This window comes from Plantibacter flavus (assembly GCF_002024505.1).
In the GTDB taxonomy this organism is placed as follows: domain Bacteria; phylum Actinomycetota; class Actinomycetes; order Actinomycetales; family Microbacteriaceae; genus Plantibacter; species Plantibacter flavus_A.
In genome coordinates, this window is record NZ_CP019402.1 from 4,032,102 (window position 1) to 4,088,315 (window position 56,214).

At 68.0% G+C, this 56,214-nt stretch carries 53 protein-coding genes, 3 rRNA genes and 1 pseudogene (1 of these 57 cut by a window edge); 19 read left to right on the forward strand and 38 right to left on the reverse strand.

Translation table 11 applies throughout. From position 1 onward, the window contains the following. The 22 genes and pseudogenes from BWO91_RS18630 to BWO91_RS18735 all read right to left on the reverse strand — a co-directional run. Positions 1 to 809 carry the beginning of a cytochrome c oxidase assembly protein gene (locus tag BWO91_RS18630; protein ID WP_079003641.1) on the reverse strand. Its footprint begins 1,186 nt before the window's first position, so 809 of the gene's 1,995 nt are visible here — the first part of the coding sequence; the start codon lies at positions 807 to 809; its stop codon lies off the left edge, out of view. Between the two features lie 127 nt (positions 810 to 936). After that, positions 937 to 4,131, reverse strand: a complete 3,195-nt coding sequence (locus BWO91_RS18635) for an AAA family ATPase (protein ID WP_079003642.1) — start codon at positions 4,129 to 4,131, stop codon at positions 937 to 939. Beyond that, positions 4,131 to 5,300, reverse strand: a complete 1,170-nt coding sequence (locus tag BWO91_RS18640; protein ID WP_079003643.1) for an exonuclease SbcCD subunit D — start codon at positions 5,298 to 5,300, stop codon at positions 4,131 to 4,133. The genes BWO91_RS18635 and BWO91_RS18640 overlap by 1 nt, the downstream gene beginning before the upstream one ends. Before the next feature lie 171 nt (positions 5,301 to 5,471). Beyond that, positions 5,472 to 5,753, reverse strand: coding sequence for an HU family DNA-binding protein (locus BWO91_RS18645; protein ID WP_064294762.1), 282 nt, complete (start codon positions 5,751 to 5,753; stop codon positions 5,472 to 5,474). Between the two features lie 203 nt (positions 5,754 to 5,956). Next, positions 5,957 to 7,369: pseudogene (locus BWO91_RS18650) on the reverse strand (DHA2 family efflux MFS transporter permease subunit); the annotation flags it as partial. Between the two features lie 120 nt (positions 7,370 to 7,489). After that, positions 7,490 to 7,795 (reverse strand): 30S ribosomal protein S14, encoded by a 306-nt coding sequence (rpsN, locus tag BWO91_RS18655; protein WP_064294760.1) that lies wholly within the window; start codon positions 7,793 to 7,795, stop codon positions 7,490 to 7,492. 2 nt (positions 7,796 to 7,797) lie between these two features. Continuing rightward, entirely contained in the window at positions 7,798 to 7,965 is a 168-nt protein-coding gene (gene rpmG, locus BWO91_RS18660) for a 50S ribosomal protein L33 (RefSeq protein WP_056010525.1), read from the reverse strand. Further along, positions 7,965 to 8,201 (reverse strand): 50S ribosomal protein L28, encoded by a 237-nt coding sequence (gene rpmB, locus BWO91_RS18665; RefSeq protein ID WP_056010522.1) that lies wholly within the window; start codon positions 8,199 to 8,201, stop codon positions 7,965 to 7,967. Before rpmB ends, rpmG begins: the two co-directional genes overlap by 1 nt. Before the next feature lie 263 nt (positions 8,202 to 8,464). Further along, a 5S ribosomal RNA gene (gene rrf / locus BWO91_RS18670) occupies positions 8,465 to 8,581 on the reverse strand. Between the two features lie 136 nt (positions 8,582 to 8,717). After that, positions 8,718 to 11,835 (reverse strand): 23S ribosomal RNA (locus BWO91_RS18675). Positions 11,836 to 12,284: 449 nt separating this feature from the next. Beyond that, positions 12,285 to 13,805: ribosomal RNA gene (locus BWO91_RS18680) — 16S ribosomal RNA — on the reverse strand. The 16S, 23S and 5S rRNA genes sit together here, the layout of an rRNA operon. 598 nt (positions 13,806 to 14,403) lie before the next feature. Continuing rightward, the gene (locus tag BWO91_RS18685) at positions 14,404 to 15,870 is read right to left on the reverse strand and encodes a hypothetical protein (RefSeq protein ID WP_079003645.1); all 1,467 of its coding nucleotides are present in this window, start codon (positions 15,868 to 15,870) and stop codon (positions 14,404 to 14,406) included. After that, positions 15,860 to 16,672 (reverse strand): TIGR03943 family putative permease subunit, encoded by an 813-nt coding sequence (locus BWO91_RS18690; protein ID WP_240555593.1) that lies wholly within the window; start codon positions 16,670 to 16,672, stop codon positions 15,860 to 15,862. Before BWO91_RS18690 ends, BWO91_RS18685 begins: the two co-directional genes overlap by 11 nt. After that, positions 16,665 to 17,753: a permease gene (locus tag BWO91_RS18695; RefSeq protein WP_430929519.1), complete on the reverse strand. Its 1,089-nt coding sequence runs from the start codon at positions 17,751 to 17,753 to the stop codon at positions 16,665 to 16,667. Before BWO91_RS18695 ends, BWO91_RS18690 begins: the two co-directional genes overlap by 8 nt. Before the next feature lie 7 nt (positions 17,754 to 17,760). Then, positions 17,761 to 18,162, reverse strand: coding sequence for a Fur family transcriptional regulator (locus BWO91_RS18700; protein WP_064296039.1), 402 nt, complete (start codon positions 18,160 to 18,162; stop codon positions 17,761 to 17,763). Positions 18,163 to 18,254: 92 nt separating this feature from the next. Beyond that, positions 18,255 to 19,154, reverse strand: coding sequence for a metal ABC transporter permease (locus BWO91_RS18705; RefSeq protein WP_079003646.1), 900 nt, complete (start codon positions 19,152 to 19,154; stop codon positions 18,255 to 18,257). Further along, complete coding sequence (locus tag BWO91_RS18710) at positions 19,151 to 20,005, reverse strand: metal ABC transporter ATP-binding protein (protein ID WP_064296038.1); 855 nt, start codon at positions 20,003 to 20,005, stop codon at positions 19,151 to 19,153. The genes BWO91_RS18705 and BWO91_RS18710 overlap by 4 nt, the downstream gene beginning before the upstream one ends. Further along, on the reverse strand, positions 20,002 to 20,976 hold the full coding sequence (locus tag BWO91_RS18715) for a metal ABC transporter solute-binding protein, Zn/Mn family (protein ID WP_079003647.1): 975 nt from the start codon (positions 20,974 to 20,976) through the stop codon (positions 20,002 to 20,004). Before BWO91_RS18715 ends, BWO91_RS18710 begins: the two co-directional genes overlap by 4 nt. A 115-nt stretch (positions 20,977 to 21,091) precedes the next feature. Continuing rightward, positions 21,092 to 22,465 carry a dihydrolipoamide acetyltransferase family protein gene (locus BWO91_RS18720; protein WP_071262142.1) on the reverse strand — a complete coding sequence of 458 codons (1,374 nt, stop codon included), beginning with the start codon at positions 22,463 to 22,465 and terminating at the stop codon, positions 21,092 to 21,094. Between the two features lie 26 nt (positions 22,466 to 22,491). Next, on the reverse strand, positions 22,492 to 23,472 hold the full coding sequence (locus BWO91_RS18725) for an alpha-ketoacid dehydrogenase subunit beta (protein WP_079003648.1): 981 nt from the start codon (positions 23,470 to 23,472) through the stop codon (positions 22,492 to 22,494). Next, entirely contained in the window at positions 23,469 to 24,608 is a 1,140-nt protein-coding gene (locus BWO91_RS18730; protein WP_071262139.1) for a thiamine pyrophosphate-dependent enzyme, read from the reverse strand. Before BWO91_RS18730 ends, BWO91_RS18725 begins: the two co-directional genes overlap by 4 nt. After that, entirely contained in the window at positions 24,605 to 25,756 is a 1,152-nt protein-coding gene (locus BWO91_RS18735; protein ID WP_240555595.1) for a histidinol-phosphate transaminase, read from the reverse strand. The genes BWO91_RS18730 and BWO91_RS18735 overlap by 4 nt, the downstream gene beginning before the upstream one ends. 100 nt (positions 25,757 to 25,856) lie before the next feature. On the opposite strand from BWO91_RS18735, the gene BWO91_RS18740 reads away from it, so the two are divergent. After that, a complete protein-coding gene (locus tag BWO91_RS18740) occupies positions 25,857 to 26,249 on the forward strand; it encodes a phage holin family protein (RefSeq protein ID WP_079003649.1) in 393 nt (130 codons plus the stop codon). Positions 26,250 to 26,270: 21 nt separating this feature from the next. Here BWO91_RS18740 and BWO91_RS18745 read toward each other — a convergent pair whose 3' ends face one another. Beyond that, complete coding sequence (locus BWO91_RS18745) at positions 26,271 to 27,713, reverse strand: hypothetical protein (RefSeq protein ID WP_079003650.1); 1,443 nt, start codon at positions 27,711 to 27,713, stop codon at positions 26,271 to 26,273. Next, positions 27,706 to 28,014: a hypothetical protein gene (locus BWO91_RS18750; RefSeq protein WP_079003651.1), complete on the reverse strand. Its 309-nt coding sequence runs from the start codon at positions 28,012 to 28,014 to the stop codon at positions 27,706 to 27,708. The genes BWO91_RS18745 and BWO91_RS18750 overlap by 8 nt, the downstream gene beginning before the upstream one ends. A 176-nt stretch (positions 28,015 to 28,190) precedes the next feature. Between BWO91_RS18750 and BWO91_RS18755 the strand changes: the two genes are divergently transcribed. Both BWO91_RS18755 and purB read left to right on the forward strand, forming a co-directional pair. Further along, a complete protein-coding gene (locus tag BWO91_RS18755; protein ID WP_064296030.1) occupies positions 28,191 to 28,718 on the forward strand; it encodes a low molecular weight protein-tyrosine-phosphatase in 528 nt (175 codons plus the stop codon). Continuing rightward, positions 28,715 to 30,097: an adenylosuccinate lyase gene (gene purB, locus BWO91_RS18760; RefSeq protein WP_079003652.1), complete on the forward strand. Its 1,383-nt coding sequence runs from the start codon at positions 28,715 to 28,717 to the stop codon at positions 30,095 to 30,097. The genes BWO91_RS18755 and purB overlap by 4 nt, the downstream gene beginning before the upstream one ends. A 76-nt stretch (positions 30,098 to 30,173) precedes the next feature. Here purB and BWO91_RS18765 read toward each other — a convergent pair whose 3' ends face one another. The 3 genes from BWO91_RS18765 to BWO91_RS18775 all read right to left on the reverse strand — a co-directional run bounded on the left by BWO91_RS18765 (position 30,174) and on the right by BWO91_RS18775 (position 32,222). Continuing rightward, positions 30,174 to 30,440, reverse strand: a complete 267-nt coding sequence (locus BWO91_RS18765) for a hypothetical protein (protein WP_064296028.1) — start codon at positions 30,438 to 30,440, stop codon at positions 30,174 to 30,176. Then, complete coding sequence (locus BWO91_RS18770) at positions 30,437 to 31,096, reverse strand: hypothetical protein (RefSeq protein ID WP_175116538.1); 660 nt, start codon at positions 31,094 to 31,096, stop codon at positions 30,437 to 30,439. Before BWO91_RS18770 ends, BWO91_RS18765 begins: the two co-directional genes overlap by 4 nt. A gap of 70 nt (positions 31,097 to 31,166) precedes the next feature. Next, positions 31,167 to 32,222: an NAD(P)H-dependent flavin oxidoreductase gene (locus BWO91_RS18775; RefSeq protein ID WP_079003653.1), complete on the reverse strand. Its 1,056-nt coding sequence runs from the start codon at positions 32,220 to 32,222 to the stop codon at positions 31,167 to 31,169. Between the two features lie 124 nt (positions 32,223 to 32,346). Between BWO91_RS18775 and BWO91_RS18780 the strand changes: the two genes are divergently transcribed. From BWO91_RS18780 to BWO91_RS18800, 5 genes are all read left to right on the forward strand, one after another. After that, positions 32,347 to 33,126, forward strand: coding sequence for a carbon-nitrogen hydrolase family protein (locus BWO91_RS18780; RefSeq protein WP_079003654.1), 780 nt, complete (start codon positions 32,347 to 32,349; stop codon positions 33,124 to 33,126). Positions 33,127 to 33,187: 61 nt separating this feature from the next. Next, positions 33,188 to 34,654, forward strand: a complete 1,467-nt coding sequence (locus BWO91_RS18785) for an APC family permease (protein ID WP_079003655.1) — start codon at positions 33,188 to 33,190, stop codon at positions 34,652 to 34,654. 40 nt (positions 34,655 to 34,694) lie between these two features. Then, a complete protein-coding gene (locus tag BWO91_RS18790; RefSeq protein WP_079003656.1) occupies positions 34,695 to 35,435 on the forward strand; it encodes a FadR/GntR family transcriptional regulator in 741 nt (246 codons plus the stop codon). An 88-nt stretch (positions 35,436 to 35,523) separates the two neighbouring features. Further along, positions 35,524 to 36,468, forward strand: coding sequence for a hypothetical protein (locus tag BWO91_RS18795; protein ID WP_079003657.1), 945 nt, complete (start codon positions 35,524 to 35,526; stop codon positions 36,466 to 36,468). A 112-nt stretch (positions 36,469 to 36,580) separates the two neighbouring features. Further along, positions 36,581 to 38,215 (forward strand): hypothetical protein, encoded by a 1,635-nt coding sequence (locus BWO91_RS18800; RefSeq protein ID WP_079003658.1) that lies wholly within the window; start codon positions 36,581 to 36,583, stop codon positions 38,213 to 38,215. Between the two features lie 37 nt (positions 38,216 to 38,252). Here BWO91_RS18800 and BWO91_RS18805 read toward each other — a convergent pair whose 3' ends face one another. The 3 genes from BWO91_RS18805 to BWO91_RS18815 form a co-directional block, all read right to left on the reverse strand. Further along, positions 38,253 to 38,579 carry a transcriptional regulator gene (locus tag BWO91_RS18805; RefSeq protein ID WP_079003659.1) on the reverse strand — a complete coding sequence of 109 codons (327 nt, stop codon included), beginning with the start codon at positions 38,577 to 38,579 and terminating at the stop codon, positions 38,253 to 38,255. Further along, positions 38,572 to 39,015 carry a hypothetical protein gene (locus tag BWO91_RS18810; protein WP_079003660.1) on the reverse strand — a complete coding sequence of 148 codons (444 nt, stop codon included), beginning with the start codon at positions 39,013 to 39,015 and terminating at the stop codon, positions 38,572 to 38,574. The genes BWO91_RS18805 and BWO91_RS18810 overlap by 8 nt, the downstream gene beginning before the upstream one ends. A gap of 110 nt (positions 39,016 to 39,125) precedes the next feature. Further along, positions 39,126 to 39,440 carry an ArsR/SmtB family transcription factor gene (locus BWO91_RS18815; protein WP_079003661.1) on the reverse strand — a complete coding sequence of 105 codons (315 nt, stop codon included), beginning with the start codon at positions 39,438 to 39,440 and terminating at the stop codon, positions 39,126 to 39,128. Positions 39,441 to 39,525: 85 nt separating this feature from the next. Between BWO91_RS18815 and BWO91_RS18820 the strand changes: the two genes are divergently transcribed. Next, entirely contained in the window at positions 39,526 to 40,575 is a 1,050-nt protein-coding gene (locus tag BWO91_RS18820; protein WP_079003662.1) for an SDR family oxidoreductase, read from the forward strand. A gap of 58 nt (positions 40,576 to 40,633) precedes the next feature. On the opposite strand, the gene BWO91_RS18825 is transcribed toward BWO91_RS18820, so the two are convergent. After that, positions 40,634 to 40,885 (reverse strand): hypothetical protein, encoded by a 252-nt coding sequence (locus BWO91_RS18825; protein ID WP_079003663.1) that lies wholly within the window; start codon positions 40,883 to 40,885, stop codon positions 40,634 to 40,636. A 76-nt stretch (positions 40,886 to 40,961) separates the two neighbouring features. Next, positions 40,962 to 41,357, reverse strand: coding sequence for an SRPBCC family protein (locus BWO91_RS18830; RefSeq protein WP_205847550.1), 396 nt, complete (start codon positions 41,355 to 41,357; stop codon positions 40,962 to 40,964). 123 nt (positions 41,358 to 41,480) lie between these two features. Between BWO91_RS18830 and BWO91_RS18835 the strand changes: the two genes are divergently transcribed. Both BWO91_RS18835 and BWO91_RS18840 read left to right on the forward strand, forming a co-directional pair. After that, a complete protein-coding gene (locus BWO91_RS18835; protein WP_079003664.1) occupies positions 41,481 to 42,551 on the forward strand; it encodes a S41 family peptidase in 1,071 nt (356 codons plus the stop codon). A gap of 54 nt (positions 42,552 to 42,605) precedes the next feature. Continuing rightward, positions 42,606 to 43,049 (forward strand): GyrI-like domain-containing protein, encoded by a 444-nt coding sequence (locus BWO91_RS18840; RefSeq protein ID WP_079003665.1) that lies wholly within the window; start codon positions 42,606 to 42,608, stop codon positions 43,047 to 43,049. Positions 43,050 to 43,058: 9 nt separating this feature from the next. On the opposite strand, the gene BWO91_RS18845 is transcribed toward BWO91_RS18840, so the two are convergent. The 3 genes from BWO91_RS18845 to BWO91_RS18855 form a co-directional block, all read right to left on the reverse strand. Continuing rightward, positions 43,059 to 43,517: an NUDIX hydrolase gene (locus BWO91_RS18845; protein ID WP_153303554.1), complete on the reverse strand. Its 459-nt coding sequence runs from the start codon at positions 43,515 to 43,517 to the stop codon at positions 43,059 to 43,061. A gap of 92 nt (positions 43,518 to 43,609) precedes the next feature. Beyond that, positions 43,610 to 43,993: a cupin domain-containing protein gene (locus tag BWO91_RS18850; RefSeq protein ID WP_064295627.1), complete on the reverse strand. Its 384-nt coding sequence runs from the start codon at positions 43,991 to 43,993 to the stop codon at positions 43,610 to 43,612. 84 nt (positions 43,994 to 44,077) lie between these two features. Further along, entirely contained in the window at positions 44,078 to 44,635 is a 558-nt protein-coding gene (locus tag BWO91_RS18855; RefSeq protein WP_079003667.1) for a dihydrofolate reductase family protein, read from the reverse strand. 121 nt (positions 44,636 to 44,756) lie between these two features. On the opposite strand from BWO91_RS18855, the gene BWO91_RS18860 reads away from it, so the two are divergent. Together BWO91_RS18860 and BWO91_RS18865 are read left to right on the forward strand one after the other, a co-directional pair. Next, positions 44,757 to 45,230: a GNAT family N-acetyltransferase gene (locus tag BWO91_RS18860; RefSeq protein WP_079003668.1), complete on the forward strand. Its 474-nt coding sequence runs from the start codon at positions 44,757 to 44,759 to the stop codon at positions 45,228 to 45,230. Positions 45,231 to 45,373: 143 nt separating this feature from the next. Continuing rightward, the gene (locus BWO91_RS18865; protein WP_079003669.1) at positions 45,374 to 45,883 is read left to right on the forward strand and encodes a hypothetical protein; all 510 of its coding nucleotides are present in this window, start codon (positions 45,374 to 45,376) and stop codon (positions 45,881 to 45,883) included. Here the strand turns inward: BWO91_RS18865 and BWO91_RS18870 are convergent. Next, a complete protein-coding gene (locus BWO91_RS18870) occupies positions 45,838 to 46,242 on the reverse strand; it encodes a VOC family protein (RefSeq protein ID WP_071262095.1) in 405 nt (134 codons plus the stop codon). The two genes, BWO91_RS18865 and BWO91_RS18870, sit on opposite strands and share 46 nt — an antisense overlap. 53 nt (positions 46,243 to 46,295) lie before the next feature. After that, positions 46,296 to 46,784: a MarR family winged helix-turn-helix transcriptional regulator gene (locus tag BWO91_RS18875; protein WP_079003670.1), complete on the reverse strand. Its 489-nt coding sequence runs from the start codon at positions 46,782 to 46,784 to the stop codon at positions 46,296 to 46,298. 96 nt (positions 46,785 to 46,880) lie between these two features. On the opposite strand from BWO91_RS18875, the gene BWO91_RS18880 reads away from it, so the two are divergent. Next, positions 46,881 to 47,672, forward strand: a complete 792-nt coding sequence (locus BWO91_RS18880; protein ID WP_079003671.1) for an SDR family NAD(P)-dependent oxidoreductase — start codon at positions 46,881 to 46,883, stop codon at positions 47,670 to 47,672. A 68-nt stretch (positions 47,673 to 47,740) separates the two neighbouring features. On the opposite strand, the gene BWO91_RS18885 is transcribed toward BWO91_RS18880, so the two are convergent. Beyond that, a complete protein-coding gene (locus BWO91_RS18885; RefSeq protein WP_079003672.1) occupies positions 47,741 to 48,631 on the reverse strand; it encodes a MurR/RpiR family transcriptional regulator in 891 nt (296 codons plus the stop codon). Positions 48,632 to 48,833: 202 nt separating this feature from the next. On the opposite strand from BWO91_RS18885, the gene BWO91_RS18890 reads away from it, so the two are divergent. From BWO91_RS18890 to BWO91_RS18910, 5 genes are all read left to right on the forward strand, one after another. Then, positions 48,834 to 50,156, forward strand: coding sequence for an MFS transporter (locus tag BWO91_RS18890; RefSeq protein WP_205847551.1), 1,323 nt, complete (start codon positions 48,834 to 48,836; stop codon positions 50,154 to 50,156). Next, a complete protein-coding gene (locus BWO91_RS18895; RefSeq protein WP_240555598.1) occupies positions 50,153 to 51,316 on the forward strand; it encodes an anhydro-N-acetylmuramic acid kinase in 1,164 nt (387 codons plus the stop codon). Before BWO91_RS18890 ends, BWO91_RS18895 begins: the two co-directional genes overlap by 4 nt. Before the next feature lie 87 nt (positions 51,317 to 51,403). After that, positions 51,404 to 52,300 (forward strand): N-acetylmuramic acid 6-phosphate etherase, encoded by an 897-nt coding sequence (murQ, locus tag BWO91_RS18900; protein WP_064295643.1) that lies wholly within the window; start codon positions 51,404 to 51,406, stop codon positions 52,298 to 52,300. Between the two features lie 19 nt (positions 52,301 to 52,319). Beyond that, positions 52,320 to 53,105 (forward strand): glucosamine-6-phosphate deaminase, encoded by a 786-nt coding sequence (gene nagB, locus BWO91_RS18905; protein WP_079003676.1) that lies wholly within the window; start codon positions 52,320 to 52,322, stop codon positions 53,103 to 53,105. Positions 53,106 to 53,224: 119 nt separating this feature from the next. After that, complete coding sequence (locus BWO91_RS18910; protein ID WP_240555599.1) at positions 53,225 to 56,074, forward strand: FAD-binding and (Fe-S)-binding domain-containing protein; 2,850 nt, start codon at positions 53,225 to 53,227, stop codon at positions 56,072 to 56,074. The last annotated feature ends 140 nt before the right edge of the window (positions 56,075 to 56,214 follow it).

Sequence of the window (56,214 nt, forward strand, 5' to 3'; positions counted from 1 at the left end):
AAGACCTTGACGAGGACGAGGATGCCGTACGGGGTGCCCAGGCGGTCGAGCGAGCCGATGCGCAGCTCAGCACTCACGTATCCGGAGACCGCCACGACGACGAAGGACACGAGTGCCACGGTCGAGTACCGCATGAGCACGGGGGCGAGCCGGCCGTCTTCGAGGGTCTTGCGGATGAAGACGAGCGTGAGCAGACCGCCGAGCCAGATGGCGGCGAACACCAGGTGCAGGCCGAGTGCGGTGACGGCGGCGTTGTGCCCGCTCGCCTCGGCGGAGTGACCCTGCTGGGCCATCGGCAGCAGCGACACGAGGGACAGCCCGAAGACGAACACGAGCACCGTGTGGTTGCGGACGGCGAAGCAGAGCACCGTGACGGCCGCGGCGATGAGGGTCGTCTGCAGCCAGGCCTGACCCGACTCGATCCCGGTGAAGAAGAGGCTGAGCTTCGCACCGAACGCGTCGTCGAAGGTGAGCGGCACCTGCGTGACGTTCAGGAAGGTGAAGAAGCCCGTCACGCCGGACGCGACGGTGAAGACCGCGGCGCCGGCTGCGGCGACATCGAGCGCCGCGCCGTACTCGCGCCGGTCCGGGCTGAGCGCCCAGCAGGCCATGAGCAACGCGCCGATGGTGACGGCGGCGCTCAGGTTGACGAGCAGTTGTGCGATCGGGAGCCCCCACCGCACCACGGCGCCGGGATCGCCCAGGAGTTGCGCATCCGCTCCACCGCCGAAGGCCAGACCCGCGAGGAGGGTCGCCACAGCCACGAGGAGCAGGAGGGCAGGACCCGCGAGGCGGACGACACGATTCACGCTGCAAGCCTACGCGGCGCTGCTGGGAACCCCGACCGCAGCGGGATCAGCCGGCGCTCGGTCCCTGAACCGAACCACCGGTCCCTGAGCCGAACCACCGGTCCCTGAGCCTGTCGAAGGGCGCCGCTCACGCCCGGACGAGCAGCGTCGAGGAGCCGTCTTCGAGCCGCCGCACCTCGATGCGTTCGCCGATGCGCTGCTTCATCTCCTCGACGTGGCTGACGACGCCGACGACGCGCCCGCCGGCCGAGAGCCGACCGAGCTCGGCCATCACGGTGTCGAGCGTCTCGGGGTCGAGACTGCCGAATCCTTCGTCGACGAAGAGCGTGCCGAGCTCGACACCGCCGGCCTCGCCCGTCACGACGTCCGCCAGCCCGAGTGCGAGGCAGAGCGAGGCGTAGAACGTCTCACCACCGGACAGCGACTTCGGATCGCGACGCCGGTCGGTCCGGTGATCGTGGACCGTGAGCGACAACCCGACGCGCTGGCTGCGGGAGGGTCCTTCCTTGACGTCGCTGCGGACGAGCTCGTAGCGCCCGCCGGACATCGACTCCAGGCGCGCGTTCGCCGCCGCCACGACATCCTCGAAGCGGCGCAGGAGGACGTAGGTGCCGAGGGTGACCTTCGTGCTGTTCTCGCTACCGGTGGCCGACACCACGTCGGCGAGCCGGACGACGGCCGCGGCCTCGCGGACCGCGTCGGCGTTCTCGTCGGCCGCCTCGGCGAGTGCCGTGCAGGCGGCAGCCGCGTTGGCCGCTCGTCGCGCGGAGACGGCGGCCGCTGCCGTCGCGGTGCCTGCCGCCGCCTCGGCGTCGGCCAGTCGTCGGGCCGTCGCTTCGACGTCGGGGGCGGCGGTACCGGCGACACCGGCGAGAGCCGGGCTCGCGAGTGCTTCCGCGTTCGCGGTCGTGTGACGCAGGTGGTCGGCCACCCGCGCCTCGGCGCTCGCCCGTTCAACCCCGTTCATGGCTGCGGCTTCCGCGGCCGCGCGGTCGGCGAACCCGGCCCGCTCGAGTGCCGCCTCCAGCTCGACCGCGCGCTCGGCGTCACGCAGGCGCCGGTCCGCGACGGTCGCTCGTGCCGCCGCGAGCAGCGAGAGCGAGGAGAGCTCGGACTCCAGCATCGCGTCGAGCTCGGCGAGTGAAGCCGCTCGGCCGGCGAGGACACCGGCCACCTCGGCGCGGGCCTGCTCGTGGGCGCGCTGCGCGGCGGCGAGCCGTTCGGTCAGTGTCGCCCGAGTGGCGGTGCGTTCCGACACCGCGACCACGCCGGCCAGGTGCTCGTCCGCGAGGCGCCCGGCCTCCGCGACCTCGGCGTCCGCTTGCTCGGCGATGACCACGGCCTCCGCGTGCCGCGCCTCGGCGTCCGCAGCGGCCGCCTCGACGGCCGCCCGCTCCACGATCGGGTCGAAGCCGGCCGTCGCCGTCGTCGAAGCGTCGGTGGAGCCGGCCGCGGTCACGTCGCTCGGGTCGTCGGCCAGCGCGATGAACTGCTCGACGAGGCGTCGGCGCTCCGCCTGGGCGATGTCCCTGGTGCTCTGCGCCGACTGCATCGTCGCCTCGGCATCGGCCCGAGCGACGGACGCCGCTTCGACCGCGTCCGCATCGGGGTGGTCTCCGTCGAGCACCGCGGGCGCCGGGTGGCTCAGCGAGCCGCAGACGCTGCAGGGCTCGCCGTCCTGCAAGCCGATGGCGAGTTCACCCGCCATACCCTCGATCCTCCGGAGGCGCAGCGACGTCTCGACGTCGATCGCCGCCTTCGCGGCCGTGGCGGCCTCGGTGACCTCGTCGGCGAGACCCGCGAGGCGTTCGTCGGCCGCGTCCACCCGATCCAGCACCGCACGGCGTTCAGCCGCGCGCTCGACGGCCCGAGCGGCCCTGGCCGACTCGGTGGCCGCATGCGAGGCGCGCTCCGGTGCCGAGCCGAGCGCTGTCCGGCGGGCGTCCCGTCGCGTCTGTTCCGCTGCAAGCTCGGCGAGCCGTGCCTCGACGGTCGCGAGCTCCTCGGCGAGTGCTGCGAGCGCGCGTTCGCGATCGGTGTCGGCGGCTTCGAGGGCGAGCACGGCCGCCATCGACGCCCGCTCGACGGTGAGGGATTGGCGGCGCGCGGTGACGGACGCGTCGTCGAGTGCAACGATCGCCTCGTCGGCCTGCTCCTCCATCGCGGCGAGCGACGCGACGGCGTCCTCGAGCGCCACCGATGCCGTGGCCGCTCCGGCGAGCGCGGACGCCACGGTGTCCGCCCGAGCCGCTGCCGCGATCCGTTCGGAGAGCCGCGCGACCGGTTCGTCGTCCACCGAGAGCAGCTCGCGCTCGGTCAGCAGCTCCGCGCGACGTTCGATGGACGCGAGCAGCGTCTGGGCCGCGGCGTGTTCGGCGCGAGCGCGTTCCAGGGCGACCCGAGCAGTGCCAGCGGTCGAGGCGTCGGCGGCGGCGTGGCGCTCGAAGACGGCGACGATACGCGTGGCGTCACCGACGAGGTCTTCGGAATCGGGTTCGAGCGGGACCGCGAGGGTCGCGACGTCAGGGTCTGGGTCGGGCTCCGCAGTCGCGGTGTCGCCTGGCTCGGCATCGACTCTCGAGGGAGCGTCCATCCCGGCCGGGGTGTCCGCTCCCCTGCCCGTGACGGGTTTCCGTGCGTCGTCGAGTTCGGCCGCTCCCGTGAACCGGGCTATCGCGCGGCCCAGCGCTTCTCGTGCGCCTTCGATGTCGCGTTGGGCCTGCCGTCGCTGCTCGACGAGGTGCTTGGCGACCCGCTCGTAGTGCTCCGTCCCGAACAGGGACCGGAGGAGTTCGCTGCGCTCCTCACCGCCGGCGGCGAGGAACTTCGCGAACTCGCCCTGCGGGAGGACGATCGTCTGGACGAACTGCTCCCGGGTGAGACCGACGATCCGGCTGATCTCGGGACCGATCTCCTGCGCGCGGGTCGACAGGGTCTCTCCGGCCAGTGCGTCGGGATCGGTCAGGCGGACGAGGGTGGCGCTCGCCTGCTGCGGTGTGAAGCCGGCACCGCGCTGCTTCGGCCGCTGGTAGGCCGGCGTCCGCCGCACCCGGTACACGCCGGATCCGGTCTCGAACACGAGTTCCACGAACGGTTCGGTCCCGGGCTGCGCATGGTGGGAGTGGAGGCGGTCCTTGCTGGCCCCGGTACCGGCGAGTTCGCCGTACAGCCCGAACACGATGGCGTCGATGATCGTGGATTTGCCGGCGCCGGTCGGTCCCTCCAGGAGGAACAGACCAGCCCGCCCGAGTTCGACGAAGTCGATGGTGTGCTCGCCGGCGTACGGCCCGATGGCCTGCAGCGTCAGTCGGTGCAGTCGCATCAGGCGCTCACCTCCGCGGCGAGTGCCGCCTCGTTCGCCGCCGCGATGAGCTCACGCTCGCGAGTGGTCGCCGGTGCACCCGTCGCGTACTCGATGAACTCCGCGGTGACCTCGACCGGATCGGAGACCGCCGTGACGGCTGCGGCGCGCGCTTCCTCGGAGCGGTTCGCCGGCGCGTGCGACCAGACGAGCAGGTGCGGGAAGCGTCGGGTCAGCGTCGCGTACAGCTCCGGTGGCCGGACGTCGTCGGTGACCGTGGCGCGCACCCAGGCGTCGACGGCGTCGTCTCCCGCAGGGCCCTGCAGCTCCGCGAGGGTTCCGATGACGTCGACGAGCCGACGCGGCACCGGCGCCGGCAGCAGCTCCAGGTGCACGGAGCCGTCGGCGGCGAGGTCGACCAGCACGCTCGACTTCACCTGGTTGCGTTCGGAGAAGGAGTAGGCGAGCGGCGACCCGGAGTACCGCATGCGGTCGACGCCCGTCGCGGCCCCGACGCGCTGCGCACCGTGGAGGTGGCCGAGCGCGACGTAGTCGAAGTCGTCGAACAGCTGGGCGGGCACCGCATCGACCCCGCCGATCCGGATGTCGCGTTCGCTGTCGCTCGCGAGACCACCGATGACGAAGGCGTGCGCGGCCACGACCGATCGGACCGCTCCGTGCTCGCGGCGCTGCGCGAGATCGGCTCGGACGCTCGCGAGGGCTGCACCCATGACGGCGGCGTGCGACCGCGCGAGCGGCTGGTCGTCCGGGGAGAGCACCCCTCGTGCGGTGTCGGGGTCGAGGTAGGGCAGCGGGTAGAAGGCGACGGGCCCGTGTTCGTCGTCCACCAGGACCGGTTCGCCGATCCGCGCGAGGTCAGCTCTGATGTCGATCCCGTCGCGCAGCATGGCGGCGCCGAAACCGAGCCGGATGGCCGAATCGTGGTTGCCCGGTGCGAGGATGACCCGGGTGCGGCCCGCCAGCCGCCCGAGCGACTCCGACAGCAGCGTCACCGCCTCGACCGGCGGGATGGCACGGTCGTAGATGTCGCCGGCGACGAGGAGGACGTCGACCTCCTGGTCCACGACCGTCTGCTCGAGGTGCGCGAGGAAGTCGCGTTGGAAGGGGAGCAGGTCGACCCCGTGCAGCGAACGGCCGAGGTGCCAGTCCGAAGTGTGGAGGATCCGCATGACAGCAATGCTAGGCCGAGCCGCCGACACCTCGCCCTGCTCCGGGCGGCACCCGGGCGGCACCTGGACGAACGACAGCAGGGCGTCGCTCTCGCGACGCCCTGCTGTGTGGTCTGGACCGGCGGAGTGTCTCCGCGGTCCGAGTCCGTGCGGGCTCGCGCCCGCGACGACTTACTTGACGGAAGCCTTGAGCTTCGAGCCGGCGGTCACCTTGACGCGCTTGCCGGCCGGGATCTGGATCTCGGCGCCGGTCTGCGGGTTGCGGCCCGTGCGAGCGGCGGTGTCGGTCTGCTCGAAGGCGATCCAACCCGGGATCGAGACCTTGCCGCCCGTGGCGACGGTCTCAGCGACGGTGGTGAACAGCGCGTCGACAACGCTGCCGACGGTCGCCTGGCTCTGGCCGGTCGATGCGGCGATGGCGGCGACGAGTTCGGTCTTGTTCAAATTTGCCATTGTGAGGGTCCTCCTCGGACGTTGCTGCAACGTACAGCTGATGTGTTGGTAGCGAAGGTGTCGCTGATACGGCACCAACTGGTCGGTGTGACCGCCTCGAATGTAGCAGCAATCCGCGAGATTTCGCGGATTTCTCCGCTCTACGCGGACAATCGGGCCTGCGTGTCGGTCGTTTCCCAGCTGGGAGCCGTCGGTGCGAGCGCTCAGCGGACCCCGATGACGCTGTGCCCGGCCGCCCGCGACAGCAACCACGCCTCGATCGTCGGGAAGAGGGTCAGGACGGCGATCGCGAGGAACGCGAACTGATACGGCAGCAGCTGGCCGCCACCGACCCCGTCCTCGAGGGAGAATCCGGTCGTCAGCAGGATCGCCCCGACAGCGACACCGAAGCCGCTCGCGACCTGCTGCAGGGTCGAGTTGAGCGTGTTCGCCCGAGACATCGCAGTGGGTTCGACGTCGGCGAACGTGATGGTGTTGTACGCCGTGAAGCCGATCGACCGGGCGACCCCGCTGACGAAGAGCAGCATCGCCGTCAGCACGATCGACGTGTCGGCGGTGAGGAACGCCATCCCGGCCATGCACAGGACCCCGATCAGGTTCGACGACACGAGCACCAGACGGAATCCGAACCGCCGCAGCATCCAGGTCGTCGCCGGTTTGATCGCGAGGTTGCCGGCGAAGAGGAAGAGCACCATCGATCCCGCCTGCACCGGTGTCCAGCCGAACGCGTCCTGGAACAGCAGCGGCAGGAGGAAGGGGACGGCGCTGATCGTGAGTCGGTAGACACTGCCGCCAACGTTGGCCAGACGGAAGGTCTCGATCCGCAGCGAGCGGAGATCGACGAACGGGTGCGGCGCACGGAACAGGTGTCGGATCGCGAGGGCGAGCAGGACGACACCTGCCACGAGCGACCCGATGAACCACCGGGCGTCGAACCCGGCTCCGGACACCAGGGACGCCGCCACCAGGAGCGACGCCAGCCCGACACAGGCGAGGGACAGGCCGAGCCAGTCGAGCGGCGGCACCTCGTCGGCGGCGAAGTCGGGGACGATGCGGAGCGCCACGACGAAGGCGACGACACCGATCGGCACGTTGATGAGGAAGATCCAGTGCCAGGAGGCGTACTGGGTGATCACCCCACCGAGGAACGGCGCGATGATCGGGGCGGCGAGGGCGGGCCACGTCAGGAGGGCGATGGCCTGGATCAACCGCTCCTTGGGCGTCACCCGGAGCACGGCCAGCCGGCCGACCGGCACCATCAACGCCCCGCCGACGCCCTGGAGCACCCGGAAGCCGACGAGCATCGGCAGGCTCGAGCTCAAGGCACACAGCACGGAGGCGATCGTGAACACCGCGATCGCCAGCGCGAAGATGCGCTTGGCACCGAACCGGTCCGTCAGCCAACCGCTGACGGGGATGAGGACGGCCACCGTGAGCAGGAATGCGGTGACGGCGAGCCCGACGGCCGTTGACGAGGTCCCGAGGTCGCGCGCGATGCTCGGTGCGGCTGTGGTGAGGATCGTCCCGTCGAGGTTCTCCATGAAGAAGCAGCCTGCGACCAGGAGGGCGATGGCCCGTTGCGTGCGGACGTCCAGCAGCGCCTCCTCGATGGATGTGGGAACCGTTCGATCCTTGCAGCTGTCGCCGACGACGCGAAAGGGCCGTCCGCGATGCGGACGGCCCTTTCGGTGTTGCGATGCTGTGTCAGCGGAATGTGAGCTCCGACTGAGCGGGTGTTACCAGCTCGACTTGCGGACGCCGGGCAGTTCGCCCTTGTGCGCCATGTCGCGGAAGCGAACGCGGCTGATGCCGAACTTCGAGAGGTTACCTCGCGGGCGACCGTCGATCGCGTCGCGGTTACGAAGGCGAACCGGCGAAGCGTTGCGAGGAAGCTTCTGGAGGCCGAGGCGAGCTGCTTCACGCGACTCGTCGGTCCCGGCGGGGTCGACGAGGGCCTTCTTCAGCTCGGCGCGCTTCGTGGCGTAGCGGTCGACGATAACCTTGCGCTGCTCGTTACGGGCGATCTTGCTCTTCTTAGCCATGTTTAGCGCTCCTCTCGGAATTCAACGTGCTTGCGCACTACGGGGTCGTACTTCTTGAGCACGAGACGGTCTGGGTTGTTGCGACGGTTCTTCTTGGTCACGTACGTGTAACCGGTACCAGCCGTCGAACGGAGCTTGATGATTGGACGGACGTCCTGCTGCTTAGCCATTAGATCTTCACCCCACGAGCGAGAATGTCCTTGACGACGGATTCGATGCCACGGGCGTCGATCACCTTGATGCCCTTGGCGGACACCTTGAGGGTGACGTTACGACGCAGCGAGGGCACGTAGTAGGTCTTCTTCTGCACGTTCGGGTCGAAGCGGCGCTTCGTGCGACGGTGCGAGTGCGAGATGTTGTGACCGAAGCCGGGAACGGCTCCTGTCACCTGGCACACTGCTGCCATAGTAGTTTCTCCTTCATTACCGCAGGGCGACTGCCCTGCCCAAGATCTCTTGTCGGCGTGCGCGATCCCGGTCTGCGTGAGCGGTGGGGGATCGTGGACACGATGTGGACATGGAGCGTCCACACCAAGGGTCAAGCGTACGCTGTGACCAGGCGTTTCGCAAATTCGTGTTTCTCGTACTGAACGCGCTGTGCGTGTTAACGCGCTGCGTGTTAACGCAAAATGGCCACCCAAGAACCTTGGGTGGCCATTTCAACGAAGAAGTCCGGCGGTGTCCTACTCTCCCACAGGGTCCCCCCTGCAGTACCATCGGCGCAAAGAGTCTTAGCTTCCGGGTTCGGAATGTGACCGGGCGTTTCCCTCTCGCTATGGCCGCCGAAACACTATTGATGTATCAAAGTGAACAAGCAAACCAACACGCTGTGCGAACACAGTGGTGTTGTTTGCGGGTTCTCGACCGTACATCGAGAACCACTCAGTGGACGCGTAGCATCTTCGTATTCAAACAAAGAAAGTGTTATCAAATTATCGGCTTATTAGTACCGGTCAGCTCCGAGAGTCTTTCGTCCTCTCTTCCACATCCGGCCTATCAACCCAGTAGTCTGGCTGGGAGCCTCTCGCCCGAAGGCATGGAAATCTCATCTTAAGGCCGGCTTCCCGCTTAGATGCTTTCAGCGGTTATCCATCCCGAACGTAGCTAATCAGCGGTGCTCCTGGCGGAACAACTGACACACCAGAGGTTCGTCCAACCCGGTCCTCTCGTACTAGGGTCAGATCCTTTCAAATTTCCTGCGCGCGCAGCGGATAGGGACCGAACTGTCTCACGACGTTCTAAACCCAGCTCGCGTACCGCTTTAATGGGCGAACAGCCCAACCCTTGGGACCTACTCCAGCCCCAGGATGCGACGAGCCGACATCGAGGTGCCAAACCATGCCGTCGATATGGACTCTTGGGCAAGATCAGCCTGTTATCCCCGAGGTACCTTTTATCCGTTGAGCGACAGCGCTTCCACAAGCCACTGCCGGATCACTAGTCCCGACTTTCGTCCCTGCTCGACTTGTCAGTCTCACAGTCAAGCTCCCTTGTGCACTTACACTCGACACCTGATTGCCAACCAGGTTGAGGGAACCTTTGGGCGCCTCCGTTACTTTTTGGGAGGCAACCGCCCCAGTTAAACTACCCACCAGGCACTGTCCCTGAACCGGATTACGGTTCGAAGTTAGATATCCAGAGTGACCAGAGTGGTATTTCAACAATGACTCCACCTGAACTAGCGTCCAAGCTTCAACGTCTCCCACCTATCCTACACAAGCCACACCGAACACCAATACCAAGCTGTAGTAAAGGTCACGGGGTCTTTCCGTCCTGCTGCGCGTAACGAGCATCTTTACTCGTAATGCAATTTCGCCGAGTTCGCGGTTGAGACAGCTGGGAAGTCGTTACGCCATTCGTGCAGGTCGGAACTTACCCGACAAGGAATTTCGCTACCTTAGGATGGTTATAGTTACCACCGCCGTTTACTGGGGCTTAAATTCTCAGCTTCGCCTTGCGGCTAACCGTTCCTCTTAACCTTCCAGCACCGGGCAGGCGTCAGTCCGTATACATCGTCTTGCGACTTGGCACGGACCTGTGTTTTTAGTAAACAGTCGCTTCCCACTGGTCTCTGCGGCCTTCAAACGCTTTCGGAGCAAGTCCTAATACGCCTCAGGCCCCCCTTCTCCCGAAGTTACGGGGGCATTTTGCCGAGTTCCTTAACCACGATTCTCTCGATCTCCTTAGTATTCTCTACCTGACCACCTGAGTCGGTTTGGGGTACGGGCCACTAGAACCTCGCGTCGATGCTTTTCTTGGCAGCATAGGATCACCTACTATCCCTTACGGGTCCGTATCGTGTCTCAGCCTTCACGAGAGACGGATTTGCCTATCTCTCAGCCTACGCACTTACACCGGGACAACCATCGCCCGGCATAGGCTACCTTCCTGCGTCACACCTGTTAATACGCTAAACGCACCAGCATGGGGTCGAGCGTTAGACCGGACCCATCATCCCCGAAGGGAATCAGTCGTCCGGGTTAGGACTCTTAGCACCACTGGATTATCTTGGGCGGTTCTTCGCGGGTACGGGAATATCAACCCGTTGTCCATCGACTACGCCTGTCGGCCTCGCCTTAGGTCCCGACTTACCCAGGGAAGATTAGCTTGACCCTGGAACCCTTGGTCTTTCGGAGGACATGTTTCTCACATGTCTTTCGCTACTCATGCCTGCATTCTCACTCGTGTAGCGTCCACGGCTGGTTTACACCGCCGCTTCACTCGCCACACGACGCTCTCCTACCCATCAATACGGCTGGACCACGAAGGCCTACCAAAAATATCAATGCCACAACTTCGGTGGCGTGCTTGAGCCCCGTTACATTGTCGGCGCGGAATCACTTGACCAGTGAGCTATTACGCACTCTTTCAAGGGTGGCTGCTTCTAAGCCAACCTCCTGGTTGTCTGTGCAACTCCACATCCTTTCCCACTTAGCACGCGCTTTGGGACCTTAGTTGGTGGTCTGGGTTGTTTCCCTCTCGACGATGAAGCTTATCCCCCACCGTCTCACTGCTGCGCTCTCACTTACCGGCATTCGGAGTTTGGCTGACGTCAGTAAGCTTTTGGGCCCCATCGGCCATCCAGTAGCTCTACCTCCGGCAAGAAACACGCAACGCTGCACCTAAATGCATTTCGGAGAGAACCAGCTATCACGAAGTTTGATTGGCCTTTCACCCCTATCCACAGCTCATCCCCTCAGTTTTCAACCTAAGTGGGTTCGGTCCTCCACGACGTCTTACCGTCGCTTCAACCTGGCCATGGATAGATCACTTCGCTTCGGGTCTAGGACATGCGACTGAATCGCCCTATTCAGACTCGCTTTCGCTACGGCTACCCCACACGGGTTAACCTCGCCACATATCGCTAACTCGCAGGCTCATTCTTCAAAAGGCACGCTGTCACACCAACAAGGGTGCTCCAACGGTTTGTAAGCAAACGGTTTCAGGTACTATTTCACTCCCCTCCCGGGGTACTTTTCACCTTTCCCTCACGGTACTTGTCCGCTATCGGTCATCTGGGAGTATTTAGGCTTATCAGGTGGTCCTGACAGATTCACACGGGATTTCTCGGGCCCCGTGCTACTTGGGATACTCCTCGCACGATTGCAGCATTTCGACTACCGGGCTGGCACCGTCTCTGGCTGGGCTTTCAATCCCATTCGTCTATACCACGTTCTAATGCTCCCCGAATATCAGTTCGGAGTGAGAAGTCCCACAACCCCGGACATGCAACGCCTGATAGCTATCACACATGCCCGGTTTAGCCTCTTCCGATTTCGCTCGCCACTACTGACGGAATCACTGTTGTTTTCTCTTCCTGGGGGTACTGAGATGTTTCACTTCCCCCCGTTCCCTCTACCCGCCCTATATATTCAGGCGGGAGTCACCAGATCACCACAAGGGGCCTGGCGGGGTTTCCCCATTCGGAAATCCTCGGATCACAGCTCGTTTATCAGCTCCCCGAGGCTTATCGCAGATTACTACGTCCTTCTTCGGCTCCAGATGCCAAGGCATCCACCGTTTGCTCTTAGAAATTTGAAATCACATGAGTTTGAATCGATCGACACCAGTTACCTGATGCAGATTGACCAATGATCTACCACCCTCCGAAGAGGGTGTTTGATCTTTGTGATCCACAACCCCGAAAGGTCATGAATCTAAGATGCTCGCGTCCACTGTGTAGTTCTCAAAGTACGGGCGGTACCTCTCTCCTTGACCATTGATGTCAAGCAAAAGAGGCCCTGAGGTTCGTCCTTCCTCCACCGAAGCGGAGAAGATCCGGTCCCTCAGGACCCAACAGCGTGCATATGCAAACCCTCCAGCCGGCCACCGTTCCAATCTCCCGAAGAAGACGTACTTGCTGGCAGACTCTCACGTCTACATCAATGTCAATGTTCCACCCATGAGCGCCACCCGAGAACATTCGTCTCAGTGTGACTTGGCAACGTAAACCTCGCTGTATACAGACGAGCGTTGCACATGCTCCTTAGAAAGGAGGTGATCCAGCCGCACCTTCCGGTACGGCTACCTTGTTACGACTTAGTCCTAATTACCGATCCCACCTTAGACAGCTCCATCCTTGCGGTTAGGCCACTGGCTTCGGGTGTTACCGACTTTCATGACTTGACGGGCGGTGTGTACAAGGCCCGGGAACGTATTCACCGCAGCGTTGCTGATCTGCGATTACTAGCGACTCCGACTTCATGAGGTCGAGTTGCAGACCTCAATCCGAACTGGGACCAGCTTTTTGGGATTCGCTCCACCTTACGGTATTGCAGCCCTTTGTACTGGCCATTGTAGCATGCGTGAAGCCCAAGACATAAGGGGCATGATGATTTGACGTCGTCCCCACCTTCCTCCGAGTTGACCCCGGCAGTATCCCATGAGTTCCCACCATGACGTGCTGGCAACATAGAACGAGGGTTGCGCTCGTTGCGGGACTTAACCCAACATCTCACGACACGAGCTGACGACAACCATGCACCACCTGTTTACGAGTGTCCAAAGAGTTGACCATTTCTGGCCCGTTCTCGTATATGTCAAGCCTTGGTAAGGTTCTTCGCGTTGCATCGAATTAATCCGCATGCTCCGCCGCTTGTGCGGGCCCCCGTCAATTCCTTTGAGTTTTAGCCTTGCGGCCGTACTCCCCAGGCGGGGCGCTTAATGCGTTAGCTACGACACGGAAACCGTGGAATGGTCCCCACATCTAGCGCCCAACGTTTACGGGGTGGACTACCAGGGTATCTAAGCCTGTTTGCTCCCCACCCTTTCGCTCCTCAGCGTCAGTAGCGGCCCAGAGATCTGCCTTCGCCATCGGTGTTCCTCCTGATATCTGCGCATTCCACCGCTACACCAGGAATTCCAATCTCCCCTACCGCACTCTAGTCTGCCCGTACCCACTGCAGACCCGAGGTTGAGCCTCGGGATTTCACAGCAGACGCGACAAACCGCCTACGAGCTCTTTACGCCCAATAATTCCGGACAACGCTTGCACCCTACGTATTACCGCGGCTGCTGGCACGTAGTTAGCCGGTGCTTTTTCTGCAGGTACCGTCACTTTCGCTTCTTCCCTGCTAAAAGAGGTTTACAACCCGAAGGCCGTCGTCCCTCACGCGGCGTTGCTGCATCAGGCTTTCGCCCATTGTGCAATATTCCCCACTGCTGCCTCCCGTAGGAGTCTGGGCCGTGTCTCAGTCCCAGTGTGGCCGGTCACCCTCTCAGGCCGGCTACCCGTCGTCGCCTTGGTGAGCCGTTACCTCACCAACAAGCTGATAGGCCGCGAGTCCATCCTTGACCAAAATTCTTTCCAGCAACTCACCATGCGGTGGAAGCTCGTATCCGGTATTAGACGTCGTTTCCAACGCTTATCCCAGAGTCAAGGGCAGGTTACTCACGTGTTACTCACCCGTTCGCCACTAATCCACCCAGCAAGCTGGGCTTCATCGTTCGACTTGCATGTGTTAAGCACGCCGCCAGCGTTCGTCCTGAGCCAGGATCAAACTCTCCGTAAATGTTGAATTGCACGATCCGAAGACCGGCACATTTCGCGCACCATGCCACCGGAATAGGTGAACACGATGCAAGTTTGAAACTGACAGAACAAATCATTACTGACTTGCTTTGTTTTGTTTAAATGTTTTCCAAAGGAATCTCTTACAACATCAACCAACCGAAAAGGAAGGCATCAATTGCACGAGGTTTTTGGCATTTGACATTGTGCACGCTGTTGAGTTCTCAAGGATCGGATGCTCCTGCCTTTGGCCATCACGACCGCCCTGCAGGGCAACTTCTCTATCTTACATCTTCCCGGCTTGTTGTCAACTCGGCGTTTCAGCCGCTCTGCGAACAGAGTCATGCTGAGCACGAGTGACACCAGGAGGAAGTCATCCAACCGAGACTTGAAGCGGTAACATCGAAATGTTCTCGCTTTTGGCTGGGGATTGTCCCCGCTTGAGGCCGAGAAGCTCTTCCGCTTCCCGCACCTTTGGGGTGACGAGTGATTACTCTACGTGTGTCTCGGGATCGTGGCAAATTCCGCTTGCATCCCGGGCGTGTCGCCCGGAAACACGAGGTTTTCGCCGAGGCGGCCGCGAACGGCGCGGGGCGGGGTCACTGCGCGACACCGGTGCCGGCACACCAGGACAGGTCGAAGCCGGCCTGCGTCCCGACCACCTTGCCGGTGCGGGCGTCGACCACCTCGATCTCGGGACCGTTCGGCATCGGGGCGTTGGCGTACCCGTCGAATCCGGCCTTCGCGAAGTCGGGGACGACGACGACCGCGACGTACTCCGCGTTCGGGCTCGCGCACAGCGACCAGATGACGGCACCCGCGTCGGGTCGATAGAGCTCGGCGGTCGCGCCGTCCTTGATCGCCAGTACCCGCTGCTCCGTGGTTCCGGCGGCACGGTCGTAGTCGGCGTAGATCCTGGCCGACAGGGACTCGGACAGTGCGACGAGTTGTCCGGGGATCTCGGTGGGTGCCACCGAGGGCAGGACGAACGGTTCGCTCTTCCCCGTCGCGAGATCGAGCACGACAACACCGTCGACCTGCTCGATGACGACCTTGGTGGTGCCCGGGATGTAGCTCGAGATGAGTGAGGCCCGGCCGAGCAGCACCGGATCGGTCATCGCAGCAGGATCGAGCAGCTCGAGCGAGTTGTCCACCGTGCGGACGAGCATCGAGGAGGTCCGGGGCACGAACGACCACTCCGCCGCCTGGACCGCAGCCCCGTCGATCCCGCCGACCCGGGCGGCCTCCGTGGGTTTCCCCTGCCGCAGCTCGAACGAGTACAGCGTGAGGTTGTCGCCCCCATCGCGGCCGAACGACTGTTCGGTGAACAGGAACCCCACCCGACTCTGCGCCGGAGCGGTCTGCAATGAGGTGATCATCCCGCCCATCGGGAGGGCCACCTCCTGGGTACTCCCGTCGGTCGTGTCCACCACCACGATGCGACCGAGCCCGCTCGTCTCCTGCTCCACAACGATCAGGGAGTCGCCGATCGTCGCGAACTCCTGGATCTTCGCGGCTTCGTACGCGGTCTCGGGTTCACCACCGCCGATCGAGAGCCGCACGATCCGGTCGTCCGCCTTCGTCGCCGCCGAGCCGCCGTCCTCGACCGGACTCCTCACGAGCGAGAACCCCTCGACGGGCGGCGTCGAGAACGACGTCGTGAGCGTGGCAGCCGGGCCGCCACCCGGCGCGGTGACCCCGTCGACCGTGATCCGGTAGTCCGTCGCATAGGCGAGCGGCTCGGGGAACACCAGCGTGATGCCGCCGGCCCCGGTACTGACGTCGAAGTCGGCTGCCGGCTCGATCCGCACCCGGTCCGACCCGAGATCGGCGATCGGTTGGTTCACCGCCAGGACCACACGCTGGCCCCAGGACTCCACGAGTCCGGTCGGGTCGACCACCGTGCGGACGAGCTTCGGCCCCTGGGTCAGACCGACGACGGCCGCACCGCCGCCGATGACGACGAGCGCGATCAGCACGATCGCGACCAGTCGGCCGAAACCGCTCCGGTCGCCGGCGGCCTGCGTCGATCGGCCTCGTGCAGCATCCCGGCGATCAGTAGTCATACGGGTCCGCCGGCTCCTCGACCTTGTCGACCTTCGCCGTCCCGACCACCAACGGCAGATGCGAGGCGTCGCTCGCGGTGAGCGCGCCCGAGACCTCGACCCAGTCGCCGGGCTTGAGCTGTTGCTCCCAACCGTCGAGCTGCACGGGCACACCGACCGGCTGGGCGTCCACGGCGCAGCAGTTCACGACGAACCGCGAGACGTAGAAGACGTCGGCCGCGTCCGGATCGGCGATCACGAAACCGACCCCGGAGAAAGCGCGCCCTTCGAGGTCGGCGGGCCGCGTCGTCTGGCGCAACAGTGTCGCCCAATCCTTGATGCCGAAGGTGCTGAAGTCCGGGTTCGAGGTCAGTACCGTCTGGGCGTCCTGCCCCTGGACCTCCCCCGCGAGCGTGCCGGAGTTCACCGCGCGCTGGTCGGCTGTCGCGACCGAGAGCGTCGACGGCGGGAGCACCACCATCGCCCCGACGACCGCGAGACTGCCCACGACCGAGGCGAGCTGCAGCACCGTCCGCCCGCGACGCTTCGGCACCTCATCGACGTCCACATGGACGAGGACGCTGACGATGCCGAGCGCGACCGCGATGAGCGCCATGATGACGGTGAACACGAAGTAGCGCGGGTGGATGTAGAGCCCGAGGCGATCGGTCAGCGCGAGCCAGAGGATGCACACGGCGGCGGTGACGAGCAGGAGGACGCCCCACCACCGCTGCCGGAGTCGTTCGAGCAGGGGCACGCGACGATCGCCGACCGTCGACGTCTCGGCGTGCGCGTGTCGCTGGGTGGCGTTCTGATCAGGCAAGGGCGTTCACTCCGAATCCGAGGGCCGCCGAGAACAGCACGGCGACCGCGGTGATGATCACGAGGGTCCTGGTCGTGTAGGTGGTGCGCATGAGCGCGAGCATCTTGACGTCGACGACGGGGCCGAGGACGAGGAAGGCGACGATCGAACCGGGCATGAACGTCGATCCGAAGGACAGCACGAAGAAGGCGTCGACGTTCGAGCAGATCGAGACGATCACGGCGAGCGTCATCATCGCGAGCACCGACCAGACCGGGTTCGCGCCGAGGGTGACGAGCACCTCGCGTGGGACGAGGACCTGCACGGCGCCGGCCACGGCCGAACCGATGAGCAGCGCCGGCATGATCGCGCGCGCTTCTGCGACGAACTGCTGCAGGCTGCGCTCCAGCTTCGAGTGCTCGTGCCCGTGCTGCTCGGTCACCTCGCAGCTGGCTTGGAAGGTCGGCGTGAGCAGCGAGCTGGGGTCGGGGTGCTTGCTGAAGAGCCACCCGATGAGGTTCGCGAGCAGGAACCCGCCGACGAGCCGGGCGACGAGGATCCCGCCATCCCAGCCGAAGGCCTGATGCGTCGTGACGATGACGATGGGGTTGAGGATCGGCGCCGCGAGCAGGAAGGTGATCGACTCCGGCACCGTGAACCCGCGCACGATGAGGCCGCGGGCGAGCGGAACGTTGCCGCACTCGCAGACCGGCAGGAACATGCCGAGCAGCGAGATGCAGGCTCGGCGGAGGATCGGCTGCGTCGGCAACCACCGCTCGAGCCAGCCGTCGGGGAGCCAGATCTGCACGAGGATCGACAGCACGATGCCGAGCACCACGAACGGCAGCGACTCCACCACCACGCTGAGCGTCAGGGTCACGAAGTCGCGCACCGCGGTGGGCGGGGTGAGCACCTCACCGAGCGGCATGAGCGCCCGGAGCACGAAGAGCCCGACCACCACGAGCAGTGCGACACCGATCAGGAGCGGTGTCCGCAGGTTCCGTGGATCACGCCCTTCGGTGCGACCCCAGTGCTCCGCGCCGTCGTCGTCGGGCGCGGTCCAGTCGTCGTCGACCCCGAGGGTGCCGGTCGTCCTGCTCACTCCGGCCTCACGCGCGCTGGGCCGCCGCCGAGCAGTTCTCGCAGAGCCCGAAGACGTCGACGACGTGCTTCGCCTCGGTGAACCCGTGCTGCGACGCGACCGACCGCGCCCAGGCCTCGACCTCGTCGGCCTCGATCTCGATGGTGAGACCACAGTTGCGGCAGATGAGGTGGTGATGGTGGGTGCCAGGCGTGCAGGCACGGTAGAGGTTCTCGCCCTCCGGCGACTGCAGGGAGTCCGCTTCGCCCTCGACCGCGAGGTCGGATAGGGCTCGATACACGGTCGCGAGCCCGATCGGCGAACCGGTGTCGCGGAGTTCGGCGTGCAGTCCCTGGGCGCTGACGAATCCGTCGTTGCCGCCGAGGGCCTCGCGGACAGCTTCTCGCTGCCAGGTGTTGCGCTTCGCCACGGGTGCTCCTGCCTGTCGCTTCAAGGGTACCCGGGAACCGCTCGGAGGACGCTCCGAAGCAGCTCCACGCGGACGCGGCGCACGGTCCACGGTCATCGCGCGACCTGGGCGTGCCGCGTCTCGCCGACAGGTGCCCGACGACCGCGTCGCCCGGACGCGGTGCGCGGCCCGACGATGCGGCAGACGAGGTAGATGAGGAAGGAGATCGTCGTGATGTAGGGGCTGATCGGGAGCGATCCACCGATGGCGAGCAGGATGCCGCCGACCGCCGAGACGAAGCCGAAGAGCATGCTCAGCACCGGGACGAGGACGGGCGACGACGACACCCGGAGCGCCGCGGCCGCGGGCGTCACGAGCAGTGCGAGGACGAGCAGCGCGCCGATGATCTGCACCGACACCGCGACCGTGAGCCCGAGCAGCACCATGAAGGCGAGCGAGACGAACCGACTCGGCACCCCGCGCGCCGCGGCGACGTCCGGATCGAGGCTGTCGAAGCTGAGGGGGCGCCAGAGGAGGAGGAGCGCGATCAGCACCACGATGCTGATGACGATGAGCAGGCCGAGCTGCGGGTCGTCGACCGACACGATCTGCCCGGTGAGGAGCCCGAACTTGTTGGCACTCCGGCCCGGATAGAGCGCGAGGAAGAGGATGCCGAGGCCGAGGCCGAACGGCATGAGCACCCCGATGATCGAGTTGCGGTCGCGGGCCTTCGAACCGAGCAGGCCGATGAGGATCGCGGCGACGAGTGAGCCCGCGAGGGACCCGACGACGACGTTGGCCCCGAACAGCAGCGCGCCGGCAGCGCCGGCGAAGGAGAGCTCGCTGATCCCGTGCACCGCGAACGCCATGTCGCGCTGCATGACGAACACGCCGATGAGGCCGCCGACGATGCCCAGGACCGCGCCGGCGATGATCGAGTTCTGCACGAGTTCGAGCAGTGCGCCGTAGTCCTGGAAGTTGAACAGGCGTCCCCAGAGGTCGTCAGTACTCATGCGCCGACCCCCACCGCACCGGTGTGCGGATCGTCGTGGTGATGGTGGTGGGTCTCGCTGTCGGGGATGCCGACCACGACGACCCGGCCATGGCTGCGGAGTACGTCGACGGGCGTGCCGTAGAGCTCAGACAGCACCTCGCTGCGGAGCACCTCGTCGGGGGTGCCCTCCCGGAATCGGCCGCCCGCGAGGTACAGGATGCGGTCGACCATGGGGAGCACCGGGTTCACGTCGTGGGTGACGAAGACCACCGCGGTGTCGTGCTCGCGCCGACGACGGTCGATGAGCTCGCTGACCCCGCGCTGATGCTGGAGGTCGAGGCTGAGCAGTGGTTCGTCGCAGAGGAGGAGGATCGGGTCGTCCGCGAGCGCCTGGGCGACGCGCAGCCGCTGCTGCTCACCGCCGGACAGGGTGCCCACGGCGCCGTCGGCGTATGCGGTCGCGCCGACGGAGGCGATCAGCTCGTCGACCCGACGCTTCGTCGCCGCGGTGCGGATGGGGAGTCCGAAGCGGTGGCCGTCGACGCCGAGGGCGACGAGATCGCGACCGCGCATCGGCGTGCCGGCGGGGATGAGCTTCTGCTGCGGGATGTAGCCGATGCGGCGGTCACCCCGGTGCACCGGGCCTCCGGCGACCCTGATGGTCCCGCGGTCGAGCTGCTGCTGCCCGAGGATGGTGCGCAGCAGACTCGTCTTGCCGGAGCCGTTCGGGCCGAGCACCGCGAGGAACTCCCCCGGGCGCACAGAGAGGTCGAGACCGTCCCAGAGCGTGCGTCCGCCGAAACCGAGCTCGGCCCCGGCGAGCGCGAGGACGTCGACGGGGCCTGAGTCGTCGGTCGGACCGCTGGTCATCGATCCAGGGCGTCCGCCACGGCGTCGACGTTCTCGGTCATCCACGAGAGGTAGTCCTTGCCGTCCGGGAGGGTCTCGGTGAATGACAGCACCGGTACGCCTGCGTTCTCCGCGGCGGTCTTGACCTGTTCGGTCTCGCCGCCACTCGTCTGCTCATTGTAGGCAAGCAGCGCGACCGATCCGCCGCCGAAGAGGTCGAGCGTCTCCTTGAGGACGGTCGGCGACACGTCGGTGCCCTCCTCGATCGCCTCGCTGAACGCCTCCGGGGTGCGGTTCACGAGTCCGGCGCCCTCGAGCAGGTAGAGCGGCACGGGCTCGGTGATGGCGACGCCCTCGCCGTCGTGCGCGGTCTTGATCGCGGCCTGGGCCGTCTCGATCGTGCCGAGGGACTCGGTGAAGGCCTTCGCGTTCGCGGTGTACGTGGTCGCGTTCGCGCTGTCGAGTTCGCCGAGCTCCTTGGCCAGCTCGTCGGCGAGCTTCGCCATCGTCGGGAGGCTGTACCAGACGTGTTCGTTGAAGCCCTCGATGTGGTCGTGACCGTCGTCCTCGGCGTGCGCCTCATCCGTGTGCTGCTCGTCGGCGTGGTCGTCGTCCGGGGCGAGGCCCGACAGGTCGACGACGTTCACGACCTCGACGGACTCGTTCTTGGCCGCGTCGAGGAGTGTGTCGATGAACGGGTCGTAGCCGCCGCCGTTCTCGATGACGAGGTCGGCGTTCTTGATGGAGAGCTGATCCTGCGTGCTCGCCTCGTAGGAGTGCGGGTCCTGGGCGGCCGAGGAGATGAGCGAGGTCACCTCGACGTCCTTGCCGCCGATCTTCGAAGCGATGTCGCCGTACACGTTCGTCGAGGCGACGATGTTGATCTTGCCGTCGTCGGCCGCGCTCGACGCACTGCTGCCGGAGCAGCCCGCGAGGACGAGGGCGGCTGCCGGGAGGACGGCCAAGGCTGGGAGCAGGGTGCGAGCGCGCATTGATGAACCTTCTCGATCGGGGTGAGAAGGCCAACGCTACGCCTATTGATACTGATTCTCAAAATCGCCCTTCGACGGGCTCAGGAACCGAAGAGCAGGCTCAGGGACCCGGTGCTCAGTCGAGCAGCAGCGCCGGCTCCTCGATGATCGACGCGACGTCCGCCAGGAAGCGGCTCGCGACGTCGCCGTCCACCACGCGGTGGTCGAAGGATGCGCCGAGCGTCGTCACGAAGCGGCTGCGCACCTCACCGTCGACGACCCACGGCTTCTGCTTGATCGTGCCGAGCGCGACGATGCCGACCTCGCCCGGGTTGAGGATCGGGGTGCCGGTGTCCATGCCGAAGACACCGATGTTCGTCACCGTGATCGTGCCGTTCTGCTGGTCGGCCGGCGGCGTCTTGCCGTCGCGGGCCGTGAGCGTGAGGGTCTCGAGGGCGCGTGCCAGCTCGAGCAGGCTCATCGCCTGCGCCTCCTTGACGTTCGGGACGATCAGTCCGCGCGGTGTCGCGGCGGCGACCCCGAGGTTCACGTAATGGCGGACGATGATCTCCTGGTCCGTCCACTCGCTGTTGACCGTGGGGTTGCGGCGGACCGCCCAGATCATCGCCTTGGCCATGATGAGCAGCGGCGAGACCTTGACGCCGGCGAAGTCCGTCGAGTTCTTCAGGCGCTTGACGAACTCCATCGTGCGCGTCGCGTCGACGTCGACGAAGAGGGAGACGTGCGGCGCGGTGAAGGCACTTCGGGTCATGGCCGTCGCGATGGCCTTGCGGACGCCCTTGACCGGGATGCGCTCCTCGCGCTCGTCGGCCCACTCCGGCGTCTCGATGTTGCGGAACACGCTCGCCTGACTGGCCTCACGGATGACGTCGTCGCGGGTGATCTCACCCGCGAGCCCGGTGCCCTCGATCGCCGTGAGGTCGACCTCGAGGTCCTTCGCGAGCTTCCGGATCGGCGGCTTGGCGATGACCGGCAGCGCGGACGCGGCGGGGATGCTCGACGGCGGCTGGCGGCGCACGGGCGGCTGCGGGGTGACGGCCGGGCTCGCCGGCTCGACGACCGGCGTCGCGCCACGGCCACGGCGACGACTCGAGGTGCTGCCGGCGCTGCCGTATCCGACGAGCACTGCGCCAGGGCGCGGCTCTTCGGCGGGAGAGACGCTCGCCGCGGTGTCGGCGGCCAGCGTGGCCTCCTCCGACTCGACGACCGCCGGTGCGGGCGCGGCCGGCTCGGCGCTCGGCGCTCCACCACCGGTGCTCACGCTGATGATGGGCGTCCCGACGTCGACGGTCTGGCCCTCCTGGACGAGCAGGGCGCCGACGGTGCCGGCGAACGGCGACGGGAGTTCGACGAGCGACTTCGCGGTCTCGATCTCGACCAGCACCTGGTTGACCGAGACGGCGTCGCCCGGCGCGACCTTCCATGCGACGATCTCGGCCTCGGTCAGGCCTTCGCCGACGTCCGGCAGTTCGAACTGGAGATCACTCATCGTGGTTCCTCGTCTTCCTTCGGTGTTCAGTACGCCAGCGAGCGGTCGACGGCCTCGAGGATGCGGTCGGCATCCGGGAGGTAGACGCCTTCGAGCTTCGCCGGCGGGAACGGGGTGTCGAACCCGGACACCCGCAGGACGGGTGCCTCGAGCGAGTAGAAGGCGCGCTCGGTGACGGTCGCCGCGATCTCCGAGCCGACGCTCGTGAACCCGGGCGCCTCCTGCACGTAGACGAGGCGGCCGGTCCGTCGGACGGATTCCACGAGCGGGTCGTAGTCGATGGGCGACAGCGAGCGCATGTCGACGACCTCGACGCTCGTGCCCTCCGTGGCGGCCAGTTCAGCCGCCTGCAGCATGACGCTCACGATCGCGCCGTGTCCGGCGAGAGTGACCTCCGTGCCGGTGCGGACGACGCGGCTGCCGTGCAGTGGTGCGGCCGAGCCGTCGAGGTCGACCTCGCCCTTCGGCCAATAGCGGCTCTTCGGCTCGAGGAAGACGACCGGGTCGTTCGAGGCGATGGCCTCCTGGATCATCCAGTAGGCGTCGTTCGGGGTCGACGGACTGACCACGCGCAGGCCGGCCGTGTGGGCGAAGTACGCCTCGGGGCTCTCCTGGTGGTGCTCGACCGCGCCGATGTGTCCGCCGTAGGGGATCCGGATGACGACGGGCATCTGCAGCTTGCCCTCGTGCCGGTTGGTGAGCTTCGCGAGCTGCGTCGTGATCTGGTTGAAGGCCGGGAACACGAAGCCGTCGAACTGGATCTCGCACACCGGTCGGTAGCCGCGCATGGCGAGGCCGATCGCGGTGCCGACGATGCCGGACTCCGCCAGCGGGGTGTCGAGGACGCGGTCGCCGCCGAACTCGGCGTGCAAGCCCTCGGTGACGCGGAAGACGCCGCCGAGCGGGCCGATGTCCTCGCCCATGAGCAGGACCTTGTCGTCTTCGGTCATCGCCTTGCGCAGGCCGGCGTTCAGCGCCTTGGCCATCGGCATGGTGGTCGTCGTCATGCGTTGCCTCCTTCGAGCGAGGCCTCGTAGCGTTCGAGCCAGGCCTGCTGCTCCACCATGAGCGGGTGCGGTTCGGAGTAGACGCCCTCGAACATGAGCTCGGGGCCCGGGGCCTCGAGTGCGAGCGTGCGCACGCGGGTGTCCTCCGCGAGCGCTGCAGCCTCCTCGTCGACCTCGGCGAAGAACGCGTCCGAGGCGCCGAGCCCCTGGAGGTACGTCTTGAACCGGACGATCGGGTCGCGGGCGATCCAGGACTGGAGTTCGTCGTCGGTGCGGTACTTGGTCGGGTCGTCGCTCGTGGTGTGCGCGCCGACGCGGTAGGTCATCGCTTCGATGAGGCTCGGGCCGCGGCCGGCGCGGGCGTCGTCGAGGTGCTTCGCCGCCGTCGCGTAGCTCGCGAGGACGTCGTTGCCGTCGATGCGGACGCTGTCGAGGCCGAAGCCGGCCGCGCGCTGGTACAGCGGCTCGCGGGCCTGGCGGGAGACGGGGACGGAGATGGCCCACTGGTTGTTCTGGAGGAAGAACACCTGTGGCGTCTGGTAGCTGGCGGCGTAGATGTAGGCCTCGTTCGCGTCGCCCTCGGAACTCGAGCCGTCACCGAAGTAGACGAGCACGGCCGTGTCGCGCTCGGGGTCACCGGTGCCGACGGCCTTGTCGAAGTTCAGGCCCATCGCGTAGCCGGTCGCGTGCAGGGTCTGCGCGGCGAGCACGAGCGTGTAGAGGTGCACGTTGCCGTTGGACGGATCTGCCGGGTCCCAACCGCCGTGCGTGTTGCCGCGCATGAGCCGCACGATGTCGATGGGGTCGACGCCGCGGATCATCGCGACGACGTGTTCGCGGTAGGAGGGGAAGATGTGGTCCTGGGCTCGCGCTGCGCGGGCCGAACCGACCTGTGCCGCCTCCTGCCCGTGACTCGGTGGCCACAGCGCCATCTGGCCCTGGCGCTGCAGGTTCGTCGCCTCGATGTCGAAGGCACGGACGTTCGCCATGTCGCGGTAGAACTGCTGCAGGTCGGTCTCGGTCAGGCGATCGAGGAACGGCTGATAGCGCTCCGCGTGTTCGTTCGGCGCGAAGGTGCCGGCCGCGTCGATGAACTGGACGCTGGGCACGGTGGGGTCGTCTCCGGAACGGCTCATCGTGAGCGCACTCCCTCTCGTGTCGGGTGGTCGGCCGGCAGTCCGGCGAGGATCTCCGCAGCGGCGGCGAGGAGCGGTTCGATCGACTCGGCTTCACCGATCGAGATGCGGACGCCGTCGCCGGGGAAGGCGCGGCCGACGATGCCGTGGGCGAGGAAGGTCTCGTTCGCCGCGGCCGTCTGCTCGCCGAGGCCGAACCAGACGAAGTTGCCCTGCGCCGCGGGGATGAACCAGCCCTGCTCGCGGAGTGCGGCGGCGAGGTCGTCGCGTCGTGCGGTGATGACCGCGACGCGGGCTCGGATGTCCTCGGCGTTCGCGAGTCCGGCGATGGCCGCCTGCTGCGCCGGCGCGGTGCTGGAGAGCGGGATGGCCGCGTTGCGGGCGCCGTCGAGGACGAGCTCGTGGCCGATGGCCCAGCCGACGCGGAGGCCGGCGAGTCCGTAGGCCTTCGAGAAGGTGCGGAGCACGACGAGGTTCGGGTGCTCGTCGAGGAGCGGGATGCCGTTGACGGCGTCGTCATCGGTGACGAACTCGCGGTAGGCCTCGTCGAGGAGAACGAGCACGTCGGAGGGCACGGAGCGGAGGAAGGCGAGGAAGGCGGCGCGTTCGACGACCGGCCCCGTGGGGTTGTTCGGCGTGCAGACGATGACGACGCGGGTGCGGTCGGTGACGGCTGCGGCCATCGCCTCGAGGTCGTGGGAGCCGTCGGGCCGGTTGGGGACCCGCACGGACGTCGCGCCGGCGACGGTCACGAGACCCGGGTAGGCCTCGAAGGAGCGCCAGGCGAAGACGACCTCGTCCCCCGGACCGGCGGTCGCGGTGATGAACTGGCTGAGGAGCGCGACCGAGCCCGCACCGATGTGGATCCGTTCCGGGGTGACCCCGTTGGCTTCGGCGAGCGCCGTGCGCAGTGCGAGTGCGGCGCCGTCGGGGTAGCGGTGGGAGTCCGCAGCCGTGTCGGTGATGGCCGAGAGGACGGCGTCGAGTGGCGGGAACGGGACCTCGTTGCTCGAGAGTTTGAAGGCGTCGGGTGCGGCCGGCTTGCCCTGGCGGTAGGGCGGCAGCTCTGCGATCTCCGGACGGAGACGGACCGGGCTCCGGCCCGGCTGAGCGGCCGGCTGGGCGGTGGTTGGCAGGTTGTCACTCACTCGACGAGTCTAGGCCGCGAAGGATACCTGCGTCGGAATGCAGTGCGCCGGTCCGAATCGGCCCTTTGCCCGCTGTGGCAAGGGTGGGAGGATTGCCGTCATGGGACGTTTTCTGCTGAACCTGATCGTCAACGGCTTCGCCATCTGGGTCACGACCCTCATCGTCGCCGGTGTGAACGTGACACCGTACGCGCCCGGCGGCACGCTGGAGACGATCCTGACCTTCGCGCTCGTCGCGCTCATCTTCGCCGTCGTGAACACCATCATCGGCTCGGTCATCAAGGTGCTCGCGTTCCCCCTGTACATCCTCACGCTCGGGCTCATCGGGCTCCTCATCAACGGGCTCCTCCTCCTCATCACCGCAGGCATCAGCGGCTGGTTCGGCTTCGGCCTGACCGTCGACGGCTTCTGGTGGGGCGTCCTCGGTGCGATCGTCATCTCCATCGTGAACTGGCTGCTCGGCATCGTCATCCGTCCAAAGGCGCGCGACTGACCCGTCGGCTCGACCGCTTGGTCACGGAAGGACCTTGTCGGCGCGGTACTGCCAGACCTCCCCGGTGCCCGTGAGCCCGGCGAGGGGGTCGATCGCTGGTGCGAGCCGCTCCTCCGAGGACTGGTCGATGAGGCGTGCCGTCTCCCGGTAGCGGTCGAGATTGTGAGCTGGAAGGGGATCGTCACCGGCCGGCGGTGGTCCTCCGTCGTACAACGAACGCTGGACGACGGTACCCCCGTTGAGTGAGTCGCGTCGTTCACCGGAGAGCGCGGGGATGACGTCCTCGGTGTGTTCGACATGGGTGCGCGGGAGGTCGTCCGCGAAGTCGATGGATTCGACCGGCGATCCGAAGGTGACGACCGAGGAGTCGTAGGCACCGCTGGCGGCGATGCGCGACGCGATGATGCCGCCCTGGGAGTACCCGACGTGGAGCACGGAGGCACCGTCCGGAATGCCCGCGAGTCGCATGGCTTGGAGGGTCGCTTCGGCGCTCTCCGCCTCCATACCTGCGACGGCGTTGACATTGCTGCGGTTGTCGAAGGGCTCGGTCGACGCCTCAGGGAAGCCGGTCTCGATGGTTCCACCCGACCAGACGATCCACTGGTCGGCGCCGGAGGCGTCCTCGTACCGCTCGATCCTGATCTGCGGCGAGCCCGCTCCCCCGTGCGGCATCCGCTCGGCCAGGTCCTCGTACCGGGTCGGAGGTTTCAGGGGCGCCGGAGCGCCCTGGGCCTTCACCTCGACCGTACGGACCGGCGCCGCGGGAGTGAGGAGGCCGGCACGGTCGACTGTGCCCAGTGCGACCAGGGCTGCGAACGCCACCCCGGTGATGCCCTCCTCGCTCAGACGGTTCGCGTCGAGCATCGCCGGCAGACCGAACGCGCTGATCAGGAACTCGTCGGAACCCGATACGACTCCGCGCACGAGGGCGACGAACGCGGGTGACGACATCAGCTCACGCGCAGTCTTCGCCGAGGCCTCATCGAAGCCGTCCTGCAGGTCCGAGGACAGCAAACCCAACACTCCGCGGAACACCGTCCTGACGAGCGTCACCTCTCCGACGGCGGCGAGGACACCGAGGGGGATCAACGGGGAGGCTCCCAGGACCCATCCCGCGGCGTCCCCGGTGAACGTGAACAACGATTGGACCATCCGCTCGAGCTCTCCGTACTGCTCCGCCCCGACGATGAGATGCCCACCCAACCGGCTCGCGTCGTCGCTCGCACGCCGCAAGCTGGTGGCGGCCCTCGCAGCCGCCCCGCTTCCCGCCCCAGCATCGGCTTGGGGGACGATCGTCGGGCCGACGGGCGCCAGGGACACGTCGTCGGTCGACACCGATTCCACGCGGTCGGCCCAGCTCGCGCAGGCCTCGCCGAGTTCGAGGAGCAACGCGCCGAGGAGCAGGTGATCCTCCGTGGCGACGGCTACGACACCACCGCCTCGGATGGTGAGGTCGTCACTCATGCTCCGCTCCAACGGCGATCGACGATGCCGCCCCACGAGCGCTCCTGAGTCCCTCATCGAGTGCAGCGGCCGATTCACGAAGCACTGCGGTCAGTTCGTCCGCGGACCAGGCGAACTGCACGGCTGCGGGACCGACCCACTCGAGACCGCTGCGCGCCTGCGCGAACCTCACGATCTCCGGCTCCAGTTCGAGCAGCACGTCCTCGAGACATCGAGCGCGCCCCTCGAGGATCGAAGCAGCTTCCTCTGCCGTCGACTGCGACGGGAAGCCCATCGCCAACGGGTCGTACTCCAACGCCATGTCGCCTCGCCCTCCGCCCGCCCACCGCCGGCATCACACTCGACTCTGCCCAACCGGGGGTGCGGTCACGACGGCACACCGTGCTGATGTGGAGGAAGCTCACCGCAGTGGAACTGTGGAGCGGAGTCAGTCGAGAACGGTTCGACGGCTCGGGCGCGGTCGGCCAGAATAGACGCATGAACACCCTCGGGGAGGCCGACCCCGGCACGACCCCGTTCCGCGTGTGCTTCGTCTGCGCGGGCAACATCTGTCGATCCCCGATGGCCGAGAGCGTCTTCACCGACCTCGTCGCGGCCGCCGGGCTGGAGCGGGTCGTGGAGGTCTCCTCCGCCGGCACCGGCGACTGGCACGTCGGCGAGCACGCCGACCACCGGACGGTCACCGCGCTGCGAGCGCACGGCCACGACGCCACCGCCCACCGGGCCAAGCAGTTCGACCCCGACCGCTTCGACAGCTACGACCTCGTCGTCGCCCTCGACCGCAGTCACGAACGCATCCTGCGGGCCTGGGCGGGCAACGACACCGACCGCTCCAAGGTGCACCTGCTCTTGAGCTTCGACAGCACCTCCGGGACCCGCGACGTCCCCGACCCCTACTACTCGGACGCCCAGATGTTCGAGACCGTCCTCGGCATGATCGACCATGCCTGCAGATCCCTCTTCCACCAGCTCGAACCAGCACTGACCCAGGGAGCCACCCCATGACCGAATTCCCCGCCCAGCCGCTCAGCCCGCTCGACGGTCGCTACCGCCCCGCCGTGACGGCGCTCGGAGAGTACCTCTCGGAGGCCGGCCTGAACCGCGCCCGCGTGCAGGTCGAGGTCGAGTGGCTCGTCTACCTCACAGAGCACTCGATGTTCGGATCCTCCCCGCTGACCCCGGCGGAGATCGAGCAGCTCCGCGCGCTCTACCTCGACTTCGGACAGACCGACATCGACTGGCTCGCCGAGAAGGAAGCTGTCACGCGTCACGATGTGAAGGCCGTCGAATACCTCGTGCGCCACCGCCTGTCCGAGCTCGGTCTCGACCGCATCGCCGAACTGACCCACATCGCCTGCACGAGCGAGGACATCAACAACCTCTCCTACGCGCTCACCGTGTCGCAGGCCGTCCGCGCCATCTGGCTGCCGAAGCTGCGCCTCGTCCTCGACTCACTGCGCACCAAGGCCGTCGACTTCCGGGCCGTCCCGATGCTCGCCCGCACGCACGGCCAGCCGGCGACGCCCACCACGATGGGCCGCGAGCTCGCCGTCACCGTCTACCGACTCGAGCGCATCGCCCTGCAGATCGAGGCGAACGAGTACCTCGGCAAGTTCTCCGGCGCGACCGGCACGTTCGCCGCCCACGTCGTCGCCGACCCCGACGCCGACTGGCCCGCCATCTCGCGCGAGTTCGTCGAGGGACTCGGCCTGGACTGGAACCCGCTGACGACGCAGATCGAGTCGCACGACTGGCAGGCCGAGCTCTACGGCAAGATCTCCCACGCCAACCGCGTGCTGCACAACCTCGCCACGGACATGTGGACGTACATCTCGATCGGCTACTTCCGGCAGATCCCGGTCGCGGGCGCCACCGGCTCGTCGACCATGCCGCACAAGGTCAACCCGATCCGCTTCGAGAACGCCGAAGCCAACCTGGAGCTGTCGAGCGCGATCCTCGACTCCCTCGCCGCCACCCTCGTCACCTCACGACTCCAGCGCGACCTCACCGACTCGAGCGCCCAGCGCAACATCGGTGTCGGGTTCGGCCACTCGCTGCTCGCCCTCGACAACATCCTCGGCGGACTCGGGCAGATCGACCTCGCGGAGGACGTGCTCGCCGCGGACCTCGACCACAACTGGGAGGTGCTCGCGGAGGCGATCCAGACGGTCATCCGCGCCGAGGTGACCGCGGGTCGCTCGAGCATCGAGGACCCCTATGCGCTCCTGAAGGAGCTGACGCGCGGCAAGCGTCTCGGCCAGGCGGAGCTCGTCGAGTTCGTCTCCAAGCTCGACATCGGCGACGCCGCGAAGCAGCGCCTGCTCGAGCTCACCCCGGCGACGTACCTCGGGCTCTCCGACGACCTGGTGGACTACCTGCCGTAGGCGGTCCGTGCTCGTTCGCCCAGGAATGGGCGAACGAGCACTGGGTCGCCCAAGAATGGGCGAATGAAGCCGGAGATCAGTGGCCGGAGGGGCGCGGCGGACGCTTGTCGTCGCCGTCCTGCTCGTCGAGGTCGAGCTTCTCCTGGAAGTCGGGCTTCACGGCGAGCGCCAGCATCGCAAGGACGACGAGTGAGGCGATGAATGCGATGCCCAGGCCGATGAGCGCGAGGACGATCTCACGGGTCGACATCAGGACGACGACGCCGGTGAAGACCCCCATGACGCCCGAGAGCACGAGGAGCTCGATCGGCCGCAGGACGTCGTCGCGGTTGGGCTTGCTCATGATGCGGCTCCCGCCGTGCCGGTGGTGTCGTCGGTGACTGCGCCGGCGACCGGGCGCTTGCCCGCCCACCGCAGCGACAGTCCGCCGATGACGAGGTAGACGCCGATGATCGCGGCGTATGCCCCGACGAGGCCGACGACGACGATGTCCGCACGGAGGACACCCTCGACACCTCCCGGGGCGGCGAATCGCTGCTCGAGTCCCGGCGGGACGAGGAGCGTCGCGATGGCGAGCAGCACCGTGAAGGCACCGACCGCGGTCCAGTCCTTCGCAGCGGCGAGGCGTCCGCGCCAGCGGATCCCGCTGTACAGCTCGAGGAATCCGGTGAGGGCCGCCCACAGCGTGACGACGTAGAGGAAGATGCTCAGCCCGCCGCCGCTCACGAGCAACGAGAAGACGCCGGTCACGACGCCGATGACGCCCTGCCCGAGGAAGAAGGCGCGCGTCACGGTGTCGGAGAAGTTCGGGAAGGCGAAGGCGCCGACGATCGCGCCGGACAGCAGCGTGAAGACCCCGAAGACCACGAGGCCGAACTGCGATGAGTGGCCCTGCGTGAAGGTGACGACCCCCGCCGTGGCGAGCGCGATCACCGCACGCAGGATCGGGACCATCCAGTACCGATCGTGCTTGGCGCCGTCGAACGGGATGCTGGGCACGGTGAACGTCTCATCTCTTGCAGGAAGTCCACTCCAGCTTACGCGGTCCTGCGGGCGACGCGGACCGGGGTCAGGGTGCCCTGGGTGGGACCGACAGGCCCGCGGCGAGTTCCGCGAAGACGGCCTCGGCATCCGCCCGATCGCGGGTCAGCAGTGACGCCTGCCCAGCCCAGAAGCCCTGGAGCTCTGCGACGCCCTGCTCCGAGGCGACGGTGCGGAACCGCCCGGTCAGCCAGTTCTGGACCGGGAACGGGGCGACGACCCCCGACGCCTCGATCTCGCGCAACACCCGATTCGGGACACCCCGTCCGAGCCTGCCGCTCATCGCGCGCGTGAGGACGGTGCCGTCGGCGGGCGTCGAGACGATGGCCGCTCGATGCTCGGCCGTCGCCGCGGAGACGCTCGTGCGGAGGAAGGCGGTCCCGACCTGCACACCGGCGGCGCCGAGTGCCCGCGCGGCGGCGACACCGCGTCGGTCGGCGATACCGCCGGCGGCGATCACCGGGACGTCCAGGGCGTCGACGAGCTGCGGGATCAGGGCGACCAGGCCGACGAGGGAGTCCTCGGCTGCTCGCAGGAACGAGACGCGGTGGCCGCCGGCCTCCATGCCCGTGCCGACGACGACGTCGACGCCGCCCTCCTGCAGGGCGAGCCCTTCGGCCACCGTGGTCGCCGTCCCGACCACCACGATGCCCCGCTCGCGCGCCGCGTCGACCACCGACCGCGGTGGAACCCCGAAGACGAAGCTGACCACGGCGGGCCGCGCCTCCAGGACCGCCTCGATCTGCTCGTCGAACGGCGGCACGTACCGGGCCGGGCGATCGGGCAGCTCGAGTGACAACTCGTCGAACACGGGTCGGAGCGCCTCGACCGCGGCTGCGAAGGACGCCTCGGAGTCGTCGGGCGACAGCTCGTCTCCACGCGGCAGCCACAGGTTCAGTGCGAACGGCGCCGCGGTCCGTTCGCGGAGCGCCGTGACCGTCCGCTCGATGCGCTCGGCGTCGTAGCCGTACAGGCCGAAGGAACCGAGGCCGCCCAGCTCACTCACCGTCGCGGTGAGTTCGACGGAGGACAAGCCTCCGAAGGGGCCGAGCACGATCGGGACATCGACAGGAAGGGCGCGCACGCCACCAGTATGTCCCTCGCCTCTTGCGGGTGAAACCGGATCGAAACATGATGGACATCAAACAGCTCACTTTGAGTTGTTTACTGAGTGCATCGACGCACGCCTGCAGAGGAGCTCCACCGCCATGACCCTGACCATCGCCGGACTGCAACACCACGGCGTCCCCGGAGACGTCGAGGCGAACCTCGCGCTCGTCGCCGACGCCGCCAGGCAGGCATCGGATCGCGGCGCGGACCTGCTCGTCACCCCCGAGATGTTCATCACCGGCTACAACCTCGGGGACCGTCTCGCCCCGCTCGCCACCCCGGAGCTGGTCGATCAGGTCGCCGCCATCGCGGCCGGGACGGGGATCGCGATCCTCGCCGGCTTGCCCGAGCCGCTCCCGGGCGGAGCCGTCGCGAACGCCATCGTCCTCATCGGTCCCGACGGGTCCGAGCTGCTCCGCTACCGCAAGACGCACCTGTTCGGCGAGCTCGACCGCGAGCTGTTCGTGGCCGGTGACACCCTCGCACCGACCGTCGACCTTGGCGGCGTCCGCGTCGCCGTCCTCATCTGTTACGACGTCGAGTTCCCCGAGACCGTCCGCGCGGCGGCCCTCGACGGCGCCGACGTCGTGATCGTCCCCACCGCGCAGATGGAGCCCTACGCGCACATCGCCGAACGGCTCATCCCGGTGCGCGCCTGGGAGAACCAGGTCCACCTCGTCTACGTCAACCGCGTCGGCTCCGAAGGGGACCTCACCTACGTCGGCCGCAGCAGCATCGTCGGTCCGGACGGCGTGGTCCTCGACGCGCTCGACGCGACCGCCGTCGGTCTCATGATCGCCACGATCGATCCCGAGGCCACCAAGCGCGCCAGGCAGGAGAACCCCTACCTCGCCGACCGCCGCGCCGAGCTGTATTGAGGGACGCCGTCCCTCCTCCCCTCCCCCTCCGAGTCCCCCGACTCCCCCGGAAAGTGACCTCATGACCGTGAACCCCATCGCCGAGCCGCGCAAGCGCCTCGACGGCCAACTCGGTACCGGCTCCATCGTCTTCATGGTGATCGCCGCCGCAGCACCACTCACCGTGATCGGCGGCAACGTCCCCATCGCGATCGGGACCGGCAACGGCGCCGGAGCGCCGATCGGCTTCGCCCTCGCCGCCGTGATCCTCCTCGTCTTCTCCGTCGGCTTCGTCACCATGACGCCGTTCGTCCGCGAAGCCGGCGCGTTCTTCTCCTATGTGACGGCCGGACTCGGCTCTCGTCTCGGCCTCGGTTCCGCGTTCACCGCACTCGTCGCCTACACGGCGATCCAAGTCGGCGTGTACGGCTACATGGGTTGGGCGCTCGACGACCTCGTCACGTACTTCGGCGGCCCGAGCCTGCCCTGGTGGCTGTACTCCTTCGCGACGATGGCGATCGTCGCGGTGCTCGGCTACCGACACATCGACCTGAGCGCGAAGGTACTGGGCATCGCACTGACGCTCGAGATCCTCGTGGTCGTCGTGCTCGACGTCGTCATCTTCGCGACGGGCGGCGCGGACGGCATCGCGGTCGCGACCTTCGACCCCGCCAACATCTTCACCGGTGGGATCGGCGTCGCCGTGCTCTTCGCCCTCACCGGCTTCATCGGCTTCGAGGCGACCGCGGTCTTCCGGGACGAGGCGCGCAACCCGGAACGCACCATCCCGCGAGCCACGTACCTGGCCGTCGTCATCATCGGTGTGTTCTACGCCATCTCCTGCTGGGCGCTCGTGACGGGCGTCGGCGCAGGGAACGCCGTCGCGATCGCCCAGCAGACGCTCGCCGGCGACGGCAACCTCCTGCTCGACACGACGACGACCTACCTCGGCCCGATCATGCGTGATGTCGTCCAGGTGCTGCTCATCACGAGCCTGTTCGCGTGCGTGCTGTCCTTCCACAACGTCATCGCGCGTTACCAGTTCACGCTGGCGCAGAAGTCGGTGCTGCCCGCCCGCCTCGGCAGGCGTCACCCCGCACACCACTCCCCGTCGACCTCCTCCATCGTGCAGACGGTGACGGCGGCCATCGTCCTCGCCGCGCTCGCCCTCGCCGGCCTCGACCCGCTCGTCGGGGTCTTCGGATCCATGGCCGGGGTGGCGACCGTCGGGATGGTCCTCCTCATGCTGACGACCTCGATCGCCGTCCTCGTGTTCTTCGCGCGCCGACCCGAGCTCGTCGCCGGCCGCACCTGGGGTGCGCGGGTGTTCCCGATCCTCGCGGTGGTGGGACTCGCCTTCGCGCTGTGGCTGGTGCTGTCGAACTTCACGCTCGTCACCGGCGGAAGCGTCACCGTGAGTGTCGTGCTCGCCCTCATCCCCGTGGTCGCCATGCTGATCGGTATCGTGGCGGGGAAGCGGTTCCCGCTGGACGCCGAGCCGGACGGTGCGGTGAGCGAGGCGACCGCCGACCAGCCGACGGCCGGCTGAGCCAGGGTCGCGGAGTCGATCAGCGACGAGACGGGGTGCCATGGATCTGGGTTCGCCCTCGCTCGGAGCCATCCGACGCACGACCGCCGTCGACACCGTCCGCGCGCGCATCTCGCTGGCGCTGGAGCTCGGGATGCTGGTGCCCGGCCAACGGCTCCCGGCACCAGAGGAAGCGGCTCGAGCGTTCGGGGTCAGCGAGATGTCGGTGCGTCGTGCCTATCGGGCGCTGAGCGACGAGGGTGTCGTCGTGCGGCGGCAGGGCAACACGGGTGGCACGTTCATCTCGGATGCACCCGCGGTGGGCACCGTTCCCGAGATCGCCGCCTACCGCGAGGACGCCGTCCACGTGCACGCGCTCATCGACCAGCGCGCGACGCTCGAAGCCGGGCTGGCGGCGCGGGCTGCCGCTGCACCGGGGGCATCCTCCCTGCGTCGACTCGACGACCTCGTGGCGACCATGCGGACCGAGCCGGACTGGAGCCGGTTCCGCGAGGCGGATGCGGCGTTCCACGCCGAGCTGGCGATGTCGGCGGGCGTGCCGGGCGCGGCCGACCTCCATGACCGCGTGTCCCGTGAGCTGTACTCCTACTTCATCCCCTATCGGATCGAGTACCTGCGCGCGTCGAATGAGGAGCACGCTCAGCTCGTCGAGGCGCTCCGCGTCGGCGATGCGGCAGCCGCGAGCCGCCTGGCCTTCGACCACGTCGCGGAGCTCCACCGCTCGATGTACGTCGGCCTCGCGGGCGTCGGCTCTGCCGAGAGTGCGCAAAACGCTCCCTGAATCGCAATGAGCCGACCGAATGCGCACTCTCGGTGGAGGGTGTGGACAATGGGAGCAGATATCCCCACGGGATCGGGAGGATGGGTCGGTGCCCCGCCATCGCCCGCTCCCGCCACGGCTCCACGGCACGGCGTTCGCGGTCGGTGACCGAGCGCTGCACGGCCAGACCAGCGGGAGACTGCGTGGCGTCGATCTCGACGCTCCGTTCTGGGGCGTGCGCTCGGTCGATGTCGATCTGGGGGACGTCTTCGGACGCTGCGCAGCGTTCTCCCCTCGGCGCCGACCAGGGTGGGTGTTCAGCCATCTCACTGCGGCGGAACTCCTGGGTGCCCCGCTGCCGAACTCTTGCACGCACGACGCGGACCTCCACATCGGCGCGCTTCACGGCGTACAGCCTGCGCGTTGCCGAGGGGTCGTCGGTCACCGGCTCGCCGAGACGACCCGCACGACCCAGATCCGAGGCTTCACCCTCACCGCGCCGGCCGACACCTTCGCGCTTCTCGCGACGATGCTCGAGCTTCCGGACCTCGTCGCGGTCGGTGATTTCCTCGTGTCGGGGTCGCGATCACGAGGTGGCTCGCGTGTCGACGTGCGCACAACGATCGACGAACTCACGGCCGCCGTGGCCGCTTACGGCTCTCGACGCTCGGCTCGGGTTCTCCGCGACGCCCTTCCGCTGGTCCGCGTCGGCGTCGACTCCCGACCTGAGACACACCTGCGGCTCGCGCTCATCGATGCGGGCCTCCCGGAGCCGAGCGTCAATCCGGCCGTGCCCGTCGACGGCGGCACCGCGGTTCTCCATCCGGACCTCGCCGAAGTTCGCCTCCGCATCGCGTACGAATACGAAGGCGATCTGCACCGCACCGACCAACGACGATTCAGGAACGACATCGTTCGCCGCGAGCGATTCGAGGCGGCCGGGTGGCGGGTCGTCCGCGTCACTGCGCACGACCTCTTCGTCGACCGCGCGTCGTTCATCGCACGGGTTCGACGGCTTCGGAGGCTCGTTGAGAGTGCTCATTCCGCTCGCTGATGCCGCATGAGAGCGCAGAAGAAGCACTCTCGACGAGACCTCAGAAATCCGACATGCGCCGTACTAAGGCATAGTGGGGACGGGTTCACCCCCGCCGCGAAGGAGTGAGAGCATGATCGACAAGGCCTCGATACAGGACTTCCCGCCGATGACGGCATCGCTGCTGGCGGACAATTCCGGCGTGTTCCGCGTCGGCACCGCCGAGCAGTACCTGACCGCCACCGACGCGGGAACGGCCCGCCGCCAGCTCGTCGAACTGATGCAGGCGGAGGCCCGGAAGGCGGGTCGACCGATCCGTGTGACGGTGACCGACCCGACGAGCGTCACCGTGCTCCTCATCGGTGTCGACGGCGAACTGCAGGAGGAACCGCAGTCAGCAGCGCCCGCGCGCACCGCGCAGCGGGCCACGCCACCGCCCGCAGCCGCGCAACGAGTGCCGCTCATCCAGGCGCCACCGCCCACGCCCTCCCAGCCGACACCCGCACGCCCGACCCCTGTTCAACCGCAGACACCGCCCCGCGCCGCACCCGCCCAGCCGTCGACACCTGCGCCGGTTTCGGCGCAGCCCGCGCCGCCGGTCTCCGCCAATCCGCAGTCGACCACGACGCCGCAGCCCGTCCCGCCACAGCGCCCGACCGTGCAGCAACCCGCGTTCGACACACCGCCGTTCCAGCCGATCTCGAACCAGCCGAACGCGCAGCAGGCGCCCGTACCCGCGCAGCGCGCGGTCCCGGCACAGCAGTCGGTGCAGGCGCCGCCGTCCGCGCCCGCGCAGCAGCAGCCCCCGGTTCCGCAGCAGCAGCAGGCTCCCGGCCAGCCGGCCGCCCCGGCTCGCCGCGATCTGCGCGATGCACCCTCGTTCCTCGCGCCGCCCACGATCGGCCCGGCGCAGCACGGGCTCGCCGGCCTGCTCAACAAGCTCGGCTTCTCGGTGCCGCCGTCGGCGACCGAGCGGGCCGAGCGTGACGACGTCCACGCCGTGTCACGCCACTTCCCGAGGCGTCGCACCATCTCCGTCGCGAATCAGAAGGGCGGCGCCAACAAGACGCCGACCGTCGTCAACCTGTCTTCCGTCTTCGCCCGGTACGGCGGTGGCGGTGTCGCGGCCTGGGACAACAACGAGACCATGGGCACGCTCGGCTGGCGGACCGAGCAGGGCGGCCACGATTCGACCGTCCTCGACCTGCTCGCCGCGGCGGGCGACCTCCTCTCCCCCGGCGCCGAGCGAGCCGACCTGTCGCGGTTCGTCCACCACCAGCCCGGCGACAAGTACGAGGTCCTGCGATCCGCGGCCGACGGCGAGCACGTGGTGACCGCCGACGAGGTCGACCTCGTCCATCGCGTCCTCGCGAAGTACTACCGCCTGATCGTCATGGACTCCGGTAACTCGGCCGGAGCACCCAACTGGCGGCGCATGGTGGAGCTGACCGATCAGCTCGTCATCCCGACCACGACCGTCGAGGACAAGAAGGAGGGCGCGCGACTCACCCTCACCGCCGTCAGCCGGGTGAGCGAGCGCGGTGCCGAGCTCGCGCGCAACGCCGTCGTCATCGTCTCCGAGGCCGAGGCGAAGGACACGTCGATCGCCAACGCCTACGCCGAGGACTTCCGTCCCTACGTGCGCGACGTCGTCGTCGTGCCCTTCGATCCCGCGTTGAAGAACGGCGTCATCCGTCACGACGCCCTGCGATCGAGCACGCAGCGGGCGTGGCTCGCAGCGGCTGCCGCGGTGTCCCGCGGACTCTGACCGGCACGGGCGCTGGTCGTCGACCGGTCCACGTCGATCATCCTCGGGCGTGCTGCACGATCGCGGTCAGGGCGTCGAGGTAGGACTCGAAGGCGACTCGCCCCTCCGCCGTGAGTGCGATGCGACGGCCACGGCGGTCCGTGTCACTCTTCCCGATCTCGATCACCCCGGCGTCTGCGAGCGCCGAGAGGTGCTTCGAGAGGGCCGACTTGCTGACACCGGTGATGCGCAGGAGCGAGGCGAAGTCGGCGTACTCGGCGGGAGCGAGCGCGGACAGTAGCGCGAGGCGTGCGGGCTCGTGGAAGAGCGGGTTCAGCGCGGGACGGGTGACGGCGGCCTCGGTCGCCGCATCGTCATCACGCATCGCCGGTCCGCGGCCGCCCGCCGACGGATGGACCGCCGGACGCGAGGCGGATGAGCGCCGGCAAGCAGGCTGCGAAGACCAACATGGCTGCGGCGAGCGCCGAGACGGTGTTCGGGGCCACGAGGTCTGCGGACCGCGCGGCCCACTGGACGAGGACGTACACGGCCGCGACGGCGACACCACTCATCGTGAGGAGCAGTGTGCCGACGCGATCCGACCAGTCGAGGCGCAGCTTGAGCGGTCGACTGACGGACAACGCCACGAATCCCAGGGAGACCAGGCCGAGGAGCCACAGCATGTCGAGGTCGACGACCACCCCGAGAGCGATGACGAGCGCCGCGGTGATGACCGCCGTGCCGAGGGCTCCCTGCCGGGCAGCGCTGCGGGAGGCGTCTCGTGCGGCGTTCAAACGATCCTGCGCGTCGCCGTGGTTCATGATGGACCTCCAGTCGTTGCGTCTGAAGAAACTATCAGATCGTTGCCTGAAGCGAAACTATTTGGTCGACGGTGCCTCAGTTCCTCCGGTGTCCAGCTCGCCGCGCAGGTCTAGACGGCGAGCGACACCTGCCGACCGAGCGCTTCGATCGCAGCCTCGTCGCGCTGGTAATGCGACCACTGGCCGATCCGGGTGCACGTCACGAGGCCGGCGCGCTGGAGCGTGGCCATGAACTGCGAGGCGGTCGACTGCGACACCTCAGCCCTCGCCTGGATGTGCTTGAGGCACACGCCGACCTCGGCCGCCGGCTGATCCTGCGGCGGGAACGACTCCGGATCCTTCAACCACCCCAGGATCGCGAGGCGAGTCGGATGTCCGAGCGCCTTGAAGATCGCCACCAGGTCCAACTCGCCAGCGCTCGTCATATCTCAACCATATCGCAATATCGCGATTCCACGATGTTGTGCAACACTATGGATCGGTAAATCGCGATCTAACGATGGAGATGTCATGACGCAGCACACAGCACTGGTGGTCGGCGCCCGCGGGGTGATCGGCGGGAACCTGATCACCCACCTCGAGGGGCTCGGCTGGGACGTGGTCGGGTTGTCCCGCCGCGGCGGCACCGACCGGGGATCCGTCAGGCACCTCGCGGTGGACCTGCTCGACCGCGACGCGACCATCCGCCGGTTGCGGGGCCTGTCCGAGATCACACACATCTTCTACGCCGCGTACCAGGACCGCCCCAGCTGGGCAGAGCTCGTCGCGCCGAACCTCGCGATGCTCACCAACGTCGTCGACGCCGTCGAACCTGTCGCGCCGGGCCTCGAACACATCAGCCTGGTGCAGGGCTACAAGGTCTACGGCGCACACCTGGGGCCTTTCGCCACACCGGCGAAGGAGTCCGACCCGCCGCACATGCCACCGGAGTTCAACGTCGACCAGCAGCAGTTCCTCGAGCGCCGCCGGGTCGGGGCCAGCTGGTCATGGTCGGCGTTGCGGCCGTCGGTCGTGGCCGGGATCGGCCTCGGCAACCCGATGAACCTGGCGATGGTCATCGCCGTCTACGCCTCCATGAGCAAGGAGCTCGGCATCCCGCTGCGCTTCCCCGGCAAGCCCGGCGCCTACACGACCCTGATCGAGATGACGGACGCCGACCTCCTCGCGAAGGCCACGGTGTGGGCGGCGACCACGGAGCACGCCCGCAACGAGGCGTTCAACATCACGAACGGCGACCTGTTCCGGTGGTCGTCGATGTGGCCGAAGATCGCCGCCTTCTTCGACCTCGACGTCGCGCCGCCACTCGAGATGAGCCTCTCCGAGGTGATGGCCGACAAGGAGGCCCTGTGGAACGCGATGGTCGAGCGGCACGGCCTCGCGCCCACCAGCTACGCAGCAGTGTCGTCGTGGGCGTTCGGCGACTTCGTCTTCGCGTGGGACTACGACGTCATCGCCGACACCTCGAAGTCCCGCCGGGCCGGGTTCCACGAGTACGTCGAGACCGAGGCGATGTTCCTCCGCATCTTCCAGGACCTGCGGGAGCAGCGACTGATCCCGTAAGCGTCGGAGCCCGGCCCGAACACCAGCCCACCGGTGAGCGGGACGGCGACGCCCTGCTTCATCGACGAATGCCGGCGGTAGCGCCGTGTTCCCGCTCGAACGTCTGCTGCGTCCGACGCGAAGCCGCTACCCGCCGGATGCCGAAGCACGCCCAGACGGTCCAGAACACCGCCATCGCCCAGCTGAGCGGGGCGCCTGCGGCTGCGAACCAGACGGAGCCGACCACGAAGAGCAGACCGACCGTGATCATCGCCCAGCCGACGGTGCGCTCACGTTCGAAGGCGAGCCGTTGCTGCACGAGCGAGTCCATGGGAGGACGCTATCGCGGGATCCGGAACGACGGCGCACGAACCGACGAGACCGCGGCCAGGTCAAACGGGCGCCGATCACTCATGCCCGGTGAGCCGACGATCGAGGCGCTCGAGGTCCGCCTCGACCATGGCGACGTCCCGCGCGAACGCGTCGTCGTCCAGCTCGATCTGACGCACGGTGAAGACCACCTCGGCACCCTCCGGATGGGCCAGCACGCGGACCGGGTTCGTCACGACGGTCCCCGACGGCAGGGTCACATCGTGGTCGAGCACGCCGAAGCGGTTGCGCTCGACGAACCGGACCTCCACCCGACCCATCGGCGACTCGACGAACAGCGAGTCACCCTCGCGGACCACCTCGGCCTGTGCGAGACCGGCCGCCCACCGCGGAAGGTTGTCGATGTCGGACGCGTAGTCGTAGACGGCTTCCGGCGAAGCGCCGATGACCCGGCTCACGTGGTGACTGCTCATGACCGCATCCTGCCACCTCGGTGCGGAATCCATCGGCCACGTCCCGCCCGCGGATGATGCTCCGCGGGCGGGATCGTCCTGCGGGCTGACGACTCGACCGTTGACGATCCGTAGCCTGGAGTCATGCCCGGCAACACCCGCAGTCGCTCGTCATCTCCATCACCGTCCCCCATGGACCGGCGACGTCGGCGGCGCCGGCGTGGCCTCATCGCGGCCGCCGTCGCGGCATCATTCCTCGCGCTGGTGGTCGGCGGCGCCGTCGTCGCCGCGCCGCTCCTGCGGTCATACGGGATCTACCTCGTCCCGCCGTCGCCGCAGACGTACGCCGAGGTCGCACTGGATGCGATGCGGCAGGGGATCGACGCGACACCGCACCACTACACGCAGGTGCGGGAGCGGGCTCTGGCCTCCGTCGCGGACGCCTCCGACTACGCCGACACCTACGGGCCGCTCGAGGAGGCGGCGACCGAGTTGGGCGGTCCGCACACCACTTTCAACGATCCTGCGTCCGCGGCCGAACTGTTCGGCCCGTCGTCGGGATCGAAGGCGGAGAACGAACTGCCCACCGTCACGAGCGCTGACGGCGTGACGACCATCCGCCTCCCGACGCTCATCGGTGGCGGCTCCGGAACGGACTCCTTCGGCCAGCGGTACATCGATACGGCCGTCGAGGCGATCACCGCCGCCGCACCCGACACGTCGGCGTGGGTGGTCGACCTGCGGGACAACCACGGCGGCAACGTGTGGCCCATGCTGGCCGCCATGGCACCGCTACTCGATGACGGGACCGTCGAGACCTTCGAGTCCGTCGACGGGTCCACGGTGGTATCCGTGGACGGCGGGACCGTCTCCTCCGACGGCACACGACAGGGTGCGGCGACGACACCGCAGCCGAAGGTGCACGGGCCGATCGCCGTGGTCATCAACGGGATGACCGGTAGCTCTGCGGAGGCGGTCGCGATCGCCTTCATCGGGCAGTCGAACGTGCACGTGTTCGGACAGCCGAGCTACGGCTTCAGTACGGCGAATCAGCCGGTCCGCCTCTACGACGGCGCGGTCGTCAATCTGACCGTGGCCGTCGACGCCGACCGTACCGGCAAGCGCTACGGCGTCCCGATCGTGCCCGACACCCCCGTCGAGGACGTCGCGCAGCTCCCCGCGGCAATCAGCACGTGGCTCGCCGATCGCGGGTGATCTCGGGGGCGCCGTTCGTGTGACGACCGACCGGGGACGTGTTAGACACGAGGCATGACGCACTTCCCGATGACGCATGACCTCGGCCGGATCGACGTCGTGACGCTCGACGACACCGCCGCTCTCAGTCAGGACGTCGCACTCGACATCGAGCAGGTGCAGGCGGCTTGGCCGGCGTTCGAGAACTCGTTCGACTCGCTGCAGGGCCGCAGGATGATGGGCCTGGTCTACGGAGGAAGTGACCGGTACCGCATGGCGTCCGTGCGGCTGGACCGGGATGCCGACAACCCGCTCGGCCTGGATGAGACCGTGATCCCCGGCGGCGACTATCTCCGGCTGCGTCTTCGCGGCGAGCCGCCCGGCGTCTACGCCCGGATCGGCGACGCCTTCGACGTGCTCTTCGACCTCGCCGATCACGAGGAGAGCCGTCCCCACATCGAGCATTACCGGCGCGAGGGCGAGGTCGACTGCCTCGTTCCGATCAGGTCGCCGCGCTGAGCGGTCGACTCAGCCCACCAAGGGGTACCAGTGTCGGTCGCGCAGATGATGCTCGTCATCGTCGAGGTGCACCCACGTGCCGTCGGTCATCGGACTCGCGTCCGACGCCCACACACCGAAGTGGGCGACCGGCGCCGGCCAGTCGTATCCGTCGGCCAGTACCTCCACGACGTTGCGTACGGCGCCGATGAACTGCAGGCCCAGCTGCTCGCCGGTGATGCGCTGCGCCAGTTCGCGAACGGCAGCCGTGCCGTCGGCATCAGTGGATGCAGCCTCGAGCATCGGCAGATCGAGGCGAGCTGTGCCCTGCCTCGGCACGCAGAACACCCGGTCGGAGTCGCGCAGGAGCAGGCGCACGACCGACATCGGCCGGGGTGGCGTCGTCCGGCGGACGACCTCGGCCCGGCCTCCAGGAGGCAGCCACGGCGCGTCATGCGTCACGTGGACGAGCGTCTCGTCTTCGTTCACGCCGCGAGCGTACCTGAACCGAGGGAGCGTGACCGGTCCCTGCCCACGCATCCTGAGCGGCGGTGTTCACGAGCCGTCCGGCGATCGTGTCCTCAGCGGAAGTCGCCCAGCTGGCGCTCGACGGGCACCGTGCCCTCGACGATCACGTCGCCGGTGTGCGCAGTCGTGACGGTCTCGATCAAGACGATCTCGACCTCCTCGTCGGCGATGGGATTGTGCTGCACGCCTCGCGGCACGACGAAGAACTGGCCCGGCGTGAGCACGACCTCCTCATCGTCGGGGAGCTGGATGCGGAGCGTGCCGGAGACGACGAGGAACATCTCGTCCTCGTTCGCGTGGTCGTGCCAGACCAACTGGCCGAGGAGCTTCGCGACCTTCACGTATTGATCGTTGACCCGCCCGACCACTCGAGGCGTCCAATGGGCCTCGACCTGTCGGAGTTCGGCGGCGATGTCGATTCCGTGGAGAGCGTTCATGTGTCCATCCTCTCCCGGCTGGAGTGCGCATGCGGACGTCCCTCATCAGCAGGGGCATCGAGCATGAGGGTTCTGGCGACGACGTCAGACGGGTCGGTACCGCATGGCGACCGCGCCCGAGCGGAACTCCCGGCGGTCCACGAGCTCGAGCTCGATGCGCTCGCGCAGCCCGGCGAGCAGGGTCGGGCCGCGTCCGGCGAGCACCGGCTGCACGAGGAACTCGTACTCGTCGATGAGTCCCAGGCCGGCCAGCGCGAGCGGCAGCGTCACCCCACCCACCCACGGGTCCTCGCCCGGTTCCTGCTTCAGCCGCCGGACCGCCTCCTCGAGGTCGCCACGGACCAGCTCCGCGTTCCAACCGACGTCACCCAACGTGCTCGAGACCACGTGCTTGTTCGCCCGGTCGATGGTCTCCGCGAAGGGCACCTGCCACGGCTCGACCCAGTCCGGCCAGGTGCCGGAGGCAGGCCTCCGCCAGGCCGACTCCATCATCTCGTAGGTCACCCTGCCGAACAGGAGGGCGTCCGCCCGCGCCAGCTGCGCGGTCCAGTACCGCATCGACTCCTCGTCGGGTGGGAGCCCCGCCTCGTGATGACAGCACCCGTCGAGCGTCACGTTGATCGAGTATCGGAGTGGTCTCATCGCACTGCGCTCCCTCACGGATCGACGGCCTCCCGACGCTGGGAACCCGTCTGGCCAGCGAACCACGTCGCTGATCGGATGTCGATCACAGGTGTCTCGTCGCCCTGCCAGACTGGCGTCGATGATCATCCGCACCGAACGAACCACCCTCGAACCGATCTCACCGGCGCTCGCGCGACGCATCGTCGAACGCGACGAACGTGACGGTGACGACTGGCACCCGGAGTACCCCTTCGCCGATGAGCTCGGCCCGCTCCGCGGTCTCGCGGAATCGACCGTCAGCGACCCGATCTTCACGATGTACCTCATCCGTGATGCCGACGGTTCGGCCGTCGGTGGACTCGGCTTCTTCGGGCCGCCCGACAGCGACGGTCGCGTCGAGTTCGGCTACGGTCTCGTTCCCGCCGCTCGCGGGGTCGGACTCGCGACGCAAGCGGTCGTCGGCGCGCTGTCGTTCGCCGCAGCGCACGGCGCAGGACGGGCGGCCGCTGAGACCGACGTCACGAACGTCGCATCACAGCGGGTCCTCCTGAAGGCGGGACTCGCGGAGACCGGACGCACGACCACGACGGTGTCGTTCGCGCGCGAGCTCTGACAGGAGATGCAAGCCATGGTCGAGGCCTGATGGCTCCGCTCGCCCGAGCGGAACGTGAGGAGACCGTCGGGGTTCCGGGGATCGACGTATGGATCCCGTGAGGACCGGGGCTCGCGCGGGTGGTGAGGCGTAGACCGGAGGTCATGACCCTCACGACGATCCTGCCTTCACTCCGCCGCAGCATCCCGGACCCGTTCGCCCCCGACCGCTGGCCGGCACACACCCACCTCAGCACGACGGACGTGATCGTCGACGACGTTCCGATGCTGCGCCTGGCCGAACAGTGCGGAACCCCGTGCGTCCATTCGGCGGCAGCGGTGATCCCCGGCACGGGCGGGTGCCCGTCCCCCGCCGCACGCACCTCCGTGGTCGTCGTCCGCGTGAACACGGCGATCTTCGACGAGGACGGCCATCACCTCACCCTCGACGCCTGCCTCTCAGACGTCGAACCGTGCTGGTCGGAACTCCGGCTCATCGGGCGAGCGTCGACGACGCACACGGTGCCGTTCCGCATCGGCAGCGAGGCCGGAATCGAGCAGCGCGTGCCACTCCCCCGCGACCTCGCGCCCGGCGACCTGCTCGCCGTGCCGTGTCGCGGCGAGGTCGCTCAGTCGGTCGGCTCGGCGTCGGGCTTCATCCAGAACGGCGAGTAGTGGTACCCGTCGGGGTCGTCGAATTGGCGCTGGTACATGAACGGGTAGTCGTCGGTGTCGCCGATCCGTCCACCTGCGGCGCCGGCCCGCTCCACGAGCTCGTCGACCGCCTCGCGGCTCCCGAGGTCGAAGGAGACCGTGACCTTGGAGGGCGTGTCGGGTCCACCGATCAGCTCCTCAGTGCCGCCGACGCTCGCGTACATCTCGCGGCTGCCGAGCATGACGTACTGCTCGGGCGCGATCTCGAAGCAGGACACCTGGTCGGTGGACATCGCGGCGTTGCGGGTCCAGCCGAGGGCGTCGTAGAAGGCGGTCGCGCGGTCGACGCTCTCGACCGGACACGTGATGAAGAGGCTCATGCGGTCAAGCTACGCCCGGCGTGAGCGGGTCCACAAGGACGTTCTTCCGAGGTTCACTCGGACGGCGCCCATGGCACGGTCGGGTCGATCGCCGTCGCGATCTTCGCGCTGATCTCGGCCAGTTGCCGCACCTGCGCCTGGGTGAGCGAGCCGAAGACGAGCTCCTCGACCAGGGCGTGGTGCGCGGGCGTGGACCGCGCGACGTGGGCGTGGCCGTCGTCCGTGAGAACGGCGAGGGTGAACCGACCGTCGGTCGGATCGACCTCGCGTCGCACCCAGCCTTGCTTCTCCAGTCGCGAGATCGCGCGGGAGAGCCGGGAGAGTGTGCTGCTCGCGTACCCGGCGAGGGTGCTCATCCGGAGCGTGCGGTCCGGGGCGGTGTCGAGCGCGAAGAGCAGCCCGTGCTCGTAGTGGCTCAGCCCGCTGTCGCGCTGCAGCTGGGCGTCGAGGGCGGCGGGGAGTCGCTCGAGCAGGGTGGCGACGGACGCCCAGGCCGCAAGCCGATCACCGCTGAGGCCGGGACGTTCGGCGGGATCGGTCATGGGGCAAGCTTATTCGACTTGCTTGAGCAAGTGAACCGACTTAGGGTGACTTTCCTGAGCAAGTGAATCGGCGCATCGCCGAAAGAGGAAGATGACATGGACCTACAACTCCGAGGCAAGACCGCCTTCATCAGCGGATCGACCGGTGGCATCGGCGCAGCCATCGCCCGGACGCTCGCCGCGGAGGGCACACGGGTCATCGTGAACGGGCGCTCCGAGCAGGCGGTGCATGATGCGGTCACCGCACTTCGGCGCACGCACCCCGACGTCGGCCACGACGGGATCGTCGCGGACTTCGCCGATCCGGCCTCCGTCGAGCGACTGCTCGGCGACCTCGGCGCCGTCGACATCCTGGTGAACAACGTGGGCCAGTTCGGTCTCGCGCAGTTCGAGTCCGTCTCGGACGACGACTGGGCCCACATCCTCGAGGTCAACCTGATGAGCGGCGTCCGACTGTCCCGGCACGTCCTGCCAGGCATGTTGGATCGCGGCTGGGGGCGCATCCTGTTCGTCAGCAGCGAGTCCGGCGTGAACATCCCCGCCGACATGATCCACTACGGCGTCACGAAGGCGGCGATGATCGCCCTCGGCAACGGACTCGCGAAACGGACCCGTGGTACCGACGTGACGGTCAACACGATCCTCGGCGGCCCGACCTACTCGGACGGCGTCGCCGCCACGATCGAGGCCATCGCCGCCGACCAGTCCGCACCGGCCGACGCCGTGAAGGCGTCGATCATCGGCCAGAACCGCACCACGCTGCTCGAACGCTTCCTCGAGCCCGAGGAGATCGCCGCGCTTGCGGCCTACCTCGCGAGCCCGCTGGCGTCGGCGACGAACGGTGCGGCCCTGCGTGCGGACGGCGGAGTGCTGACCGGGATGCTCTAGGCGCAGGCTGGTCGCGATGGCAACCCTCGCGGTCGACGACCTGCTGTGCCGAGGGCCCGGCACCGACGTCACTCGGAGGAGCGACGCTCCCGTACCGCGTCGAAGGTCCGCTGCAGCGCACCGATGGACACTTCGGAGTCGACCTGGGCGACACCGATGAAGAGACAGTCGACGACCATCAGCTGAGCGATCCGACTGCCGAGCGCTCCCGAGCGGAACGCCGTCTCCCGCGCGGACGTCTGGAGGACGATGTCCGCGCTGGTCGCCAGGGTCGACTCCGCGTGGTTCGTGATCGCGATGGTCGTCGCGCCGGAGCGGGCCGCGAGCCGAAGGTAGTCGATGGTGTCCGCGGTCGCGCCGGAGTGCGAGATAGCGACGGCGACCGCCTGCTCGTCGAGGATCGCAGCGGCGGTCCAGGCGGCATGCGGGTCGGGCCACTCGAGCGCCACGCGCCCGATCCGTGAGAGCTTCCGCTGCAGGTCGACGGCGACGATGGAGCTCGCTCCGACACCGAAGATGTCGACCCGGCGAGCGCCGGCGACCGCTGCGACTGCACGGGTGAGGGCTGCCGTGTCGAGCGCCTGTGCGGTGTCGGCGATCGAGAGGGATTCGTTCGCGGCGACCTTCGCGACGATGTCGTCGAGGCTGTCTCCGGCGACGATGTCGGGCGACTGCACGTTCGTCCCGGCGAGTGCGAGCCGCTCGCGGAGGTTCTCCTCGGTCAGGTCGTGGCGGAAGTCCTTGAAGCGGTCGTAGCCGACCTTGCGCGTGAAACGGACGACCGTCGTCGTCGAGGTCGAGGCCTCCTCCGCGATCTCGGCGACCGACCGCGTCGCGAAAGCGCCCGGGTCGGCGAGCAGCGATTCGGCGATCCGCCGCTCGGAGGGACGGAGTTCGTCGAGGCGGGCACGCACCTCGGTGGACACCGCCCGTGATGTCCGGTGGACGTCGGCTCCCATCGGTGCTCCTCTCGACCGTGAACACTGTACCGTCGGCACCCACCGGCGGGATGTATGGAAATTACCATCCATCGTCGAACTGTGTATGTTTGTTGCAACGACTCGCGACCGGTGCCCTCCTCAGGTGCGGACTGGCCGACACGTATAGCGGAGTACCGCGGGTACTGCCGGCATGCACGATCCAGGAACCAAGGGAGGTCCCGTGACCAGCTCCACACCACGCAGCGACGTGATCAGCAGCACCGCCCGACGCCGGGCCATCGTCGCCGGCAGCGTCGGCAACTTCATCGAGTGGTACGAGTTCGGGATCTACGGGTTCCTCGCCACGATCCTCGCCGCACAGTTCTTCAGCGACGGCCAACAGACCGGTATCGAGTCGCTCATCGCGACCTACGCGTCCTTCGCGATCGCCTTCTTCTTCCGCCCGGTCGGGGCTGCGCTCTTCGGCCGCATCGGCGACCGGATCGGCCGCAAACCGACGCTCATCCTCGTCCTGGTCATGATGTCCGGGGCGACCGCCCTCATCGGCATCCTCCCGACGTACGCCTCCATCGGCGTCGCGGCGCCCATCCTGCTCACGATCGTGCGCATCCTGCAGGGCCTCTCCGCCGGCGGTGAGTTCGGCGGCGCCGTCTCGGTCATGACCGAGTTCGCCCCGGCCGGGAAGCGTGGCTTCTACGGATCGTGGCAGTCGTTCACGGTCGCACTCGGACTCCTCGGCGGCGCCGGCACCGTCGCGCTGCTGGCATCCCTGCTGTCCGAAGCCGATCTGGCGGCGTGGGGCTGGCGGATCGCCTTCCTGCTCGCCATCCCCCTCGGCGCGGTCGCCCTGTTCCTCCGCTTGAAGCTCGAGGAGACGCCGGAGTTCCAGAAGGTCGCCACCGCCGACACCACCAAGGTCGCCGAGCCGGTCGTCCGCGCGGGTGCCGCAGAGACCGCCAAGGCGATCCTCCTGGGGATCGGCCGCCTGATGGGCTGGTCCGCAGCCGGATACACCTTCCTCGTCGTCATGCCCTCCTACCTCCAGAGCAGCCTCAACGCGTCCTTCCAGGAGGCGCTGATCTCCACGGTGCTCGCGAACGCCGGCTTCGCGGCGACGATCCTCCCGGCCGGCTGGCTGTCGGACAAGATCGGTCGGCGTTGGGTGATGCTCACCGGCACTGGTCTCATCGTGATCCTGGCGCTGCCCCTGCTCAACGTGCTGCAGAACCCGGACCTCGGCGTCGGTGTCCACGGCCTCGCCGTGTTCGTCGCCGGAGCGGTCGTCGGCCTGATCGCAGGCCCGGGCCCCGCCATGCTCGCCGAGATGTTCCCCACCTCCGTGCGGTACACCGGTCTCGGACTGTCCTACTCGATCTCGAACGCCGTCTTCTCGGGCAGCGCCGGCCTCATCATCACCTCGCTGATCGCCTCGACCGGGAACGTCGACGTCCCGGCCTACTACGTGATGGCGACCTGCCTGGTGAGCGCGATCGCCATCGGCACGCTCCGCGGGAACGCCCACCGGGCGGAGCTGCGCAAGTGAGCCGCCCGATGCGCGTCATCGGCCTCATGTCCGGCACCTCGCACGACGCGATCGACGCCGCCGCCGCCGAGATCGGCGTGGACGGCGACACGCTCGTCGTCCGCCCGCTCGGGATGATCACCGCCGGGTACGACCCGGAACTGCGAGCCGCGATCACCGCAGCCCTGCCGCCGGCGACCACCACTGTCGACGACGTCTGCCGTTTGGACACGCGGATCGGGCAGGCCTTCGCCGATCTCGCGGTCCGAGCGGTCGCGGAACTCTGCGACGGGGAGGCCGACCTGATCGTCTCCCACGGCCAGACGATGTACCACTGGGTCGAGGACGACCGGGTCGAGGGCACGCTCCAGCTCGGCCAGCCGGCCTGGATCGCCGAACGCACGGGCTGCACCGTCGTCGCCGACCTGCGTTCGCGTGATGTCGCGGCCGGCGGGCAGGGTGCTCCGCTCGTGAGCATGATCGACGCGCTCTGGCTGGGTGGCGAGACCGCTGCGGCCGTCAACCTCGGCGGCATCGCCAACGCCACCATCGTGCGGCCGGGCCACGACCCGATCGCGTTCGACAGCGGACCGGCGAACGCCCTCATCGACGCCGTCGTCGCCGAGCACACCGGCGGCGCCCGGCAGTTCGACGCCGACGGCGAGCTCGCCGCGCGTGGCACCGTCCACGAGGAGACGCTCGACCTCCTCCTGCGCGAGCCGTACTACCAGCGCCCCGCTCCGAAGTCGACGGGCAAGGAACTGTTCCACCTCGACTACCTCCGCGAGCAGCTCGCCGGCCGTCCGACGCTTCCGATCGAGGACCTCGTCGCGACCCTCACCGAGCTGACCGCACGGACCGTGGCGGACGCCGTCCGTGGGGTGGAACGCGTCATCCTCGCCGGCGGAGGGGTGCGCAATCCTCAGCTCGTCGCGCGCATCCGGGCCGCACTCCCCGAGGCCGACGTCGTCAGCAGCGACGACGCGGGCCTCCCATCCGACGCGAAGGAGGCGCTCGCCTTCGCCGTCCTCGGCTTCCTGACGGTGAACGGCCAGGCCGGATCCCTCCCCTCGGCCACCGGCGCCTCACACGGCAGCGTTCTGGGCGCGATCGTCCCGGGACACTCGCTCCCCGCGCGGACGCTCGACGGTCCTCCTCGCGCGCTGCGGTTCGAAGCATGACCGACGACAGCCCCACGGATCACCACGACGGCGTCAGCCCGTCCGACCCAGAACGGAGGGCCGTTCGTGCCTGAAGCATCGAGTACCTTGGCAGCGCTCTCCACCGAGGGACGCAACCCGCGCACGGTCGACCTCGACACGCTGGACACGCTCCGGCTGCTCGAGGTGATCAACGACGAGGACCGACTCGTCGCCGACGCGGTCCGAGCGGAACTGCCGAGCATCGCGCGCGCCGTGGAACGCATCACGGAGGCTCGCCGGCAGGGTGGGCGACTCGTCTACCTCGGTGCAGGGACGAGCGGCCGGATCGGACTGCTCGACGCGGTCGAGTGCCCGCCGACCTTCGGCACCGATCCCTCCGAGGTGCTGGGGCTCATCGCCGGGGGCGAGCACGCCTTCGTCGTCGCCGTCGAGGGCGCCGAGGACGACCTCGAGCTCGGCGCCTCGGAACTCATCGCGGCCGACCTCCGCCCCACGGACGTCGTCGTCGGTCTCGCGGCCAGCGGTCGCACCCCGTACGTCATCGGCGGCCTGCGCTACGCACGCCATCTGGGCGCGGGGACGATCGCGGTGTCCTGCAACCGGAACGCCCGGATCAGCGCCGAGGCGGACATCGCCATCGAGGTGATGACCGGCCCCGAGGCGCTCACCGGTTCGACCCGGCTGAAGGCCGGCACCGCGCAGAAGCTCGTCTGCAACATGCTGTCCACCGCGTCCATGGTGCGCTCGGGCAAGGTCTTCTCCAATCTCATGGTCGACGTGAAGCCGACCAACGAGAAGCTCGTCGACCGCGCACAGCGCATCGTCGCGGACGCCACCGGTGTCGAGCGGTCGCTCGCCGACGCCGCCCTGGAGCAGGCCGGCGCACACGCCAAGACCGCCGTCGTCATGCTGCTCGCCGATGTGGACGCGGCGACGGCCGCCCGGCTGCTCGAGTCGCACGACGGCGATGTCCGCTCGGCCGTTGCTGCGGCGAGCGCCTGAGTAGGAACGAAAGGACACCGTGGAGATCATCATCCTTCCCGACGCCGCCGAGGTCGGTCGCGTCGCCGGTGCGAAGATCGCGTCGATCGTCGCCGGGCGGCCCCAGGCCGTCATCGGCCTGGCGACCGGGTCCAGCCCACAGGGCATCTACAAGGAGCTGGCCCGTCGCGTGCAGGCGGGCTCGCTGTCGTTCGCCGAGGCCCGCGGCTTCGCGCTGGACGAGTACGTGGGCATCCCGGCCGACCACCCCGAGTCGTACGCCAGCGTGATCGCGCGCGAGGTCGTCGTCCCGCTCGGCTTCGAACCCTCGCGCGTCCGCGTCCCGGACGGTCGCGCCGCAGACCTCGCGGCCGCCGCGAAGGAGTACGACCGGGCCATCGCCGAGGCCGGCGGCATCGACGTGCAGATCCTCGGCATCGGGTCGAACGGACACATCGGGTTCAACGAGCCCACGTCGTCGTTCGCGTCACGCACGCGCATCAAGACCCTCGCGCCGAAGACCCGCCAGGACAACGCCCGCTTCTTCGACTCGCCCGACCAGGTGCCGACCCATTGCATGACGCAGGGACTCGGGACCATCCTCGAGGCGCGCGAGCTCGTGCTGGTCGCCCAGGGCGCCGGGAAGGCCGATGCCGTCGCGGCCGCCGTCGAAGGACCGCTCAGCGCGTTCGTCCCCGGGTCGGCGCTCCAGTTGCACGAGCACGCGACCGTCGTCATCGACGAAGCGGCGGCATCAGGGCTGCGGTTGTCGGACTACTATCGCTACACCTACGACAACCGGCCGGACTGGCAACGCTTCGAATGAATCGGCCGGGCGATGGCCGACGACGCCCCCGTCCTCTGAGGCGTCCGGCCACCGTAGCCGCAACCCAGCACCCCGCTCCCCTGCACCCCGCTGACGCCCGCATTCGAGAAGGAAGCCTCGTGGCACACCCGACCACCGCCCCATCCCGCATCACCGAAGCCATCGGCGGAGCCGTGGGCGATCCCTCCCGGATCCGCACCCGAGCGATCGACCTGGCTGCCTACGCCGGGGATGCATCGCACTACCTGCTGACGCCCGAGGCGGTCGTCATCGCGGAGAGCGCTGCCGAGGTCGCAGCGATCCTCCGGGCGGCGACGCGGTCCGCCGCACCCGTCACGTTCCGGTCGGGTGGCACGAGCCTGTCCGGCCAGGCGTCCGGTTCCGGCATCATCCTCGACACCAGGCAGCGGTTCAAGACCATCGAGGTGCTCGACGACGGTAAGCGCGTGCGGGTGCAGCCAGGGGCGACGGTGGCGCAGGTCAACGCGCGACTCACCCGACTCGGCTACCGGCTCGGCCCGGACCCGGCGAGCGAGGTGGCGTGCACGATCGGCGGTGTGATCGCGAACAACTCCAGCGGTATGGCCTGCGGGATCGACGAGAACACCTATCGGACGCTGGAGTCGATGGTGTTCGTCCTCCCGTCCGGCACCACGATCGACACGGCCGACCCGACGGCCGACCGGCAGCTCCACGAAGCGGAACCGGAGCTCGCCGAGGGCATCGAGCGCCTGCAGCGCCGCGTGCGATCGGCCCCGGCCTCCGTCGCGTCCATCGAGCGCCAGTTCTCCCTGAAGAACACCATGGGGTACGGGATCAACGCGTTCCTCGACTTCGAGTCGCCCGTGGACGTCCTGCAGCACCTCATCATCGGCTCGGAGGGCACGCTGGCGTTCGTCGCCGAGGCGACCTTCCGCACCGTCCCCGTCCTCCCCCTGGTGTCGACGGCACTGGCCGTGTTCCCCTCCCTCGACGCGGCGACGCGTGCGCTGCCCGAGTTGGTCGCGTCCGGAGCCGCCACGCTCGAGCTCATGGACGCCACCTCCCTGACGGTCGGGCAGCGGCTCCCCGGCAGCCCGGCGGAGATCCAAGGGTTCACGCCGCAGGATCACGCGGCACTCCTCGTCGAGTACCGCTCCGAGGACGCCGTCGAGCTCCGGGACCGCGCGACGGCGGGCGGCGTGCTCCTGAACGGTCTGGACGTGCACGCGCCGGTGGTGTTCTCGAGCGACGCGTCCCAGCGGTCGCGCGCCTGGGCGCTCCGCAAGGGTCTCTACGCCTCGGTCGCGGGAGCGCGCCCCTCCGGCACCACGGCCCTCCTCGAGGACATCGTCGTCCCGACCGCGGCCCTCGCAGACACCTGCGCGAGCCTGCAGGAGCTCTTCGTGCAGCACGCCTATCGCGACTCGGTCATCTTCGGCCACGCGAAGGACGGCAACATCCACTTCATGCTGACCGACCGGTTCGAGGGCGACGCCGCGCTCGGCCGGTTCAACGGCTTCACGGAACAGATGGTCGACCTCGTCCTCGCGGCGGGCGGCAACCTGAAGGCCGAGCACGGCACGGGTCGCGCCATGGCACCGTACGTCCGCCGGCAGTACGGCGACGAGCTGTACGGGGTGATGCTCGAGCTGAAGCGGTTGGTCGACCCGGCCGGGGTGATGAACCCCGGCGTGCTGATCGACGAGGATCCCGAAGCGCACCTCCAGGGGATCAAGCTCCAGCCGACGGTCGAGGAGGAGGTCGATCGCTGCGTGGAGTGCGGGTACTGCGAACCCGTCTGCCCGAGTCGCGACCTGACGCTGACGCCGCGGCAGCGCATCGTCGTCCGCCGTGCCGAGGAGTCCGCTCGCGCTCGCGGGGACATCGCCCTCGCAGAGGAGTTGGCAGACGACTACGACTACGCCGGCGTGCAGACCTGTGCCGTCGACGGGATGTGCCAGACCGCGTGCCCGGTCCAGATCAACACGGGCGCGCTGGTCAAGCGCATCCGGCGAACGGAGGCGGCTCCGGTCGCCGCCGCGGGGTGGAAGGCGGCCGCCACCGGTTGGGGGCCGGTCACGCGGATCGGTTCGGTCGCACTCTCCGGCGCGAAGCTCCTGCCGGCTCCGGTGGTCGGTGCGGTGACCGACGTGGCCAGGGCCGTGCTCGGTACCGACACCGTGCCGAAGTACTCAGGAGATCTGCCGGGCGGCGGACGCTCGCGGAAGGCACTCGGTCGGACGGTGGGTGCCGCTGACGGCCCGACCGTCGGCATCTACGTTCCGGCGTGCGTGAACAGCATGTTCGGCGCGGCGGACGGCGGGGACGGCGTCATGGGCGCTTTCACCCGACTGCTCGAACGGGCGGGCCTGAGCATGATCGTGCCCGACGGCGTCGAGTCGATCTGTTGCGGCACCCCGTGGTCGTCGAAGGGCTTCGCGTCCGGCGCTGCGGTGAACGAGCAGCGCACGGTCGAACGCATTCGAGCGGCCGTGGCCGACAGCGGCCTGGTGGTCGTCAGCGACGCGTCGAGCTGCACCGAGGGCTTCGCGAAGCTCCTCAGCGAGAGCGGCGTGGTCGTCGAGGACGCGGTGGCCTTCGCCGCCCGGGAGATCCTGCCTCGGGTCGACGTCTCAGCGCAGATCGAGCAACTCGTCCTGCACCCGACCTGCTCCTCACGGCAGATGGGCCTCGACCCGGATCTCGTGCGGATCGGCGAAGCCGTGGCCGAGCGCGTGCACGTCCCGGACGACTGGGGCTGCTGCGCCTTCGCCGGCGACCGCGGCATGCTGCACCCCGAGCTGACGGCGGCCGCGACGAAAGCCGAGGCCGCCGAGGTCGCCGCCCTCGGTGCCGACGCGCACGCGTCCTGCAACCGCACCTGCGAGCTTGGTATGACCCGTGCCACGGGCGAGGACTACCGCCACGTGCTCGAGCTGCTCGACGCCGCGTCGTCCAGCGCGGTGGGTGGGGCAAGCCTGCGATGACGGGCTGAGTCGCTGACCGAGCCCTCGGCGGTGGGCGCGGCCACCTTGCCCGCAGGCCGCTGCTCGTCCTCGATAGCCGCATGGCGACAGGGATCGAGTCACGCCGCTCGCGCTCGGCCGGTGGACGGACGGAGGGGCCC

What these genes read in the sequence shown, in the direction of transcription:
- BWO91_RS18835 (WP_079003664.1), top strand. Translation starts at nt 41,481, where the DNA reads ATGCCCGGCAACACCCGCAGTCGCTCGTCATCTCCATCACCGTCCCCC.
- BWO91_RS18840 (WP_079003665.1), top strand. Translation starts at nt 42,606, where the DNA reads ATGACGCACTTCCCGATGACGCATGACCTCGGCCGGATCGACGTCGTG.
- purB (WP_079003652.1), top strand. Translation starts at nt 28,715, where the DNA reads ATGACCGAATTCCCCGCCCAGCCGCTCAGCCCGCTCGACGGTCGCTAC.
- BWO91_RS18825 (WP_079003663.1), bottom strand. Translation starts at nt 40,885, where the DNA reads ATGGACTCGCTCGTGCAGCAACGGCTCGCCTTCGAACGTGAGCGCACC.
- BWO91_RS18875 (WP_079003670.1), bottom strand. Translation starts at nt 46,784, where the DNA reads ATGACCGATCCCGCCGAACGTCCCGGCCTCAGCGGTGATCGGCTTGCG.
- BWO91_RS18635 (WP_079003642.1), bottom strand. Translation starts at nt 4,131, where the DNA reads ATGCGACTGCACCGACTGACGCTGCAGGCCATCGGGCCGTACGCCGGC.
- rpmB (WP_056010522.1), bottom strand. Translation starts at nt 8,201, where the DNA reads ATGGCAGCAGTGTGCCAGGTGACAGGAGCCGTTCCCGGCTTCGGTCAC.
- BWO91_RS18745 (WP_079003650.1), bottom strand. Translation starts at nt 27,713, where the DNA reads ATGAGTGACGACCTCACCATCCGAGGCGGTGGTGTCGTAGCCGTCGCC.
- BWO91_RS18750 (WP_079003651.1), bottom strand. Translation starts at nt 28,014, where the DNA reads ATGGCGTTGGAGTACGACCCGTTGGCGATGGGCTTCCCGTCGCAGTCG.
- BWO91_RS18740 (WP_079003649.1), top strand. Translation starts at nt 25,857, where the DNA reads ATGGGACGTTTTCTGCTGAACCTGATCGTCAACGGCTTCGCCATCTGG.
- BWO91_RS18710 (WP_064296038.1), bottom strand. Translation starts at nt 20,005, where the DNA reads ATGACCAGCGGTCCGACCGACGACTCAGGCCCCGTCGACGTCCTCGCG.
- BWO91_RS18860 (WP_079003668.1), top strand. Translation starts at nt 44,757, where the DNA reads ATGATCATCCGCACCGAACGAACCACCCTCGAACCGATCTCACCGGCG.
- BWO91_RS18885 (WP_079003672.1), bottom strand. Translation starts at nt 48,631, where the DNA reads ATGGGAGCCGACGTCCACCGGACATCACGGGCGGTGTCCACCGAGGTG.
- BWO91_RS18730 (WP_071262139.1), bottom strand. Translation starts at nt 24,608, where the DNA reads ATGAGCCGTTCCGGAGACGACCCCACCGTGCCCAGCGTCCAGTTCATC.
- BWO91_RS18855 (WP_079003667.1), bottom strand. Translation starts at nt 44,635, where the DNA reads ATGAGACCACTCCGATACTCGATCAACGTGACGCTCGACGGGTGCTGT.
- BWO91_RS18790 (WP_079003656.1), top strand. Translation starts at nt 34,695, where the DNA reads ATGGATCTGGGTTCGCCCTCGCTCGGAGCCATCCGACGCACGACCGCC.
- BWO91_RS18640 (WP_079003643.1), bottom strand. Translation starts at nt 5,300, where the DNA reads ATGCGGATCCTCCACACTTCGGACTGGCACCTCGGCCGTTCGCTGCAC.
- BWO91_RS18765 (WP_064296028.1), bottom strand. Translation starts at nt 30,440, where the DNA reads ATGAGCAAGCCCAACCGCGACGACGTCCTGCGGCCGATCGAGCTCCTC.
- BWO91_RS18815 (WP_079003661.1), bottom strand. Translation starts at nt 39,440, where the DNA reads ATGACGAGCGCTGGCGAGTTGGACCTGGTGGCGATCTTCAAGGCGCTC.
- BWO91_RS18810 (WP_079003660.1), bottom strand. Translation starts at nt 39,015, where the DNA reads ATGAACCACGGCGACGCGCAGGATCGTTTGAACGCCGCACGAGACGCC.
- BWO91_RS18865 (WP_079003669.1), top strand. Translation starts at nt 45,374, where the DNA reads ATGACCCTCACGACGATCCTGCCTTCACTCCGCCGCAGCATCCCGGAC.
- BWO91_RS18850 (WP_064295627.1), bottom strand. Translation starts at nt 43,993, where the DNA reads ATGAACGCTCTCCACGGAATCGACATCGCCGCCGAACTCCGACAGGTC.
- BWO91_RS18800 (WP_079003658.1), top strand. Translation starts at nt 36,581, where the DNA reads ATGATCGACAAGGCCTCGATACAGGACTTCCCGCCGATGACGGCATCG.
- rpmG (WP_056010525.1), bottom strand. Translation starts at nt 7,965, where the DNA reads ATGGCTAAGCAGCAGGACGTCCGTCCAATCATCAAGCTCCGTTCGACG.
- BWO91_RS18820 (WP_079003662.1), top strand. Translation starts at nt 39,526, where the DNA reads ATGACGCAGCACACAGCACTGGTGGTCGGCGCCCGCGGGGTGATCGGC.
- BWO91_RS18755 (WP_064296030.1), top strand. Translation starts at nt 28,191, where the DNA reads ATGAACACCCTCGGGGAGGCCGACCCCGGCACGACCCCGTTCCGCGTG.
- BWO91_RS18830 (WP_205847550.1), bottom strand. Translation starts at nt 41,357, where the DNA reads ATGAGCAGTCACCACGTGAGCCGGGTCATCGGCGCTTCGCCGGAAGCC.
- BWO91_RS18705 (WP_079003646.1), bottom strand. Translation starts at nt 19,154, where the DNA reads ATGAGTACTGACGACCTCTGGGGACGCCTGTTCAACTTCCAGGACTAC.
- BWO91_RS18880 (WP_079003671.1), top strand. Translation starts at nt 46,881, where the DNA reads ATGGACCTACAACTCCGAGGCAAGACCGCCTTCATCAGCGGATCGACC.
- BWO91_RS18645 (WP_064294762.1), bottom strand. Translation starts at nt 5,753, where the DNA reads ATGGCAAATTTGAACAAGACCGAACTCGTCGCCGCCATCGCCGCATCG.
- BWO91_RS18685 (WP_079003645.1), bottom strand. Translation starts at nt 15,870, where the DNA reads ATGACTACTGATCGCCGGGATGCTGCACGAGGCCGATCGACGCAGGCC.
- BWO91_RS18870 (WP_071262095.1), bottom strand. Translation starts at nt 46,242, where the DNA reads ATGAGCCTCTTCATCACGTGTCCGGTCGAGAGCGTCGACCGCGCGACC.
- BWO91_RS18720 (WP_071262142.1), bottom strand. Translation starts at nt 22,465, where the DNA reads ATGAGTGATCTCCAGTTCGAACTGCCGGACGTCGGCGAAGGCCTGACC.
- BWO91_RS18805 (WP_079003659.1), bottom strand. Translation starts at nt 38,579, where the DNA reads ATGCGTGATGACGATGCGGCGACCGAGGCCGCCGTCACCCGTCCCGCG.
- rpsN (WP_064294760.1), bottom strand. Translation starts at nt 7,795, where the DNA reads ATGGCTAAGAAGAGCAAGATCGCCCGTAACGAGCAGCGCAAGGTTATC.
- BWO91_RS18715 (WP_079003647.1), bottom strand. Translation starts at nt 20,976, where the DNA reads ATGCGCGCTCGCACCCTGCTCCCAGCCTTGGCCGTCCTCCCGGCAGCC.
- BWO91_RS18780 (WP_079003654.1), top strand. Translation starts at nt 32,347, where the DNA reads ATGACCCTGACCATCGCCGGACTGCAACACCACGGCGTCCCCGGAGAC.
- BWO91_RS18725 (WP_079003648.1), bottom strand. Translation starts at nt 23,472, where the DNA reads ATGACGACGACCACCATGCCGATGGCCAAGGCGCTGAACGCCGGCCTG.
- BWO91_RS18785 (WP_079003655.1), top strand. Translation starts at nt 33,188, where the DNA reads ATGACCGTGAACCCCATCGCCGAGCCGCGCAAGCGCCTCGACGGCCAA.